This is a genomic window from Bradyrhizobium sp. dw_78 (assembly GCF_018449525.1).
Classification (GTDB): Bacteria; Pseudomonadota; Alphaproteobacteria; order Rhizobiales; family Xanthobacteraceae; genus Bradyrhizobium.
This window is the reverse complement of the sequence record NZ_JAAVUS010000001.1, coordinates 113,646-169,895: the sequence shown is the minus strand read 5'-3', so window position 1 is coordinate 169,895 and position 56,250 is coordinate 113,646. Positions and strand designations below refer to the sequence as shown.

The window sequence follows — 56,250 nt, the reverse complement described above, 5'->3', positions numbered from 1 at the left end:
ATTCGCCGCCGCCTACGCGAAGCATGGTGACGAAATCCCGGATCCGCTGTCGCCATCGACCGTCCGGTCTGCGGTGCTCGACTGGCCATCGCTCGACAAGGAGCCGGGCCGCCGCCGGCTGATGCTGGTGCGGGGGCTGCTTTCGATCCGGCGGAACAAGATCGTTCCGCGGCTCGCCGGCGCGGCTTTCGGCGAGGCCCATGCGGCAGATAACGGTCTGCTGACGGCGGACTGGCGGATGGGCGATGGCGCGACGCTGCGGCTGACGGCCAATCTGTCGAATCGCGCGAACAGCCATAGGCCCAGCGAGACGTCCGGCGATGTCATCTGGGGAGACGAGACCCGCGGCCCGATGCCGGCATGGTCGGTGGTCTGGCATCTGGAAGCGCCGTGATGCCGCCTGGCATTCCGATCGCAACCTATCGCCTGCAACTCACGCCGGACTTCGATTTCGACGCAGCTGCGGCAATCGTTCCCTATCTGAAGGCGCTCGGCGTCAGCCATCTCTATGCATCGCCCTTCATGAAAGCGCGCAAGGGTTCGACCCACGGCTACGACATCGTCGATCATACCAAATTCAATCCCGAGCTCGGCGGTGAGGCCGGCTTCGAGCGGTTGAGCCAGACGCTGAAACAGCATGACCTCGGCCTCATCCTCGACTTCGTGCCAAACCACGTCGGCGTGCATTACGCGGATAATCCGTGGTGGCTGGATGTGCTGGAATGGGGCCCGGCTTCGCCGCATGCGGCCTCGTTCGACATCGACTGGGATCAATTGCCGTACCGGGCGCGCGGCGGCGTGCTGCTGCCGATCATCGGCTCGTCCTACGGCGAGGCGCTGGAAAAAGGCGAGATCGAACTACGCTACGACGCCGACGAGGGTAGCTTTTCAGCCTGGTATTTCGAACATCGCCTGCCGATCGCACCCGAGCGCTACAGCGAGATTTTACGGACGGTCGTCAAGGAAGCGGGCGTCGAAGACCAGGCGCCGGGAAAGAACATCCTTGAACTCGCATCGCGTTACCGGGGATTGCGCCACCCCAACCGCAGCGAAGCGCCGGCCTTCAAGGAGGCTCTGAAAGGCATCACGGAAAGCGCCGACATCATCGCGCGCGGGCTGCAAGCCTACCGTGCCGGTCCCGGCCAGGCCTCGCAGATCGCGGCGCTTCACCGCCTGCTGGAGCGACAGCACTACAAGCTTGGCCATTGGCGGCTGGCTTCCAGCGACATCAACTATCGGCGCTTCTTCGACGTCAACACGCTCGCCGGATTGCGGGTCGAGGATCCCGCCACGTTCGACGCCATGCACCGGCTGGTCCGGAAGCTGATCGCCGAAGACAGACTACAAGGCCTGCGGCTCGATCATATCGACGGCCTGCGCGATCCCGCACAATATTTTCATCGCCTGCGCCGCCTCATCCGCGACGCGCAGGGAAACGCCGCCAGGCCATTCTACCTGGTGGTCGAAAAAATCCTCGGCGAGCACGAAGCACTGCATTCGTTCAACGGCGTCCACGGCACCACCGGCTATGAATGGCTGAACGCCATCACGCAGGTGCTGGTAGACGATGATGGTCTTGATCCCCTGAGCGAGATCTGGCGGCAGATCAGCAACACGTCGCCCCGGCTCGAACCCGTCCTGAAGGAAGCCAAGCGCCGGGTTCTCGAGACGTTGCTGACCAGCGAATTCACGGTGCTGACGCGCCTGCTGGCGCGGATCGCCAGCGGACATTATTCGACTCGGGACTATTCCGCCGACAGTCTGCGGCAGGTGCTCGAACTCTACGTGCTGCACTTCCCGGTCTATCGCACCTATCTGACATCGGCCGCTCCAGCCGCGTCCGACCGCGCGCTGATTTCGGCAACGATCGAACGAGCGCGCGCCGAATGGTTCGCCGCCGATGATGGCATTTTCGATTTCCTGCGCGATGCGCTGACGCTGGATTTGATCCGGCCCGGCCGGGCGCAGCACAGCACGCCGCGGGTTCGCCGCTTTGCCCTCAAGGTCCAGCAATTCACCGGACCCTTGATGGCGAAGTCGCTGGAGGACACCACGTTCTATCGTTATCACCGCCTGCTCGCGCTCAACGAGGTCGGCGGCGATCCCGCCGCCCGGGGATTGTCCGTCGATGCCTTCCACGCGGCCATGACGGCCCGCGCCAGCGAATGGCCGCATGGCATGACCGCAACCGCGACCCACGACACCAAGCGCGGCGAGGATGCGCGGGCGCGCCTGATCACGCTGACCGAAATCCCGGGCGAATGGACCAGCGCGGTGGCGCGGTGGAAGATTCTGAACGCACCGCATCTCGCCAGCGAGGGCGAGATGCGCGCGCCATCGGCGACCTTCGAATACATGCTCTATCAGGCGCTGCTTGGCGCGTGGCCGCTGGACGGGCACGACGATGTGTTTCTGGAGCGGATTCAGGCCTATGCGCTGAAAGGCGCGCGCGAGGGCAAGCAGGAAACCAGTTGGCTCAATCCGAACCAGACTTACGAGACGGGACTGAACACATTCATCGCCCGCATTCTGGATCCTTCGGCTTCCGCCGAATTCCTCCATTCGCTGGCGACGCTGGCGCAGCGCGTGTCGCTTCTGGGGGCGTTGAATTCGCTCAGCCAGATCACCCTGAAAGCGACGATGCCGGGCGTACCGGACTTCTATCAGGGAACCGAGTTCTGGGATTTGTCGCTGGTCGATCCCGATAACCGGCGGCCGGTCGATTTTGCCGCGCGCGCCGCCGTGCTGGCAAAAACGGAAGCTCCGGACTGGGACAACCTCGTGCAAAGCTGGCGCAACGGACATCTGAAACTGGCCTGGACCCGCCACCTCCTCAAGCTTCGGAACGAACTTGCCGCGGTGTTCACGCATGGCGACTACCAGCCGCTTGAGATCGTCGGGCCGCACCGCGACCACGTGATGGCCTTCGCACGACGCCGCGGCCGCGACGCCGCGATAACGGCCGTCGCAAAATCATTCGCGCCGTTGTCGCAAGGCGGCCGGGTCTGGCCCACCGGGGAACGTTTCGCGGGCTCGCTCAATCTCGGCGGCTATTCCGTGGCCGATATCGAGAGCCATACGAAGGAAGTGCCGCTGGCGACGTTATTTCGGCACCTACCGGTCGTGGTGCTGAAAGCGAGAGTCGAGAGCTCCAGGTCCAAACGCCAACACCGTCGGACATGATGTCGGAGCATGATCTCTTCGGAAAAGGAAGTTCACCTCTCCCATCGGGAGAGGTCGGCTTGCATCGTCAGATGCGAGCCGGGCGAGGGGTTAAGGTGTCTGTCGTTGGAGTTGCGCGCCCTCACCCGGATTGCACTGGACGATGCTGCGCATCGCCAAGAGCAATCCGACCTCTCCCCGCCGGGGAGAGGTGAACGGAGCATGCGGCCGAATCAATTCAACCAAAATTCATCCTCCTCCAGCCTCGATATTGCCAGCCGCATCGTTTGGATTCGTTATTAGCTTCGCTTGGTCAGCAGCAGCTGGCCACGGTTTCGGATCGCGACCTGTGCGACCTCTGCGAATCGCTGCAACAGCCAGGGCAATGTGACTTCCAGCCGGACGAGATCCTCCGCGACGTCGAGATGCCCCGCAGCTACCTGCCCCAAAGCGCGAACGCGGAAAATCATGCGGTTATCTTCCCATCGCTCTTCATCGACATTCAGCACCGGAACGCTGGAAACAGCCCGCGCCAGTCCCGCCTTCAGACGGCGCGTTGCCTCTTCGCGGCCTAACTGGTGCGGAATGGAGACGACAAACGGAGCGGCCATCGCGGATCCTCCTTCGATCAACCGCATGTAATTCGACGCGGCTCGAAAGGAAGGGGTTCTCCAATTATAGCGGCGCGAAACGGGAACTTTAGCAACGCCCGCTTGTTGTTTGAATGATGGCAGGGCGACGGGAGCCAACTGCCGGGCTGGAGGGATTGCATGTCCATTGGAACGATCATTCTTATTATTCTCGTCATCGCGCTGCTCGGCGGATTTAGCGGTATCGGCGGCGGCCCGTTTTATGGCACCGGATATTATGGCGGCGGCGGCCTTGGCCTCATCGTTGTGATCTTGCTGGTCCTGCTGCTGCTCGGACGGCTTTGAGCGATCGCATCGCAACGATGGAGCACAATCATCATTCCGGGTTCGATGCGAAGCATCGAACCCGGAATGAGCGTCGTGTCTATTGGCTTCTGCTTCTAAGCGCCGCTATTTCCCTGCCGCCAGCTTTTTCATCGCCGCCTTGATCGATGCCGCGGCGTTATCGTAATCCGTCCACGCCTTGGTCCGGGCGAGCAGTCCGGGCACGGTTCGCACCGTGAAGCGTTTCGGATCGAGACCCACCTTCACCTGTGCCCATGTCAGCGGCATCGAGACGGTGGCGCCGGGGCGGGCGCGGGGCGACAGCACGGCCACCGCCGTCGACATCCGGTCGTTACGCAGATAGTCGAGGAAGATCTTTCCCTCGCGCAGTTTCTTCGACATGTTGAGCAGATAGCGCTCGGGGTCCTCATTGGCCATGCGCTGGCAAATGCCGAGCGCAAAAGCCTTGGCTTCCTTCCAGGTCACTCTGTCCCTCGCGCCGTGCAGCAACGGCGTCACGACGTGAAGGCCCTTGCCGCCGGTGGTCTTGCAAAAGCTGTCCAGGCCGACATCGGCGAGGCATCGCCGCATGGCTTTCGCGGCCTCAACGACATCGTCGAAACCGACATCCGGCGCGGGATCGAGATCGAACACCAGCCGCCCCGGCACGTCGGGCTCATCCGGCGCGCAATTCCACGGATGCAGTTCGAGGCCGCCGATCTGCGCCACGGCGGCAAGACCTTCGACGCGATCGATCTGCAGATAGGGCCTGCGGTCGCCAGAGACCTTCACCAGTTCGAGCAGGTTCGACGTGCCCGTCATCGCGTGACGCTGAAAGAAGGTCTCACCGCTGATGCCATCCGGCGCGCGGACGATCGAACACGGCCGCCCCTTCAAATACCCGATCATCCATTCGCCGACCGCCTCGAAATATCGGGCGAGGTCGAGCTTGGTCACCGCCTCGCCGTCCCCGGCGTCGGGCCACAGCTCCTTGTCGGGTTTTGAGATCACGACACCCATGACCGCGGCGGATCTGGCGGCCGCGGCCCTGACGCTCCCGGTCGCGGCTTTTCCCGTCGTCCTGACGGACGGTTCGGCGATGCTGTGCAGCAACGGGTTTTCCGCCTTAACTTCGGCGGCCGGCTTGTCCCGGCGTAGCCCCTTGAAAGCGGCCTGCCGGATGTTGCCGCCGTCGGTGAAGCCCGCAAATTCGATCTCCGCAACGAGTTCGGGCTTCAGCCAATGCACGTCGCGGGTCTTGGGCGGGGCGTTCTCGCCGCCGAACGGGCTCTTGTCCGAGGCCGCCGCCTTCAGCGCCGGCATCAGGCGCCGGACCTTGTCCTGCCCGAAGCCGGTGCCGACGATTCCGACAAAGGCGAGATGACCGTCGCGATGGACGCCAGCCATCAGGGAGCGGAATTTGCCGTTGGTGGTTTTCCAGCCGCCGAGCACCACTTCATGTCCGGCGCGGCATTTGGCTTTGGTCCAGTTCTCCGAACGGCCGGAGCGATAGGGCGCATCGAGCTTCTTGGAAACGATTCCTTCCAGCGACATCTGGCAGGCCGATTGCAGGATGGCGTCACCGCCGCTCTCGAAATGCTCGACATAGCGAATCTGCTTGGCTTTGGCGCCGGGCCGCGCTTCCAGCAACGCTTTCAGTCGCGCCTTGCGTTCGGCCAGCGGCAACGGGCGGAGATCCTCGCCATCCGCAAACAACAGATCGAAAGCGAAAAAGATCAGTTGATCGGTCTTCCCATCGGAAAGAGCGGCTTGCAGCGAGGAAAAATCCGGCACGCCATGATGATCGAGCGCAACGATCTCGCCGTCGATCAGCACGTCGGGCAATGCACCGCCCTCCCGGGCGATCGTTGCAAACTTTCCGGTCCAGTCCAAACCCTTGCGGGTCTTGAGCGCGGCTTTGCCGCCTTCGACGCGCAATTGAACGCGGTAGCCGTCGAACTTGATCTCGTGGCCCCAGCCCTCTCCACTGGGCGGGCGGTCGACCAGGGTACAGAGCTCGGGCGCGACGAAATCCGGCATCGCGGCAGCTTTCCTGGCTTTCTGTACATTCTTGGCCTTCGCGGTCTTCAGCGACACTCGCACGGATTTCGACGCGGCCTGCTTGTTCTCCGCCCGCGCTTCGGCCGCAGCGCCCTGGCTCGAATGCCAGACCGCGTTGGCCTTGCCGCGCCCGTTGCTGGCCAGCATGAACGGCTTCGGCGCCCGCCCCTTGCCTTCTGCGATCTGCTCCATCGAGCGGCCGGAGGCGACCGATTGGTCCTCGTCGAGTATATTGTTATCCTTGCCCTCCCGGGCGAATTCATCGCGGTGCTTGATCAGGAGCCAGTTGGTGCGCTTGCCGCCAAAGCGATCGCCGCGCATCCGCACCAGCACCCAGCCGCCATGCAGCTTGTCGCCATGCAGCGTGAATTTCAGATCGCCTTTCTTGAAGCCCTGCTCGGGATCATCGGACTCCCAATAGCCGCGGTCCCAAAGCTGCACCGTGCCGCCGCCATATTGTCCTTTTGGAATCGTGCCTTCGAAATCGCCGTAATCCAGCGGATGGTCTTCCACCTCGACCGCCAGACGCTTGTCATGCGGGTCGAGCGACGGACCGCGAGTCACCGCCCAGGATTTGAAGACGCCATCGAATTCCAGTCGCAGGTCGTAATGCAGGCGGGTCGCATCATGCCTCTGGATCACGAACCGCCGCTGTTTTGACGGTGCAATCTTGACCCGGCCGCTGGGCTCGGCGGTCTTTTCGAAATCACGCTTTTTTCGATAGGTGGACAGGCTTCCAGGCGACACGTGCAAGCTCCACGAAAGGGCCTATCGCTTCGTCCCGCATGGCAGCGGGATCCGAAACCCAAACCGTCAATATCTATTGAAGGTTCCAGAATTTCCCCGCCCTTGGCAAGCCGAAGTTTGCAATGGCCCTCGCACCTGAAAGAGGGCTTTCGGCAGCACGGCGCCGCAAGGCGGGTTGGGGCAACGCCGTCATCGCGAGGAGCCATGCGACAACGATGATGGGCTCCCCTATTTCTTGGTCTTTCGTTTCTTCGAGGTTTTCTTGGACGCTTTCTTGGAAGTTTTCTTCGAAGCTTTTTTGGGCACCTTCCTGCCTTCGGCCCGTGCCTCGGAAAGGCCGATCGCAATCGCCTGCTTGCGGCTCTTGACTTTTCGCCCGGACCGGCCGCTCTTCAATGTGCCCGCCTTGCGTTTCTTCATTGCGCGCTCGACGTCGGCGGATGCCTTCTTGGAATATCTTCGTGCCATGATGATTCTCTCCCGGTGGCGAGAAACCAATCATCGCGGCTGGCAAAAGTTCCGGATTTGCAGCCCTTTGCTAATCCGCCGAGCGCAGCCGATAGCCGATGCCGGTTTCGGTCAGCACGAATTGCGGCCGCTCCGGATCGACCTCGATCTTCTGCCGGAGCTGGCGCACATAGACCCGCAGATATTGTGCGTCGGTCAATTCATCCCACAGCTCCTTCAACAGAAACCGGTGGGTCAGCACCTTGCCGGCGTGCTGCACCAGCACGCGCAGCAATTCATATTCCTTGGGCGACAGCTTGACCTCGCGGTCGCCGACCTTGACGATGCGGCGCACCAGATCGACGGACAGATCGCCAGACCTAAACACCGGCCGTTCGCCGTGAACCTGCAACTGATGACGTAACGCCGCGCGCATGCGGGCCAGCAATTCATCCATCCCGAACGGCTTGGTGAGGTAATCATCGGCGCCGAGATCGAGCGCCTGGACCTTTCCGGCCTCGTCGCCACGGCTCGACAGCACCACGATCGGCACGCTGTCATTGCGCCCGCGGATCATGCGCAGCAATTCGTGCCCCTGGATATCCGGCAGGCCCAGATCGAGAATGATCAAGGCGGGATTCTGCGTCAGCAATTCGAGCGCGGCCTTGCCGTTGGGAGCTTCCAGGATCTCATACCCTTGCGTGCTCAGCCCCATCCGCAGCAATTTCCGGATCGGCGGCTCATCGTCGATGACAAGGACTTTTGCCGCTGGTGCGCTCATGCGGCGGTATCCAGTTTGGCGGCATCCGCCGCAATCGGCAATTTGATGGTCAGCACAGCGCCGCTGCGGTCGGTGCGGTTGGCCGCGGTGATCGTGCCATGCATCGCCTCGACAAAGCCGCGGGAAATCGCAAGCCCCAGGCCGGTCCCGGGACGAACGTGATCGCCCTTCTGGGCCCGGTAGAATTTGTCGAACACGCTTTCCAGTTCGGCCGGTGGAATGCCGTCCCCTTCGTCGATGATTTGCAGCAGCATCGAATCCCTGTCCCGACGGCTCCTGATCGATATCGTGGTGCCGGCCGGCGAATATTTCGCCGCATTGTCCAGCAGATTGAACAGCACTTGTTCGAACAGCACCGCGTCAAGCTCCAGCATCGGCATGTCGGATGCGAGTTCGAGCGAGACCCTGTGATGCGCCAGGATCTTTGCCGCGCGCCGCAACACGCTGCCGACGATCTCGCCGATATCCTGCCGCGCCGTATTCGGCACCACCGCGCCGGATTCCAGCTTGGTCATGTCGAGCAGATTGGCGATGAAACGGTTAAGGCGTTCGGATTCGTCAATCACCGTCGCCAGCAGGTCGCGCTTCTCGGATTCTGAAAGCCCGCCGCCAAGATCGCGCAGGGTGCTGGCGGCGCCGAGCACCGAAGCCAGCGGCGTCTTGAGGTCGTGCGAGATCGAGGTCAGCAGCGCCGAGCGCAACCGATCCGACTCGACGGTTCGCTTGACCCGATCCATATCCTCCACCAGCAGCACCCGCTCGATCGCAAGCGTGCCCTGGTCGACCAGCGCATCGAGCAGGCGGCGCTGGTCCGGCGTCAGCAATGGCCCGGTCCGATCATCGTCGATGCCGATGACGCCGATCGGCCCGCGCCCGGTTCGCATCGGAAGAAACAGGCGCTTGGCACCCGGCAAGGTATCCGAGCCGCGCCCGGCCGTGCGGTCGTTGCTCCACGCCCAGTTCGCGGCGGCCAGATCCGCCTTGTCGAGCTGGTCTTCGGGCGGATAGCCGGCCTTGACGGTCAGCGCGTGATCCTCCGGCAACAGCAGCACGACCCTCACCTTGAGCAGCAGCGCGATCTGGTAGGCGGTCGCCCACAGCACGTCATCCAGCGTCGCGGTGCCGGCGAGCTTGCGGCTGAAGGCATACAGCGATTCCGTGGTGCGGACCCTGCTGTTCGCGGTGATCGCCTGGGTGCGGACGCGCGCCGCAACGTTGGACACCAGGATCGCGATCAGCATGAAGAAGAAGAACGCCGCGACATTGGTCGGATCGGTGATGGTGAACGTATAGACCGGCGGCAGGAAGAAGAAATTGTAGCACAGCGAAGCCGCGACGCTCGCCAGCAGCGACGGCCAGAGACCGTAGCGGACAGCGACGCTGACGACGGCGGTCAGAAAGACCAGATCGACGTTCTCGATGCCGAAAAACGGCTGGATCAGCCTTGCGGCGCCGAGGCCGACGATCACGACCGCCAGCGCCATCAGATAGGGGCGCGGGTCGAACGGCTCTGGCCGGGCCGCGGTCTGAACCGGTGTTTTGGCTGGCGCCGTGGCCGGCAGATCGTCGCCGGCGATCACGTGGACGCTGATGTTGCCGGCTCGCCGCACCAGATCGTATACCACCGAGCCGCGGACCAACTCGAACCAGCGCGAGCGCGCCGCCTTGCCAATGATAATCTGGGTCACGTTATTGGCGTGCGCAAAGGTGATCAGATCGTCGGCAATACGACGGCCGACACCCGGAATGGTCACGGCTTCGCCGCCCAGCGCTTCCGCAAGGCGCAACGTGTCGGCCAGCCGGTCACGCTGCTCGTCGGACAGTTGCAGGCTGCGCCGCGTCTCGATGCTGACCGCGGTCCAGGGCGCATGCAGCCGGTCCGCCAGGCGCTTGGTGTAACGGACCAGCCCCGCCGAACGCGGATCCTCGCTAAGACAAACCAGGATCCGCTCGCCCGCGGCCCAGGGCCCGGCGATCGCGTTGGCCTGCATATGCGTCAAGAGCTGCTCGTCGACGCGCTCGGCGGTACGCCGCAACGCCAGTTCGCGCAGTGCGGTCAGATTGCCCGGCGAGAAATAATGGTCGAGCGCGCGTTCAGCCTGTTTGGGAACGTAGACCTTGCCCTCCTTCAGCCGCGCGATCAGGTCGTCCGGCGTCAGGTCGATCAGCTCGATCGCTTCGGCCCGGTCGAACACGGAGTCGGGCACGGTCTCGCGTACCCGCACATGGGTAATCTGGGCGACGACGTCGTTGAGGCTCTCGATATGCTGGATATTGACCGCGGTGTAGACGTCGATGCCGTGGGAGAGCAGTTCCTCGACATCGAGATAGCGCTTCGGATGACGGCTGCCCGGCGCATTGGTGTGGGCGAGTTCGTCGACCAGCGCGAGTTGCGGATGGCGCGCAATCAGCGCGTCGATATCCATCTCCTCAAGCACCTGATCCCTGTAGGGGATCCGTTTGCGCGGAACGACCTCGAGGCCCTGCAGCAGCGCCTCCGTCTCCGCCCGGCCGTGGGTCTCGACCACGCCGACCACCACATCGACGCCGGCCTTCAGCTTGGCATGCGCGCTCTGCAACATCTCGTAGGTCTTGCCGACGCCGGGAGCGGCGCCGACAAAGATCTTGAGCCGGCCGGACTGTTCGCTCTCGCGCCGCACCGTCTCCAACAGCGCTTCCGGCGAGGGCCGTTTATCGGGATCGCGGTGCTGATTTGCCATAAGGCATTATAGTCCTCACGCCGCACCGGGCCTAGCTTACTTTATTTGGAAGCAGCAAGATCAAGCGCGAGATTGAGTGCCAACACGTTAACGCGCGGTTCGCCCAGTATGCCTGCGAGGCGGCCGGCGGTCTTCTCGGCGATCAACGCACGGAGGCGATCTTCCGGCACATTCCGGGCCTTCGCGACACGCGGCACCTGGAACATCGCCGCCTCCGGCGAGATATCGGGATCAAGGCCGCTGCCCGAGGTGGTGACGAGATCGATCGGCACCGGCTGCGACGGATTCTCGGCCTTGAGCCTGTCGACGTCTTCCTTGAGCCGGTCGCTCAGCGCCTTGCTGGTCGGGCCAAGGTTGGAGCCGCCGGAATTGGCCGCGTTGTAGGGCGCCGGCACCGTCTTGGTGGAGTCATTCGGATCCGGCGCCACCGTCGCCGAGGGACGGCCATGAAAATATCCGTCGCCCTTGAACTCCTGCCCGATCAGGGCGGAGCCGACCACCTTGCCGTCCCGCTCGATCAGGCTGCCGGCCGCCTGCTTCGGAAAGATCACGCCGGCGATCGCCGTCATCGCGAGCGGATAGGCGAGGCCCGTAATCAGGGTCAGAACCAACAGGACAATGATGGCGGGGCGAATTTCTCGAAGCATGGTGTGTCTCCTGTTTCTTCGTCATTGCGAGCAAAGCGAAGCAATAAAGCAATTCCCGTCGGTCATTCCGGGGCGATGCGAAGCATCGAACCCGGAATGACGAACACGAATTTCCTACGTGCTTGCATGACAATTCAAGCCAGATTCAAGGCGGCGACCACGAGGTCGATGGCCTTGATGCCGATGAAGGGAATGATGATGCCGCCGACGCCATAGATCATCAGGTTACGGCGCAGCAGCGCCCCGGCGCCGATGGCGCGATAGGCCACACCCTTCAGCGCCAGCGGGATCAATGCGATGATAATCAGCGCATTGAAGATGATCGCCGACAGGATCGCGCTTTGCGGGCTCGCCAGATGCATGACGTTGAGCACGCCGAGCTGCGGATAGAAGGTCAGGAACATCGCCGGAATGATGGCGAAATATTTCGCCACGTCATTGGCGATCGAGAACGTCGTCAGCGCGCCGCGCGTCATCAACAGCTGCTTGCCGATCTCGACCACTTCGATCAGCTTGGTCGGATTGGAGTCGAGATCGACCATGTTGCCGGCCTCGCGCGCAGCCTGGGTGCCGGTGTTCATGGCGACGCCGACGTCGGCCTGCGCCAGAGCCGGCGCGTCATTAGTGCCGTCGCCGCACATCGCGACCAGCTTGCCCTTGGCCTGTTCGTCGCGGATCAGCTTCAGCTTGTCCTCCGGCGTCGCCTGCGCCAGGAAATCGTCGACGCCTGCTTCCGCGGCGATCGCCGCTGCCGTCATCGGGTTGTCGCCGGTGATCATCACGGTGCGGATACCCATGCGCCGCAGTTCGGCGAAGCGCTCGCGGATGCCGCCCTTGACGATGTCCTTGAGCTGGACCACGCCGAGCAGGCGGCCGTCCTTGGCTACCGCGAGCGGCGTGCCGCCGGCTTTCGCGATTTCGTCCGATATCGCGCGGATTTCCCGGTCGATATCGGAGTTGATCAACGGCTGCAGCGCCCGGACATTGTTGCCGGACGCGACGGTCAGCGCGTCGCCGCCATTGACATAGTTCAGGATCGCATCAACCGCGCCCTTTCGCACCGACGATGCTCCGGCATCGACGCCGCTCATGCGGGTTTGCGCCGTGAACGGAATGAAAGTCGCGGCCAGCTCCGCCATGTCGCGGCTGCGGATACCGTATTTCTCTTTCGCAAGCACGACGATGGAGCGTCCCTCGGGCGTCTCGTCGGCCAGCGACGCGAGCTGCGCCGCATCGGCCAGTTCCTGCTCGGTGACGCCCTGAACGGGGCGAAACGCGGTCGCCTGCCGGTTGCCCAGCGTGATGGTGCCGGTCTTGTCGAGCAAGAGCGTATCGACGTCGCCGGCGGCTTCGACCGCACGGCCCGACATCGCCAGCACGTTGAACCGTACCAGGCGGTCCATGCCGGCAATGCCGATCGCCGACAACAGCGCGCCGATGGTGGTCGGAATCAGCGTCACGAACAGCGCGACCAGGACGACCACAGAAATCGAGCCGCCGGCATAGCTCGCATAGCTCGGAATCGTGACGGTTGCGAACACGAAGATGATGGTCAGGCCCGCGAGCAGGATGTTGAGCGCGATCTCGTTCGGCGTCTTCTGCCGTTCCGCGCCTTCCACCAGCTTGATCATGCGGTCGATAAAGGTCGACCCTTGCGCGGCCGTGATGCGGACCCGGATCCAGTCCGACAGCACCTGCGTGCCGCCGGTCACCGCCGAGCGGTCGCCGCCAGATTCTCGGATCACGGGCGCGGACTCGCCGGTGATCGCCGCCTCATTGACCGAGGCGACGCCCTCGATCACTTCACCGTCCGAGGGGATATTGTCGCCGGCCTCGACCAGGACGATATCGCCGACCTTGAGGCTGGTGCCCGGGACCAAACGATAGGTGTTGTCCGAACCCGACACCAGCTTGGCCTGGCTCTCGGTGCGCGTTTTCCTGAGCGACTCGGCCTGGGCCTTGCCGCGGCCTTCGGCGACGGCTTCGGCGAAATTGGCGAACAGCACCGTAAACCAGAGCCACAGGATGATCTGGAAAGTGAAGCCGAGATTCTCTCCACCCGTCACCAGGTCGCGCAGGAAGATGACGGTCGTCAGCGCCGCGACGATCTCGACCACGAACATCACCGGGTTCTTGATCATCAACCGCGGATCGAGCTTGGCGAAGGCCGAGCCGAGCGCAGGCAAAACGATCTTCGGATCGAGCATCGCCGAGACCGGCACCCGTTTCTGCAGTTTCATGGTTTCCATGGACGTAACTCCGAAATGAGATCGATCAGAACAGGGTGTTGGCGTTCATCGCGAGATGCTCGACGATCGGTCCGAGCGCCAGCGCCGGAAAGAAGGTCAGGCCGCCGATGATCAGGATCACGCCGACGACCAGGCCGACGAACAGGCCGCCGGTCGTCGGCAGCGTGCCGGCGGATGGCGGGATCGATTTCTTGCCCGCGAGCGAGCCGGCCAACGCCATCGCCGGAACGATCATGAAGAAGCGGCCGACGAACATCGAACTCGCCAAGGTCAGATTGTAGAAGAAGGTATTGCCGGTGAGGCCTCCGAAGGCCGAGCCGTTATTTCCGGTCGCGGAGGTGAAGGCATAGAGCACCTCCGTGAAACCGTGCGGACCGGAATTGGCCATCGAGGCGACCGCCGAAGGAAGCACCACGGCCACTGCGGTCCAGCCCAGATACATCAGCGGCAGCACCAGGATGGCGAGCATCGCCATCTTGACCTCGCGCGCCTCGATCTTCTTGCCGACATATTCCGGCGTGCGGCCGACCATCAGGCCGGCGACGAAGATCGCCAGCACGACGAACAGCAGCATGCCGTAAAGCCCGGCGCCGACGCCGCCGATGATGATCTCACCGAGTTGCATATTGATCAGCGGGATCATGCCGCCAAGCGCGGTGAAGCTGTCATGCATCGCATTGACGGCGCCGCAAGAGGCGGCTGTCGTGATCACCGCAAACAACGACGAGGCGGCGATGCCGAAGCGGACTTCCTTGCCTTCCATGTTGCCGCCGGTCAGGCCGAGCGAGCTCAGCATGGTGGTGCCATTGGCTTCGGCCCAATAGGCGACGGCGACGCCGGCGATGAACAATACGCCCATCACGGCCAGGATCGCCCAGCCCTGCTTCTGATTGCCGACCATGCGGCCGAACACGTTGGTCAGCGCGGCGCCGAGCGCGAAGATCGAAATCATCTGCACGAAGTTCGACAGCGCCGTCGGGTTCTCGAACGGATGCGCGGCATTGGCGTTGAAGAATCCGCCGCCATTGGTGCCGAGCATCTTGATCGCGATCTGGGACGCGACCGGACCGACCGCGATGGTCTGGTTGGCGCCTTCCAGCGTCGTTGCATCGACATAGGCGCCTAGCGTCTGCGGAATGCCCTGCCAGACCAGGAACAGCGTGTAGACGACGCAGATCGGCAACAGCACATAGAGCGTGCAGCGCGTCGCATCGATCCAGAAATTTCCGATGGTGCGCATCGAGGAGCGGGAAAAGCCGCGGATCAGCGCCACCGCGAGCGCGATGCCGGTTGCCGCCGACAGGAAATTCTGATGCGTCAGCCCCAGCATCTGCACCAGATAAGACAGCGTGCTCTCGCCGCCGTAATTCTGCCAGTTGGTATTGGTGATGAAGCTGATCGCGGTGTTGAAGGAAAGATCCTCCGCGACCGCCGACTGTCCCGCCGGATTGAACGGCAACAACGCCTGCAGGCGCATCAACGCATAGATAATGACAAAGCCGCCGACATGGAACAGCAGCATCGCGACCGTATAGGTCAGCCAATGCTGCTCGCGCTTCTCATCGACGCCGCCGATCCAGTAAATTCCGGCCTCGACCGGCCGCAGCAGCGGCGAAAGAAAGGTGCGCTCACCATTGAAGACGCGGGTCATATATCCGCCGAGCGGTTTAACCAGCGCGATCACAATCGCGCAGTACAGAAATATTTGAATCCAGCCAATGACGGTCATCGGAGTCTGCCTTTAGGATTTGCGCGGGAAACGATGCGGCAACGGTCAGAACCGCTCGGGCCGCAGCAGGGCGTAGGTCAGGTAAAACAACAGGCCCAGCGACACGAGACCGGCCAGGGAATAATCGAAAATCATCGTTGTTCTCCTTCAAGGCGCTTTCGAGCGAACGGATGCCGGGCCGCACAAGAAAACGCGTTAGAAACTCAAAGCCGCTCGCAAGCGTAGCCGTAGCCGATCGCCGCCGCGAAGAAGGCGAAGCCGAGGGCGAGCATGAGGATGTCCAGCATCCGATTCTCCTATGCGATGGGAGCGGAAGACCAAAACGACGGCTTCTCGCCACTGTCGGGTGCTGAGGTGCCACCTGCCGCATAGGTTTTCGAGACGGAGCCCATACCGATGTTATAGGAATCTTATAAAGACCGGCTGTCCGGCGGCGCCCCGTCAGCGACGGGTTCGAGCCCGCCGGCGTTTATGAAACCCCTATATTTCAGCCCGCCGCTTCATCTCGCTTTCAAATGCCGGTTTGCCCATCTTGCCTGAGACGACCGCGGATTGCGGCCGTGGCTGTGTGGGATTGCACGATGCGGCTGCTTTCAGAACGCTATGATCCTGATGAACTCGGTAACCGGCTCCGGGAGGCGCATGCCGTGACCACGGGGCTGATGTCCGAGATCGTCGGACAAACATGCCGGCGTTTTCCGTCCATGGGACAAAGCGGCAAGACGGCGCGAATCGAAGAGCTGATCCATTGCGAAGCATGGGTCGACGCAGCGCTTGCGCTGATCGATCTGGAACTGCCGCAATGGCAGGTCCGGCGCCTCGTCTATGACGAGGGCGAATGGCATTGCGCATTATCGCGCGAGCGCGAGCTTCCCGAGTGGCTGGATCAGTCGATCGAATCCCGTCACGCGGATCTGGCGCTGGCAATTTTGAGCACCTTCATCGAAGCTCAGCGCCTGACTGTACCATCCACCAGACCGAGCGTGCCCGCGGTGCCGAGCGAGCGAAGTGCATGCTACGAGCCGCTCTGCAGCGACAATTTCGCCTGACGGCAATGTCTTGAGGCCCGTGTTTTAAGGCATTGTTCTATAGCCCTCGCAACCTCGCTCGTTTGAAATGGCACTCGACAGCAAAACCCTCTACGTCATCACGCGGTTCGGCCTGCGCATCCTGGTGCTTTGCGCGGTTTCGGCTTTCGCCAAAGTGGGCTTCGGACGCAGTCTCGCAGCACTTCTGCTGCTATCCGTCATGGTCTGCATCGTCACCGCCGTCATGCGCAGAGAACCGCCATTCTCGGGCACGCTGACCAACTGGGATGAAGCCGCCGTCTATGGCCTGCTCTGCGCCTTGACCGCCGCTATCAACCAGTCGGCGTCCTTGTGAGGCCCGGCCTTCACAGTCATCCCTTCAATGCCCGATGCACCCCGATCCCTACACCTCCCTTATGAAATCGAGATTGCCCCGCTCTCGAATTCCTATGCGATCTCTTTGATATCTCGATCACCACAAAGAAGGTTGTGCGAATGTTTCCAGAGCGTTTGCGCAACGATCAGGAGAAGACCGTGAAGAGCATTGAAGAGCCTCCATCGTACACGGCCAACACTGTCATCATTGGACGAAACAGCAGGGGCAATTGGGTTGCCCAGGAACTGAATGGTCTGTTCGGCGGGCTGTTCGTCAACCGCGCGCAGGCCATGAAATATGCGTTGTTCGAGAACGGACATCATCCGGAAACGATCGTCCTGACCGCCGACATCATCGAACTCGACATGCATCATAGGGTAACTGTTCTCCCCGAAACGATCGGCTCCATCGCTATTGTCCGCAAAGCGGCGTAACCATGACGGCCGGAACGCAACCGCTCCATTGGCTTGGCGGGTTCATTGCCGATCTCCCGACGCCGTTCGACGACCGCGATGGGATCGATTGGACGGCTTTCGAGATGCTGTGCGAGCATCAGATCGCATCGGGTGCGACCGCGATCGTCGTCAACGAAACCATGGGCGAAGCCTCGACGCTCAGCGCGGAAGAACACCGGCAAATCATCCGGACCGCCGTGAAGATAGCGCGCGGAAGAATAGCCGTCATCGCCGGCGCCGGCTCCAATTCGACAGGCCAGGCGATGGAATTGACCGCCTTAGCCGAGGCCGAAGGCGCCGACGCGATAATGTCGGTCGTGCCGTATTACAATAAGCCGATACAGGCGGGAATTCTGGCCCATTTCCAGACCATCGCGGCCTCGACCGGGCTTCCGATCGTTCTGCACGACAATCCCTCGCGCACGATGCGCGAGATCTCCGAAGAAACGCTCCTGCGGCTTTCGGAGTCGCCGCAATTCATCGGACTTAACGAATCGACCGGAAGCGTACCCCGCCTGTTTCGCCTGCGATCGATGTTACCTGCGCATTTTCGATTGCTTTGCGGAAGCGACGCCAATGCCGTGGCCTACCTCGGATGCGGCGGAGACGGCTGCATCTCGATGGTGGCTAATCTGTTTCCCGACCTGTGCCGCCGCCATTACGATTGCGGCATGACCGGCAACCTGCGGGCTTCGGGAAACGCCCCCAGCCGTCTGGCGGCGCTCGGCATATTGTTGGCGGAGGATTCGCCGGTGGCGGCGCTGAAATACGGCATGAGCCTTCTCGGCTTCATGCGGCCGAAGGTGAGACTGCCGCTCGTCGAGCTTGGCGCGAATGCCAGGGAAGCGATCGCGCTAGCCATGATGGCCTTCGGCGAAACCGATCACGACGACAAATCCAGCCGTTCTGCCGGCGCGCAGCACAAGCCGTGTACAGCGGCCGCGGCAAAGGCGGCTTCGCTCCGCTATCGACGCTCGACCGGCGTGAAGTGGTCATCATCAATCCGGAGCCAATCATGATTGGGCCCGCGAACCCTGAATTCGCGCTCGATGCGGCGAAGCTTGGCTGCCGTGACGAGCCTGAGCGCGGCGGCGAACAACACCCTGGTGCCGCGCAGGGCGCGATTGACAAAGGCGCGGGCGGATATGGCCGAACCGCTTCCAAAGCGGTAGTCGCCTGGACGCAAATTCTGGAGATTTGGGCGGCGATCGAATGTCGGTTCAGGTAGCCGGTACCTGGTAAAGACCGAGGTCATCTTCTGTTTCCTATGCCTGCTGCATCGGGAACATGCGTCAAGAAGCATAGGAATTCGAGACGACCCGTTTCCGGCCGCCATAGGAGCGCCATAGGCGCGCCGATACGGACGTCGCGCGTCAGCTATTCATTTGGTCTTTATGCCGCCCTTATACGGCGCGCCGTCGAGCCATCTCGAATTTACACGCGCTCCGGATTTAACATGGACGTAGGCGCGGGCGATCGATCGGCGCGCTGGAATGACCGCCATGTCCATGAACGCGATGACTTACCGAAAAAAGATTAAAGGCGCGGCATCCGGGCAGGAACTGTCGTCCGAGCCGCTCACACCTGACACCATCGCGAAATGCAAGCGCTCGGCGGCTGCGCGGTTTCAGCGGCCCGGTCCGGATATTCTCAACGAAACGATCCCAGTGTTCTTTATTGGCCGCAATCAAAACGGTTTCTGGGTTGCACGCGATGCGGAAGGAAAGTTTGGCGGTCTGTTCTGGTCCAGGGTAGCTGCGCTTCGCTTTGCCAGCAGCGTTCGGCCCGGCGGATGCGCCACCGTCTTTCCGCAAGCCCGCTTCGAGCTTGATATCGGAAATGCCGGCAATCCACTGATTTCCTGGCTGGAGACCGCCAGGCGCTTGCTCGTGCGCGAAGTATAAAGCAGCAGGATTGCCGGGACGCGGTCATGAATTCTGTCGTATTCGGAACGGAACGGCCCAATAAAACGCTGCTCGCCTGGCAGCTTGCGTTGCTGCGATTTGCGGTGACGCTGGACAATAACGATCGGCTGGCGGTCCTAGCCGTCGCGGGTGAAATCGACAGGCTAGGGCTGGACGGCGGAGGATCTGACTTCAGGTTCTTCCGGAAGACCAGCGTTGAGCTTTGCGCATCGATCGCAAATCCGGACGAGGCCGGCTCGCAACGTCTGCATCAGTATCTCGTGCGGATCGATGACGAGCGGTTGAGGCGCAGTTTCGCAGCCGCAACAGGGCATGACGGCCGACTGGAAAAGCCTTCCGTCAAACGGCCGGCCGGACCTGGCGACCGCCTGTGGCATGGCCTCGCCTCCCGGGCGCTGCCCACAAGCAATGGAACCTGATCCAGCCCTGCAAGATTTTTCGGCTCTGATTGAATCTGAGCCGGCGCTGATATTTTTCTAAGTCTTCTCCATGCAGTCTTCGATGAAGAACCAACGTTCATCTCCAACCAGTCCCTTCGTCTTTACCTCCTTGCGGCAGGCTTTGAGCCTAGGTCTGTTGGCCGTCCATCTGGCCTTCATTTCCTTTAGTTTTTCAATGGTGAGCCTGACCCGCGAAGGCTTTGCGGCGGGAGACCCCGAAATTGTCGCAGCAGGCGCCGGCGCGGTCGTTTGAGCCAATGCCATGCCGGGCACATCTGCGATCAGCAACATTGCGGCGAGGCAAAGGGCGGCGCGAGACATGAAAATTCTCCGATTTTGATTGTTTGTTTCAATGAAAGAGGCAGGCCGCACGTCATTCGTTCGGCGGCCTGCGATAATCCGATCAGAAAATCTTGACCGCGCTTTCCAGCGTCTTCCACACGCCCCATACAAGCGGGACGCAGACGAAGGCCCAGAACAGAGCGGCTTTCACATCCAGTCCGCCCTTGCCGATGCCGAACGAACCTGTCGGCGCCCCCGCCCCTCCGGCCGTCGATGCCTTCAGTTTGGCGGTATCGCCGTCACTCATCTGGTGTTTCGACTCGACCGGCTTGATCAAAGAGTTGCAGATCAGGCCGACGACGAGCAACCCGGCCAGAATGTACATCGTGCGGTCATAGACCAGCGCCCGTTCGACGCCGATCTGGAGCTGCGCGTCCCTGATATAGCCGACCAGCAGCGGACCGACGACGCCGGCAGTGGACCACGCCGTCAACAGACGGCCGTGAATGGCGCCGACGAACTGCGTGCCGAAGATGTCGGCGAGATAGGCCGGAATGGTGGAGAAGCCGCCACCATACATGGTGAGGATGACGCAGAACGCCGCGACAAACAGCGCACGCGAGCCCATATGGGCGAAACTCGGCGCCAGCGCGTAGAGCACGATGCCGAGAATGAAGAACGTATAATATGTGTTCTTGCGTCCGATCTTATCGGAAAGCGACGCCCAGAAGAAACGACCGCCGATGTTGAAGAGAGAAAGAAGGCCGACAAAGCCCGCGGCGATGGTCGCGATCGCGGCCTTTTGCGTACCGTCGAGCGCGGCAAAACCGAGATCGGGCTTGCCGATCAGCGAGCCGCCAAAAATCTCCTGCAACATCGGAGACGCCATCGCGAGCACGCCGATGCCGGCCGACACGTTCATGCACAGCACCATCCAGATCAGCCAGAACTGCGGCGTCTTGTGCGCCTGTTCGAGATGAACATTCCCGCTCGATATCATCGCGCTGGATTTCGCCGGCGCGCTCCAGCCATCGGGCCGCCAGCCCGCGGGCGGCACGCGATAGCCAAACGCGCCGATCATCATGAACACGAAATAGATCACCGCCATGACCAGGAAGCTTTGCCACGCGCCGACCGAGCTTGATGACTTGAAATAATTGATCAGGATATTGGCCAGCGGCGAACCGATCATCGCGCCGCCGCCGAAGCCCATGATGGCCATGCCCGTCGCCATGCCGCGCCGGTCGGGAAACCACTTCACCAGGGTCGAGACCGGCGAGATGTAGCCGAGCCCGAGACCGACGCCCCCGATCAGGCCAAGGCCAAGCCACATGAGCCAGAGCTGGTGAACATAGACGCCAAGCGCGGAAAGGGCGAAGCCGCCTGACCAGCATAGCGCCGCCACCACGCCGGCCTTGCGCGGTCCGGCCCGTTCCAGCCAGCCCCCGAACATGGCCGCCGACAGGCCGAGCACGACGATTCCGATCGTAAAGATCATCAGCAGGTTGGTGACCTGCCAGTCGCAGGTGGTCGTGAAGAGATCGCCGATCACCGATTGATTCGGACATGAAACCGGCTTGTCGATGCCGATCGCGCGCGATAGCGGCAGCCAAAACACGCTCAGGCCATAGGCCATGCCGATGCACAGATGAATGCAAAGCGCCGCCGGCGGGACCAGCCAGCGGTTGAAGCCAGCGGCCGCAACCGTTCGCTCCTTGTCGAGGAAACCTGTGTCCGCAGCCGGCACACGTCCGGCGCTACTGATTATCGTCATTGAAACCTCCCCTACAGCCGCCCTTTAGCGGGCGTGTCTGCCTTCAGCGATCCCATCTTCAGCCCATCGCGGCCATCAACCTTGCTGTTGCTGCTCCGCACAATCTCGATGCGCCGGGATCGCAAGGCGCCTTCGAAACGTCTAACACCTCGTGCGGCGCATTATGCCCGCCACACCCGCCACCGCTGGCAACCCCGATTCACGAACACCGCCGTTACCAACCGCGTGTCTGCCATCAGCGCGACCTAACTCTCCGCACCCCGCAGAGAATGAGGAATTGGGACAGAAGCCGGGCTTTAAGTCGATAGGAAAAAGGTAGCGGATCACAAATTTAGCAACCACTCGCTATTGCGGTGCGGCATCGGCAAGGCCCGCGATCCTTTCGATCAGGAACACGATCCGGCGTTCCGCGCGCTCCGTGATCTCGACCTTGTCGCCGGTCTCCCGCATCAGGTTCGGGATATCGATCACCGATAACGGATCGGTGCAAATGATCTCCAGGAAATCGCCCGGCGGAACCGCCTTGAGCGCCTTGCGCGTTTTCAGCGCCGGCAACGGGCATTTGAGTCCGCTGAGATCGAGTTTGATCGTGGCCATGCCCGAACATGACGAAGGCGGACCGCGTCGTCAACGCCAGTCATCTCATGCTCCGGAACCGACACCATGACCGTTATTGCGAGGAGCCAACGGGTCGCGTGTGTGCGCCCGATGACAGGTTTTGCGACGAAGCAATCCAGTTCTGGACGGCGCTTTGCGCCGACCCGTTGGCTCGCAATGAAGGCGCTATTTCGTTCATGCTCCAAGGCGCTTTATATCGGCCGACCGGCAATGTCATGCTACCCTGCCGGGATGATGAAGACGGAAAAGGCGCCCGCCGTAAAACCACGCAAGAGCAAAGACCGCGATGATTAAAATTCCGGGCGTTCTGCTCGCCGGCGGCCTGTCGCGGCGGATGGGTGGCGGCGACAAGCCGATGCGCCGGATCGGCGGCCGCACCATCCTGGAGCGCGTGATCGCGCGGCTGAGCCCGCAATGCGACGGGCTGGTCCTTAACGCCAATGGAGATCCCGCGCGTTTTGCAGGTTTTGGCCTGCCCATTATTCCTGACACCGTCGAAAACTTTCCAGGACCGCTCGCCGGCATCCTCGCCGCGCTCGATTGGATCGCGGCCAGGCGGCCCGAGGTTTCCTTTATGCTGAGCGCCGCGGCAGATTGTCCGTTCCTGCCGCACGATCTGGTGACGCGGCTATATGAGGCGCTCGTGCAGGAGAATGCGCAGCTTGCGGTCGCGGCGTCCGGCGGGCAGTCGCATCCGGTGATCGGATTGTGGAGCGTTGCGCTGCGCGACGAGCTCCGCCATGCGCTGGTCGTGGAGGATGTCCGCAAGATCAGCCGCTGGACCGCGCGCTACAGATTGGCGACCGTCAGCTGGCCGGCGACACCGCTCGATCCCTTCTTCAACGCCAACACCACGGACGACATCACGGAGGCAGAACGGCTGGCGGCGCTGGATGAAACCTGAACGCCAGCTAAAACCTGAACACCTACCTACTTCACCAGGCCGAGCTCGCGGAAATAGCGCAACACGCCGGGATGGATCAGTGCTTCCTCCGGCGCGGCGGCGACGGTGTTTTCGGCCGTGGTTTCGCAGGCCTGTGCGAGCTTTTTGCAGAACGCGGCCTCCACTCCGCGCAGCGTCTTCGCCAGGCGATAGGCGACGTCATCCGGCAGGGTCTCGCGCACCAGAATGAAGCTCCAGGAACCGACCGAATTAATCGGTGCGGTCTGACCGGGATAGCTGCCGGATGCGACCGTCAGCGGCTTGAGGAAAGAATGCCTGATGCGAATGCGCGCGATCTCTTCGGCGTCGGGGGCGATGAAGCGCGCGCCGCCAGGACTTGTCGCAATCGCGGTAAAGCCGGGCCAGCCGACGCCGGCGCCCCACAGCGCCGCGACGCGCCCGTCGAGCACCATCGCCGGTCCGTCGCCGGCGTGGTCGAGATAGACGGATTTGAAATCCTCATCCTGCTTCAGGCCGAGCCCGTCGAGAATGTAGCGCGACAGGATCGGCAGGCCGGAGCCCTTGGCGCCGAATGCGATCGGCTGGCCGACCAGATCGCGAATGGTCTTGTAGGGACTGTCCGCGCGCACCACGAACATGCCAGGACTTGAATACATCGCGGTCAGGATTTTCAGATGGGCGCGCGGCCGCCCGATCCCCATGAACGCTTCATAGGAAGGCTCTCCCGAGACAGTCGCGATATCGATCTCGCCGGCCTCCAGCAGTGGGATGTTCTCGTTGCTGCCCTTGGTGTTGCGCGGCTCGATCGACAAGGCCGGATCGGCCTCGTTCATGACGGCGGCAAAGGCGTTGCCGTAAAGCGGGAAGCCGCCGCCCGGCGTCGCCGTCCCGAACCGGATTGCGGTGTTTGAAATGGTCTTGTCTCCATCCTGAGCCGTGGCGCCGGTCATCAGCAACGCCATCGCAACGCAAACAAGCTGGACAATCTTCATCCTGGCCTCGGGGATCTTGCTGCGAGGAACGACGAATGGCCGCGCGGCGGATGTTGTAGGCAGCCACGCGATTTTATGAAAGCATAGGTTGCAATAACGACAATAAAAATATCGGGAGGGAAAATGATCGGATTTCTGCGTTCCGCTTTATTCGGTTTGGTTTGCCTTTTCAGCCTTACTATGGCTGGCGCGCCGTCCTCCGCCGCCGATTATCCGAACCGTCCGGTGCATTGGCTGGTCGGATTTGCGGCCGGCGGACCGGTCGATCTGGTGGCGCGGATCATGAGCCAATGGCTGTCGGAGCATTTCGGCCAGCAATTCGTGGTCGAAAACCGCGCCGGCTCCGGCGGCAATATCGCCGCCGCGGCCGCGATCAATTCCACGCCGGACGGCTACACGATCCTGTTCGACGCGCCCAACAACGCCATCAGCACCTCGCTCTACAAGCATCTGTCCTACGACTTCATCCGCGACACCGTGCCGGTCGCCAGCATCATGCAGCTGGCCAACATGCTCGTGGTGTCGAATGCGTTGCCGGTCAAGAACCTTCAGGAGTTCATCGACTATTGCAAGGCCAATCCCGGCAAGGTGTCCTATGCCTCGTCCGGCTATGGCACGTCGGTTCACATGTCGGCGGAACTGTTCAAGGCGATGGCCCATGTCGAGATGGTGCATGTGCCCTATCGCGGCTCGGCGATCGCGTTTCCCGATATTATTTCCAACAAGGTGCAGCTGATCTTCGACAATTTGCCGACCGCGCTGGAACAGGCGCGGGCCGGCAGCGTGCGCGCGCTCGGCGTCACCTCGCCGCAACGTTGGCCCGGCGTGCCCGACATCCCCGCGATCGCCGAAGCCGTACCGGGATTTGAGGCGGTCGGCTTCTACGGCATCTCCGCGCCGAAGGGCACGCCGCCGGAGATCGTTGATATCCTCAACCGGGCGGTTAACGAAGCCTTGAAAGACCCCAAACTGGTCGCGAGGCTGACCGAGGTCGGCGGCATCCCGCGACCGATGACGCCGGTGGAATTCGGCAGGCTGATTTCGGACGAAACCGAAAAATGGCGCAAAGTGGTCGAATTTTCCGGCGCTTCCGTAGAATAGAGCATGATCCGGACCCGGAGGGGCCGCGGTAGCGCAAAGCGGGCACTGGTTTTCCCCTGCGACAAGCGCGGAACGCGTTAGCGCAGGAAGATCCTGCTCAAATAATCCAAGCTATCGCACTCTGGCCGGAAAGAGTGCCATGCCATTGCGGGATCGCCAGCCGCATTGTAAGGGGAGCAGCACCGTTGCCGAGCCGCTTTCCGCGGCCGCCCGCGGCGGGGCCTGTAGCTCAATGGTTAGAGCCGGCCGCTCATAACGGTCTGGTTGCAGGTTCGAGTCCTGCCGGGCCCACCAACTCCGTTAAGTCCTCGGCGAACGAACGCATTGCGATAGCCAAGATGCGCCCGTGACAGAGAGCTCCGAAGCTGAACTTTATGTGCCGGTCGCGCGTTCGACTCCATGTTGCCTGTTCCGAAGCCAACTCGGGCGATCTGGTTGGCATTCGGCAGCGATCGCCATAGGCTTGATCGACCGCAAATCGAATCTCGGCGTAGCAATGGGTATTCTGCTGGCATTCGCGCCATTTATTGTATTCGCCATTGTCGACAGACTCGTCGGAACGACGGAAGGGCTGGTTGCCGGCGCGCTCGTATCCGTTGGGCTGCTCTTGCGTGACTGGATCGCTCCGGGACGCATACCCAAGATTCTGGAGATCGGGACGGCCATTTTGTTTGGCGGGATGAGCCTGTACGCGGTGCTGGGAAAACCAGCCTGGTCGGTCATCGGCGTTAGGCTCTGCGTCGACACCGGCCTGTTCCTGATCGTTGTAGCTTCGCTCGTAATCGGCCGCCCGTTTACCTTGCAATACGCCCGCGAGCAGGTGGCCAAGGAATTCTGGATCAGCCCTGAGTTTATCCGCACCAACTACATCATTACAGGGGTATGGGCGCTTGCCTTCCTCGTGATGGTGATTGCCGAACTTGCACTGCTTTGCGTACCAGACATACCTCGGCGAGCGGGCGTTATCGCAATCGTTCTGGCGCTTGTCGGTGCGGTAAAATTCACCGGCTGGTATCCCGAACACATCAAGAGCATTTCGAAACCGTAAGCAGTTCTGGGCCGAGGGTGCGCGGGGGAACCTCGCGATGATGAACACATTACGGCTGGCGAAAATGCCCGGCGCAATCTCTCAAAAATTTCACGGACTTCGGGCCTCGGCGCGCTGCACAAGGTTCGATACGTATCCAGGAAGGCCCACCAACGAGATCAATAACTTACAGTGCCCGGCGATTTCTCTGCGGACCGTTTCGTGGACCGCTTCACAACTTCGCTTGTCACCGGGGGTAATGCCCCGAATCGGGCTCGGCGATGACCGCTAGGCCAAGGCCACCGACATACCCCAGCCAAACAGCGGCCAGGAACCGTTGGCGCCGTCCTCGACGGTGAAATGAAAATCCCTCAGGCATTTTGCATCAAGCATTCTCAGCATGTTCGAAACTACCCGCGCGTAAATACAAACGCTACCGGTGTGGGCCGGCAGCGTTTGCAACATTGGCGGATCAATTGGGGCGTCGGGCGGGGTCAGAATCCAAATTAATTGTCGACTAGGTTTAAGAAATTATACGCAACAGACAAATTTCATCCGAAGATCGCCGATCCCAGGCGCGGTCAAAATGTGTGCTGCAACTTCGCGGTAAAATTCCGTCCGACCTCCAACAGTGGATTGGTCAAGGTCTGTGGGTAGGCGACGTTGGCGAAGGTCGATGCGTCGACATAGGCGGTGTTGAAGATGTTTTCCACTCCGAGAATAAGCTTGGTATCGCCCAACTGAGGGGATATCAGTTTGCCTAGCTGCAGCGTCGCATAAACTTTCGGAATGGCGTAGCCGGACGTCTGGAATTCCTGCGACGGATCGATACGGTTTTTCGACGTTGCCCAATCGACCACCATGAGCACTGAATAGCTGCCGTCAAGATCAGCATATTGAAGCCCAACGCGACCGCGAAACGGCGCCAGGAACGGCAAAGGCGTGTTGGTCAGCGTATTGGTGCCGCGCAACGCGGTGAACGTATTGAAGAAATTGATGGTCGGAGTGGCCTGCCAACGCTCCTCGAGTTCTACGCCAGAAACCTCGGCCTTTCCGACGTTCTGCGATTCGGTAAACCCTGCAAGGCCGTTGAACGTCACAGGCACCGTTTGCAGGAAGTTGTCATAACGGGAATCGAAGCCTGTCACCTTCACGGTAGCTTCCGGAAGATGGAAGCGGAAGCCGCCCTCGTAGGTCACGCCGCGCTCCGGTTGAAGCGTCGGATTCGGAACCGTGGTTGCGCTCACAGCGTAGAGCTCTGAATTCGTCGGTTCTCGGAACGACGTTGCGACATCGGCAAGAAGATCGAGCATCGGCACCGCGCGATAGACAAAGCCGACGCTTCCCGTGGGAGCGGTATTGTCGACGTCGCTGTGGCCGATGAGCGCCGGCAGGACCGAAGCCGGCACAGGCGAAGTGTCGACATTCGTGTTGAACCAATCGAAGCGGCCGCCGGCGGAAAGTGTAAGCGGCGCGACCGGGGTCCATTCGTGCAAAACAAACGCTCCGACGTCGGATTGTCTTGAACCCGGTCCTGCCTTCTGATTCGGCGAATCGACGACGCTCGTCACGACGCCGGAGGCGTTGCGATTGACGGTTTCGCTGTATTGCTCGCTGCCGGGCCGGTCTTCGTGGAAACCATCGAAGCCGAATGTCGTCTTTGCAACTCCGAAGCCGGGCTGCGCCCAAGGGATTTCCCCCTGAAAGCGACCGCCAGTCTCCCATGGTCCGATGACGTGACTGGTAGAAGTCACGGTCTTGGTCGCGACGCCACTGGCATTGATAGTGTTGTTTATGGTTCGAAGGTAGGTGTCGTAATTATTGGCATAGACCGACGCCTCCACATGCTGAACAGGGCCGTCCAGATCCCCTTTATAGGAAAGACGGGCCAACTGCGTCCGGTTTGGATCCTGACGAACGATTAGATACGGAGCGCCCGGAGCGCCGCCGACGCCGCCGGCGCGGCCGTCGACCTCGTCGTAATCGCGCAGCGTCAGTTCCCAGCGTTGGCCCAAAGCCGGCGTATAGCCCAGCTTGAGGCTTCCCCCGATCGCGTTGTAATCGCTGTTCTGTGCTCTCCCGAGCGGAGTCTGGTAGTCGCCTCCCCAGCGGCCGGCAAAACCGCCCAGGAAATCGAATCCGCCGCCCGCGCCCTGTACCCAGTCATAAGTGCTCAAGGACTTTGCCGAACTGCCGTAACCGGCGGACCATCCGCCACCGGTGAACCGAAAGGGGCCGGACGGATCGCCGGTGGGCTCTTTGGTGACGATATTGACAAGCCCTGTCAGCGCTTCGCTTCCGTAGATCACCGAGGCCGGCCCGCGAACGACCTCGACCCGATCTATTTCCTCGGGAGAAAAGTAATTCAGCTGCAATGTGTTTCGGCCACGAAAGCGGTCGCCGTCGACATAGAGCGGCGAGCGAAAACTGTTGGAACTGAATCCACGGAGGTAGATTTGCCCTCCGATACCGCCCGCTCGCGCAATCGACACGCCGGGAACGGTAGCCAGCACGTCAAGCAATCCGGCTGGCGACGTCTGCTCGATCTGATTGTGCTCGATGACGGTGATGCTCTGGTTGACGGGATGCGTAATCGTTGGCTCTGCGAATTGTCCGCCGAGCGGCTGCAGCGAGTCGCTACCGGGATTCGGTTTGACGCCCTGCGCCGCGACATTGGACGCAGATGGTTCGGATCCGGTGCCGCGCGAGCGGCTGTTGGCTACCGCGGTCGAGCGGGCGTGCGAGCGTGCGGCAGGCGCTGCGGCACGGCGTGGCTTCTGATTTTTCGGCACATCGATGGTGACGGGAGGCAGCGTGGAGGGTGCCGTCTGGGCCTGTGAACTCGAAATCTCAAGACCGCCGAGTCCGAGAACGCCAGCATTCGTGAATGCAACACCCAACAGGAAACGCCGCGCCGAACGCGCTAAGACAATCGCCACCATGATCCCCCAAGAATACCCGGACACGCGAGCGCCTCGCTTGCGAGTCCGATAGCCCCACCGGTTAACTTCGATGGTTTTGGCTCTTAGACCAGGATCGACGCTTTCAAATTAGAATCGTATCAGGCTGGCGCGGCCGAAATCGCCGCGGGCGACCGGTCGGAACAGCTTCTAAACGCCGATGCAATTACTGAATGAGTTATTGGAACGTATCTAATCGTCGGATGACAGGGAATGCCATGCAATCAATGATGCTGGCGCAACGGAGCCGATCACGCCTGAACCCGCTCGCAACTTTTCGTTGCGCGTCGGCCCGCAGTTTAGAATTACAACAATGAAGCGGACGCGATCGCGGCGGTCATTGCCTACCCCTGCCCGATGTGGATACGTCGACTCACCTTACGCAATCCCGACAGCGCTGGAATGAGAATGCAGATACGCTTGGGCACGAACAGAAATAAGTTACGCGGCTTCCGCACCACGCTGGCCGGCCTCTACCTGCTCGCCTCGGTCGCCGCCTTGAGCGCGCCCGCCGCCGCCTTCGACGTTACCGACCAGCGCGGCCGCAGCGTGACGTTCGACAAGCCGCCGCAACGCCTGGTGTTCGTGCCGATTCCGGGACCGGCGACCTTCATCTCGATCGACGGCAGCGAGCGCAAGATCGTCGGCATGAACGGCTACTCGGCCAGCGCGATGCGCGAGGGATTGCTCGGCAAGATGTTCCCCGGCTTCACCCGAATTTCGACCAATGTGGTAATGGGTGCGACCGATGCCTCCGTCTTCGATCCGAATGTCGAGGGCATTCTGGCACTCAAGCCCGACGTCGTGTTCCAGTGGGCGACTTCCGCCAGCGGCGACGTGATCGGCGTGCTGGACCGCACCGGGGTGCCCGTGCTCGGCATGCGCGCCGGATCGCAGGAAGATCTTGCCGGTTTCATCACCATGATCGGTCAGGTTTCGGGCAACGCACCGCGCGCCACCGAGCTGTTGGCGCGGCAGGACAAAGAGAGGCACACTATCGAAGCCGCCATGAGCGGCCTCACGGAGGCGCAACGCCCGCGCGTGATCTATTTCAACCGGGCGGCGCAAACCCTGCGCGTCGCCGGCAGGAATACCAACAGCAATTACTACATCCATCTGGTCGGCGGCCAGAACGTCGCCGCCGACAGCCCGCCGCAAAACACGGTGACCATCGAACAGGTGCTGACCTGGAATCCGCAGGTGATCCTGCTCGGCAATTTCGACGCCGCCATGCCGTCCGACATCTATGCCGATCCGCGCTGGCAGAGCATCGATGCGGTGAAAAATCGCCGCGTTTATAAAGTGCCGCTCGGCGGCTACCGCTGGGATCCGCCGAGCCAGGAATCGGCGCTGATGTGGGTCTGGCTCGCGGGATTGCTGCAGCCCGATCGCGAACCCGTAAATCTGCGCGCGGTGATGCGCGACTGGTACGGCTTTCTCTACCAGCACGATCTCAGCGACGATGAAATCGACGGCATCCTGTTCGCCGCGCAGAACCGTCAATCCGCCGGCTACGACCGTTATCTCGCCCGATGACACAGGATGCGATGCCGCGGGCGCAGGCGTTCGAACGGACTCAAATAAGATCGGACACCCGGTTGTCGGCGCTCTATCTGGTGCTGGGCGTGGCGCTGATCGCGGTGCTGCTGTGGTCAATGGTCTCCGGGCGCTATCAGGTGCCGTTCGCCCATGTCGTCGCGATCCTGGCGGCGCATGTCGTCGGCCTCACGCCGATCTGGACGCCGACCGAACAGATCGTGGTCGAGGTGGTGCGGCTGCCGCGGGTGCTGACCGCCGCGATCGCCGGCGCCGGGCTGTCGCTGTGCGGCGCCGTGCTGCAGGGCCTGTTCCGTAACCCGCTGGTCGGCCCGCAGACCATCGGCGTCTCCTCCGGCGCGGCGCTCGGCGGCGTGACCGCGATCCTGTTTTTCGGGTTCGGCAGCTTCGTGCAGGTCAGTGCGTTTGCCGGCGCCGCGGCGGCGCTGCTGGCGGTGCTGGCGGTCAACCGCAGCGACAGCGTGTCGCCGATTCTTACTCTGGTGCTGGCCGGCGTCGTCGTCAGCGCCTTCTGCAGCGCGCTGGTGGGCCTCGCGACCTATGTCGCGGATCCCGAGACGAAACTGCCGGACATCGTATTCTGGCTGCTTGGCAGCTTTGCTTCCGCGAGCTGGCCGAAACTATGGCTGTTGGCGGTGTGTACGGCGATCTCGGGCGTCGTCCTGCTCGGCATGCGCTGGCGCATCAACGTGCTGTCACTCGGCGACGACGATGCCCGCACCCTCGGGGTGCATCCGGCGCGGGACCGCGTGATCCTGCTGACCGCCACCTGCCTCGCCATCTCCGCGCAGGTCGGGGTCAGCGGCACCATCGGCTGGGTCGGGCTCGTGATTCCCAATCTGGCGCGGCTGATCGTCGGCGCCGACCATCGCCGACTGTTGCCGGTCTCGACGCTGATGGGCGCTGTGTTCCTGGTGGTCGCCGACACGCTGGCGCGCGACCTGACCGCGGCCGAAATTCCGGTCGGCATCGTCACCGCCATCGTCGGCACGCCGGTATTCGCCTATCTGCTGCGCCACAACGCCTCGAGCAAGACGCCATGATCCGCATCGAAAACGCCGGTCACTGGTTCCGGCCGGAGCACTGGCTGTTCCGCCACCTATCCTTTGCGCTGGCGCCGTCGGAAGTGACCGCGATTCTCGGCCCCAACGGTGCCGGCAAAACCACGCTCCTGCGCGCCGTCTGCGGCACGCTGGCGCTGAAGCAGGGATCGGTGCATGCCGAGGCCCAGATCGGCTATGTGCCGCAGGCCCTCCATGCCGACCATGCCTATACCGCGCTCGACATGGTGCTGCTGGGACGCAGCCGTTATCTCGGGCGTTTCAACTCGCCGGGCCGCAAGGACAAGGCCCGCGCCCAGGAATGCCTGCACGAGGTCGGCCTCTCCGCACTCGCCGAACAGCGCTACGACCGGCTCAGCGGCGGCCAGCGTCAATTGGTGCTGCTGGCGCGCGCCCTGGCCAGCGACTGCCGTATCCTGGTGCTCGACGAGCCGGCCTCCGCGCTCGATCTCGCCAACCAGGGCGTCGTGCTGCGCCTGATCCAGCACCTGGCGCGTACCCGGCAACTCGCCGTGCTGCTGACCACGCATCATCCCGAGCACGCGCTCGGCATCGCCGACAAGGCGCTCCTGATGCTGCGCGACGCCGCGCATGTCTATGGCGCGGCGGAAGACGTGCTGACCGAAGAAAACCTCGCTTCCATGTACGGCGTCCCGCTGCGCCGCGTCGAGGTGCGTACCGATGACGAGACGATCGCCGCGATCGTGCCGCTGCATGGGCTCAAGCGTGCGCCGCCGCCGATGAGAACTCCGTAAAAAAGCGCGCTGCCTCGCGCCCCGCGTGCGGGGAAAGAAGAAGCGGCTTCTATCTACGCATCCGGCGAACGTGACATCGCCTTCGCCCACGGCAAAAATCCGTCCAGGAACTTCGTCGTCGCCGGCATGAAATTGCTGCCGTGATGATAAAATGGATCGAGCGTGGAAACGATCAGCCGGCCGGCCGTGGTAACACGGTCGTCGTAAAGCAGCGCGCCGCCGGAATCCCGGTTTGCCGGATCTGGCGGTACATCGATCAAGGTCTGCGCCAGCGGCGGCGGCTTCAACATGCCGTGGAAATGCCAGATGGTATCAGCGAACGATATCGCCCGGAATAATTCATGGTCCGGCGCGACCAGCCGATGCGGCGGCTTCGCGTTCTTGTCCAGCCACCACCAGAAATTGGTCGGCCTCGGCGTCCAGCTCACGCCGGGCAGCCAAGTCTCCGCCTGATTTTCGCCGAATACCACCAGCGTGCCGCTACTTTGCGCGAAATCGATCAGGATTTGCCGGCTGGCCCGCAACAAGTCGGGATGGATGCGATCCGGCACGATCAGCACCCTCACGTCGGCGAGCTGCGCTGGCGTCAGCTCCGGCATGTAGATCGTCCGATCGAACAGGTCGCGGTAACGCGCACCCTGAATCGCTGCATGATGATAGAATGTTCCGCCGTCCAGAACTGCAAGACTCATGACACCCGCTCCCCCGGAAAGAGCCATTGCAGAAGCTGAGGCCCGATCTGCGCGGTGGTGTCGGAGCCCCTGAACTGCCACAGATCGTTGCCGCCGTGAAACAGGATCCGGCCATTGCCCACCGGATAGAGAATGTCAATTGGACGGTCCGCGTGGCCAAGAGCATGAATCACCGTAGCTTCGGCGGGAGCGTCGTGCCAGACGCGGGCATAGAATCCAGCAACGCCACGACGAAAGGTCAGGTCGCGCTCGGACACCCCCGACCATATCGGATGATCCGCGACGCGAACCACCGCGAGATCCTTGAGGTGGCAGTCCTCGACAGTATGGAAGCCGATCATGCCGGGCAGAAATGGATACGCAAAATGACCGTTCGCGACCACCGTGCCGCCATCCCGCACAAACGTCGCGATCCGATCGGCCTGCGCCGCAAGAAACTGCTGATCGCTATGCATGCTGATCAGGAGCGAGGAAAATCGATCCAGCTCCAATTCCGGGAGCGCATAAAGATCGCATGAGACAATATGATCTTTTGCGGCCGGAATATCCGCAAATCCGCCAAGCGGATTCTCGGAATATCCAAACGAAAAAATCAGGGACGGTTTCATCAGCAAGCGAAAGCGCTAATGTTGAACAGTTGATCGGGCTGCGAAGCCAGCACACGCCCGGCAATCGACCGCTTGAGCTTGCTCAATTCGATCTCGTCTTGAGCCGTCCGGGATTTATCGGCGATCAGCGAGAAGAACCTTTCAGGAAGCGCTTCCTCGCGGAGCGCGACTTCTGCCGTTCTCTCATCGATCGTGATGCGGAAGCTATAGGAGATATCGAGGCCGGGAATCAGTCGGGATTTCGGCAGAGAACGGTCGACCCTGTAAACGCCACGCGTCACCGCGCGGGTTACGAATTCGAATGCGTCCCGTACGCCCGGACCGGGATGGCCGCTGACAACGGCGATCTGGCTTCGCAATGGAAGGCGATCGGGCACCAGCGTCTTCAACGCGAAACGGATCGCCTGGAACGTCACAGCCAACATCGCAAGGGCAGCCTGACCGTGAAATACGGAAACAGCTGCGAACGAAATTTCGATCGGCTCTTCTTCGCCCATGATCGTAATCACGGGACCGGCTTCTGAATTCATCTGAACACAGCTCGCGATTTCCAATTCTCGAAAAACCAATCGTCTATTGATGACATACACAACTTCGATCCCGCATTCATCAACGTTAAATTAGAGGCCTTCCAAATCGAAACGGGGCTTACTCGGCCGACGGCAATCTCTGGTACAGGCGCATGCCCTTGATACCTTGCGAGGCCATTAGCACCCATTACGATATATACGAATTGCTGCGACAGCCCGAAGTTCAGAAATTCATCGGCACTGACGCCTACAGGGCTCACAAGCAAGCGCGCTTCCGCCAAGGCGACAATCCGGCCATCGCGCAAAATGAAGCATTCATCTTGATCGACGCCAGGACGCGCGTTACCGGCTGGTATCCCGAACACATCAAGAGTATTCCGAAACCGCAATCAGTTCCGGGCCGAGGGTGCGCGGGGTACCCTGCGATGACGAACACATTACGGCTGGCGAAAATGCCCGGCGCGCAATCTCTCAAAAATTTCACGGACTTCGGGCTTCGGTGCGATGCACAAGGTTCGACATGTATCCAGGAAGGCCCGCCAGCAATTTCAGAGATTATTGATCCTCGTCGATCGCCGCGTCAGAAGCGCACCCGGGCCGAACGGCATCGTGCCTCCGTCTATTCGGCAGGTACTATCGCTTTCGGACGCGGCGAGAGCAGCTTTCGAGATAAATAGGATCGCACCGGCTCATCGTAGGCGCGCAATCCCAGATAGCTCAAGCCGATCACGATCACAAAGATCAGGGGCGCCTCGATCCAGACATCTCGTGAACCAAGCAGCATTCTGTAAGTGCCGTTGATCCAGCAGAATAGGGGATAGTGGAGTGCATACAAAGGATAAGAAAGGGCGCCGATCCTCAAGAAAAATGAATCGATGGTCTTTCCGAACTGAACGTGAGCGCCGGCGATCACCAGCAGCGGGGAGAGAAATAATTTCCATGCAAGTTTTACAGCGAAGGATGCCTCATACGGCGCGAAGAAGATGGCGATCATGGCAATGACCACGCCCCAGAACAGCGGTGTCCAGCCGCGCCAGAAAGGTAATTTTCTATCCAGGTGGTAGATAAAGACACCAAGTGCAAATGATGCACCTACGTGCGGAAAGCCATACCAAAATGTTTCCGTCGTATCTCCGCCAATTCCTATGTGAACGAGTATCGCGGCAGAAACGACGGCTACGGCGGCGGCCAAAGCCATCTGAGGCAAATAGCGGGTCGCCCACCAGACAATGTTCGCCATGACTTCAAGAAAGAGCGAATATTGCGGCCCGTTGAGCGGGAAAAGCTGGGGGCCCCCAACGCCAGACGGCGCGTAAAAGTAAGGCAGGTTCAGCGCGCCCAACAACGCAGCCGAGAAGATCGCCGCGGCGGAAACATCTATGTGAGACACAAAGCTTCTAAAGAACACGTAAGGTGCGCTCACGGCGACCGACAGCACAATCATCGGCATAAGCCGGATGAGGCGCGTTACGATGAAATCACCCATGGACAAGGTGGCGATTTTCCTTCCATAGGCGAGAGGAAGGACGTAACCGCTCAAGCAGAAAAAAGTATCGACCGACAAATTTCCGTTGGCGCACAGCCACGGAATATCGAGCCAGCGCCCTAGATGAAATGCGAGAACGGATAAGGCCGCAAATCCTCGGAGGCCATCGAGTGTCGTGTAGTGATCACTGCGAGTAATCTGAGTGGCCATGCAAAACCCACCTTAGTGATTACGATTTTCAAAAACTCCGGCAATTAATAGCATTTGGATATTGAAGGACTGCGAACCAGATCTTCCTAAGCCCCCAACGCGGCAAACTTTACGTCCCTCATCAGCGACTTCCAGCGGATGCTGCCGTCGTGGACGTTTCTGTAGGAGCCCTCGCCAAGACATTCCCATATTTGACGGAAGGCCGTTGGCGTCGAATCAGACTCGTAAATTGTGTGCCTGCGCGTCAGCTGCAGGAGCGCAGAATTCAAAAACCCAAGACAGCGACCTTTGTCGAACAACGGAAAATTCTCGTTCACGTCAGACGGGATTTTCGACACAATACCGACCATCTGGGACGTGGCCTTGATATATGTTTCCGATCTTTCTCGAATATCAAAAGCGGGATGCTTACGTTTCCGGGATCCGTCTCCGAAAAGATTGTTTGCGTGCTGCCGGTAGCTCACAAGCGGATCTTTGATCTCCGCTATCGCGCCAACCATCTGGCCAAGCAGCATAACCCATCTGTCATGTGCAATGAGTTCACTCGGTACAATGTAGTCAATAAATCTGTCCTTGATGTCTATCAGCTCTATTATCTCGCGCCGAAATACCATCGAGAAACCCCAAAAGGTCCACCATGGGTCATAGCTGAGAGGCAGCTTGATGGTCGTCGCTGTTATACCCTGGCGAAACATTCCGATGTGATTGGAATCGTCATCGATGAGACTTGCCGCGTGAACGATCAAGGAAATTCTTTTGTCCCCGAAAAATTCCGAACATTTTTCCAGCTTCGTTGGATGCCAGACATCGTCCTGATCGCTGAATGCGATGAAATCACCCTGCGCAAGCAGGCACGCCTGAAGAAAATTGTCCCGGAAACCGAGCGCCTTTTCGTTCCGTATTATCTTTATCTTGAAATCGCACTCTGACAGCAGATCCTGAATGATCTGGAGGGTGTTGTCCGTCGAAGCATCGTCGGAAATGATCAGTTCAAAAGGAGCCAGGGTTTGGGCGGCGATGCTCCTTATCTGCTCCTCAATGTACTTCGCCCCATTATATGTAGCGAGCACAACTGAAACGGTTTTTGAGGTTGGTTTGCTCAACTCACCCTCGTTCAGGCGGGATTACTGCAAGCCGATGCTCAGACGTTCACGTTGTAGCCTAGCATAAAAGTAACGAAATGCGATTGCATTCGCGCGGACTTTATGATGCCTTCCGTCGATCAATAATAAAAGAACGGGAGGCGAATTTGGTTCTGACGCGCAGGATGCTGGGCGGAGCACTGTTGCTGGGAGCGCTGGTGCGCCCCGCGATGGCGGAAACCGACGAAAAAGGGTTTGTCCGGATCAGGCCAGACGATGTGCCTTGGAATCCCCCCTCAAGCATGGGCACCATAAGCGCCACGCTATCCGGCGATCCGAGCAAGCCCGGTGTTTTTTACGTCATCCGCGTGAAATTCCAGCCGGGGGTACACAGTGTGCCGCACACCCATCCGGAGGCCAGGCACGTCACCGTCCTTAAGGGAACCTGGTACACCGGAACCGGCGAAACGGTCGACTTCAACAAGGCGGTCCCGCTGACGCCGGGCAGCTACATGATGCATCCGGCCGGGGCGGCGCATTGGGACGGCGCTGGCGACGAGGAAGTCATCATCCAGATCACCGGACTTGGGCCGTCGACCACGGTGCCCGTCCATCCGGGCACACCCGAAACCGGCTATTGGCCGAAGCCGAAATCTTGACTCAGCAACATCAACAACAAGCGCTCCGATCTCGCGGCGCAACAGGGAGGATTCAATGACAAAAAAATTTGCAAAATTACCGGGACTGGCGCGACGCCTTGCACTCGCCGCCCCGTTCCTGATCGTTGCTTGTGAAGCGGCGCCGGCGGAAGATGCCGAGATCAAAACGATCGCGCCGGATTCGGTGAAGCTGGTGCCCTCGCCGACTGGCGTAATGGCTGCCTATGTGGTGGGCGCGCAAAACCAGCCCGGCGTTTTTGTGATCTCGACGCTGTATCCGGCCGGCGTGAAGTCGAAGCCTCATACCCATCCCAACGAGCGCATCATGATCGTTCAATCGGGCACCTTCTATGCCGGCAGCGGTCCCGTTTTCGATGAAAGCAAGGTGCGCAAGCTCGAGCCCGGCTCGGTCATCTACATTCCCGCGAATACCCTGCATTGGGGCTGGGCCAAGGACGGCGACGTTCGCGTCGAGGAAACCGGGATGGGACCGACCGCCAATCAGTTTCCGGCCACGCAGTAACCTCGCCTGCTTCGCGGCGTAACAGGCGAGCGTGATGTTGCGCTCGCCTGTTACTGTAGCGCCTGTCGTGATCGTCAAGCGGCTACCGTACGGCTCAGAAGCCCCCGCTCCCACGGCAGCGACGGCGTCGGCACCGCAAAGGCGCCATCGCCAAGCAATGCTTGGACGCACAGCATCAGGGACCATGTGAACGGCATCTCGCAACCGGCGTCCGTAAAGTAAAAGCCCTTGCGCGTCGCCCAGAAATACGTCGCGCCGATCATCATCGGCAACACGTAGAGGCTGGCCCACCTCGTATAGACGCCGAGGAGCAGACACACGGTCGACAGGATTTCCGCGCTGAGCGTATAGCCCAGCACCCAGCCGGGGTATCCCGCTTTCGCAAGGCCGCCCCACCACATGTCGATCGGCCGGATAATGAATTTTCCATACAATGCGGCGAGGAACAGTCCGGCGATTGAGAGCCGCAGCACGAACGCCGCATAGGGCGCGGTTTTGTAGAGCATTTCATCTCCCGATTGATCGCAAATGTCCGCTTGTCCGGACTTTTGGAGCTGGCGACTGTTCCAGCTTTCTTGTCGGGAATAAAATGCAGCATCGAACAATCAGGCGCAATCCCCTTCCGGCTTGGCGGTATCGGCCCAGGCAAAGCCAAACCAACTAAAGCCGCATCAACCGAAATGTTCGCCGTTTGCAGCGGCTTCATTCCCCGACGTCTTAACGTCTGAACATCATGTCCGGGCATCGCGGCTATTGGAATCGCCACCGCGCGCGGCCTGGACCGCGGCGCGCGTTCCGGCATCCATCGAGCAGATGACGGGCACCGGGATTCGCGGCTGAATCTGCGGCGCGAATCCCGCCAGACCGGCACCGCCGAGGATGACGGCATCGGCGCCATCGGCGGATGCGCACGCCATGCATGAGGCGGTCAGCTCCGCCAGCGCAGCATCCGGCTCCCGGGCGATCTGATCGCCGGTCGCGGCGAGGGTGCGAATGCTGGCAAGGCGGCCCGTGAGGCCGAGGCTCGTGACATATTCGCTCAGGATCGGCTCCCACGCCGCACCGCCGGTCACAATCGAAAAGCGATCGGCTATACGGCAGGCTTCCTGCATGGATGCTTCGGCCATCGCGACGACCGGAACGGGCGATTGCTCGCGAAGCGCCAAGAGGCCGGGATCGCCGAAACAGGCCAGGTAAACCGCATCGCATTCATCGACATGCTGTGTCAGCGCATCAAGCGCGGCATGCGCGGCGACGACGACAGCCGCACGGCTGGCGATATAGGACGCACCGAAACCTCCGGTCACGGCAAGAAACTCGACGCCATCTCCCGCTGCGGCGCGCGCCCGAGCTGCGATGGTTTCGGTGATGCTGACGCTGGTATTCGGGTTTATCAGCAGGATACGCATGAAGACGAGCCCGATAGAATGGCGATAGAACGGAATGATTATCCGTCGATCCCATAGCGAAACGCCACACCGATGACCACACTTCGCAGCGCAGTATTTAACGTGCAAGCTGCGTGCCATTTTTGAATGATCGATTGACTGCTTTTATGGTCGATCCTCCCATCCGTCGCGCACGGAATATGACCGCGCGCCGCGATCTTCGAGGGCAGGCGAAAGCGAAGACTAAGCATTCCGTTTCGCAGGATTGCTTCATCCGCCATCGCGAAGCAGGATGCAGCGCAACCGCGACCAGACCCGCGCGGCATCAAATCCGAAAGACGGCGAAAGCACATCATGTCCGACCAGTTCAGCAATGCCCAGCAGATCCGCAAACCGGCGGCGACCTCCAAAGGCGGAATTGTCGCCGCGCAATCGCGCAAGGCGGCGGAGATCGGCGCCGGGATACTGGCCGACGGCGGCGACTGCGTCGATGCGGTGATTGCGACCACGTTTGCACTGGGTGTGCTCGAACCCTGGATGAGCGGCATTGGCGGCGGCGGCGCCATGGTGCTCTATCGCGCCCGCGACAACCACTATGAAGTGATCGACTATGGCATGCGCGCCCCGCGCGGCATCCGCCTGGAGGATTATCCGCTGACCGGCGACGGCGCGGTATCCGATCTCTTCCCGTGGCCACGAGTCAAGGACGACCGCAATCTTCATGGTGCCGGATCGGTCGCGGTGCCCGGCGTGGTCGCCGGCATGGAAGAAGCCCATCGCCGCCACGCGAAAATGCCGTGGGCCGAATTGCTCAGCCCCGCCGTCGCGCTGGCGGGCAAAGGCCTTGGGGTGGACTGGTGGACGACGCTGATGATTGCCAGCGTCGCAGCGGACCTGCGGCGCTATCCCGCCAGCGCGGCGGCCTATCTCAAGGACGGCCTGCCGCCGAGTGCGCAGTGGAGCATCAAGGCCGACATACGATTGCCGCAGGACAGGCTCAAGGCAACGCTGGCGCAGCTTGCAGCCCGGGGACCGCGCGATTTCTACGAAGGCGATCTGGCGCACGGCATCGCGGCCGACATCCAGGCGGGCGGCGGTGTACTGTCGGCCGAAGACCTCGCATCCTTCCGCGCCCATGTCCGCACGCCGCTGGAGATTCTCTATCGCGGCGGCAAGGTCTACGCGACGCCGGAACTCACCTGCGGCCCGACGCTGGCGCATGCCCTGCGTCTGCTGCAGCAGAACCTCACAGCCGCGCGCGGCGCGCCCGACGCGTCGGCCTATGCGGCCTATGCGGCGGCGCTGCAATCGGCCTATCGCGAGCGGCTGCAGGACATGGGTGACGCCGACGGCAGGCGGGCGCTGGGCGCGGAATATCTGGCGCCATCCTGCACCACGCATTTTTCGATCGTCGACCGCGAGGGCAACATGGCCGCGGTGACGCAAACCCTGCTGTCCACGTTCGGCTCCAAATTCGTTACGCCGCAAAGCGGGATCACCATGAACAACGGCATCATGTGGTTCGATCCCACGGCCGGCGGCCCCAATTCGCTGGCGCCCGGCAAGCGCTGCCTGACCAACTATACGCCGGTGCTGGCGCAGGCTGCCGATGGCCGGCGGCTCGCGGTCGGCGCCTCCGGCGGACGCCGTATCCTGCCGGCGGTGACGCAGATGCTGTCCTTCGTGATGGATTACGGCATGGATCTCGATAGCGCGATTCACCAGCCGCGCATCGACGCCAGCGAAGGCGCGGTGGTGATCGGCGATGCACGGCTGCCGGCGCAGGTGCAAAGCGAGTTGCGGACGCGATTCGATTACGAAACCGCGCATATCCAGACCCTGCCGATGAAATTCGCCTGCCCGAGCGCGGTGCTGCGCGAAGGCGAGACCAATAGCGGCGCCGTTGAGATCTTCCAGCCGTGGGGCGACGCGGTGGCGGAGGGATAGGCCGCGCATACAGGGCGTCGTAGCGCTTACCGTAACACGACGAAAAGCTGCCTGAACCCAAGCTCCAGATTCTTATTTTGACACGTTTTCTTCACGCGAGCCGGTATCCACTTCGCTTAAAACGCGTCCAGCTGCCCTACCCCAGAACGACCGCGAATGTAGCGAACGTGACGGCAACAGCAATCGCGACGAAAATAATATCAAGGGTCATTGTCTTCTCCTTCGTGACGGAGAAACCCTATCGGCCGGCTTCAGCAGCACTTTAAGCTAGATCAAGATAAAAACGCTCGCGCCGCAACGTTTCGCTGGTTCCCTATCTGCTGGGAAATTACCCGCCATCTGCTACGATGACGCCCGACTCACGAAAAGATGATATTACTCTAATTAGCGTCAATCACCTCGATCCTTGATCGAAATCAATGATGAAGCGACTTCATCCATTCACTCTGATCAAGATGAATGAGCGACTGCCCTATAGACCGGTCATGACTGCCCCCGACTTAAAGCGCGGCATCGCGATAGTAGTGACAGTCAAGATCATCCTTCTGGTTGCAGCGGCAGTCTTCGTGTTCGGTCCGCATCAGCGCCCCCAGATCGACCGCAACGCCGTCGACCGGCAAATCCTCAACAATTCGAACTCGCAGGAACCCATCCCATGACCTCGATAGATGTTGTGTCACTGTCGCGGATGCAATTCGGTCTGACGGCCCTTTATCATTTCCTCTTCGTTCCGCTCACATTGGGGCTTTCCATCCTGCTTGGAGTCATGGAGAGCGTTTATGTGATGACCGGCCGGGCCATCTGGAAGGAGATGACGAAATTCTGGGGCCTGTTGTTCGGCATCAATTTTGCGATGGGCGTTGCGACCGGCATCACCATGGAATTCCAGTTCGGAATGAACTGGGCCTATTACAGCCATTATGTCGGCGACATCTTCGGGGCGCCGCTGGCGATCGAAGGGCTGATGGCCTTTTTTCTTGAGGCGACTTTCATCGGCCTGTTCTTTTTCGGATGGGATAAGCTCTCCCGCTTGCAGCATTTGTGTGTCACCTGGCTGGTCGCACTCGGCTCCAATCTTTCGGCGCTGTGGATTCTGATCGCCAATGGCTGGATGCAATATCCGGTCGGTGCGAAATTCAATCCCGACACCATGCGGATGGAAGTCACCAACTTCATGGAGGTGCTGTTCAATCCCGTGGCGCAGGCGAAATTTGTACACACGGTCAGCGCCGGCTACGTGACCGGTTCGATGTTCGTGCTGGCCGTGAGCGCCTATTATCTGCTGCGCGGACGGCACCTCGAACTCGCGAAGCGGTCGATGACCGTGGCGGCGAGTTTCGGTCTCGCCGCCGCATTGTCCGTGGTCGTGCTGGGCGACGAGAGCGGCTATACGGCGGGTGAAAATCAGAAGATGAAGATCGCCGCGATCGAGGCGATGTGGAACACTGAACCGGCGCCGGCTTCCTTCACGCTGTTCGGCCTGCCCGACCTCGAAAACCGCCGCACCGATTACGAGGTCAAGATACCGTGGATGCTGGGGCTGATCGCGACGCGCTCGATCGACAAGACGGTGCCTGGCATCAATGAACTTGTCGGCCGGGCTGAGCAACGTATCCGATCCGGGCTCGTCGCATACGACGCACTGGAGAAACTGCGCGCGCAGCCCTCAAACGCGGCTGAAAGAACCCGCCTTGATTCGACCGCCGCTGATCTCGGCTACGCGCTCTTGCTAAAGAAGATCCGGCCCGACATCGCCAATGCAACTCCTGACGAGATCTCGCGGGCCGCGTGGAGTACCGTTCCGCAAGTCTCACCGCTGTTCTGGAGTTTCCGGATCATGGTCGGACTTGGCTTCTATTTCATTGCGCTGTTCGCGCTGGCCTTCGTGCTCGCCAGCAAGCGATGGCTCGACCGTTACCGCAGCTTCCTCTGGCTGGCGCTGTTCAGCCTGCCGCTGCCGTGGATCGCAGCCGAACTCGGGTGGGTCGTTGCCGAAGTCGGCCGGCAGCCCTGGGTCATCGAGGGTGTATTGCCGACTTTCCTCGCGGTTTCGAGCCTGTCTGCCGCCAATATCTGGACCACGCTGATCGGCTTCGTGGTGTTCTATTCGACGCTTGCCGTCGTCGATCTCTATTTGATGGTCAAGACCGTGAAGGCGGGACCATCCACAGGCGAACCCTTCGAGCGCCCAGGCGCTCGTTTGCTGGTCGCTGACGCAGCCGAATAAGGGAGACAGTGATGTTCGATTATGAAGCCATGCGATTGATCTGGTGGGCGCTGCTCGGAATCCTGCTGATCGGGATTGCCGTGATGGACGGCTTCGATCTCGGCGTTGCGATCCTGTTGCCTTACGTGGCCCGCAGCGACGTCGAGCGGCGTATCGCCATCAATACCGTGGGGCCGGTATGGGAGGGCAATCAAGTCTGGCTGATTCTCGGAGGCGGCGCGATTTTTGCGGCTTGGCCGATACTATACGCCACCGCGTTTTCAGGCTTCTATCTAGCAATGTTCCTGGTGCTCGCTGCGCTCATCCTGCGCCCGGTCGCCTTCAAGTTCCGCAGCAAGCTTGAGAATGCCCGCTGGCGGGCAATCTGGGATGCGGCCCTGTTCGTCAGCGGGCTGGTCCCGGCGCTGATCTTCGGCGTCGCCTTCGGCAACGTCATTCTCGGCGTACCGTTCCGGTTCGACGATTCGCTGCGCATGACCTATGAAGGCAACCTGCTCGGCCTGTTGAATCCGTTTGCGCTGCTCAGCGGTCTGGTCAGCGTCGGGATGCTGACGCTGCACGGCGCGAACTATCTGTCGCTCAAGGCCTCCGGCCCGGTGACACAGCGCGCCGCACAGATCGCGCGTCTTGCGGCGCCGATCACAATCGGATTGTTCGTCATCGCAGGCATCTGGGTTGCGCTTGGTGTCGAAGGCTATGCTCTCACGCAGCAGCCCGCCTATGACGGTCCGTCGAATCCGCTGGCCAAGCTTGTGACGCGGCAGGCCGGTGCCTGGCTGACCAACTACCGCTCGTTCCCCTGGACGATGGCGGCGCCGGTCGCGGCCATCGTCATGCTGGCGGTCTCGCCACTGCTCCTGCGCGCCAGGCACGCCGGCCTGGCGTTCATTGCAAGCGGCGTCGCGATTGCAGGCATCATCGCCACCGCAGGGTTGAGCATCTTTCCGTTCATGCTGCCGTCCTCGCTGGATCCGCGCGCCAGTCTCACGGTCTGGGACGCCTCCTCAAGTCTTCTGACCCTCAGGATCATGCTGTTCGTCACCGTGGTCTTTCTTCCGATCATTATCCTCTACACCGCCTGGGTATATCGCGTGTTGCGCGAGCCGATCACCCAAGCCTTTGTCGAGGGTAACGCGAAATCGCTCTATTAAAAGGGATATCTGGTAATGTGGTATTTCTCATGGATTCTCGGCGTTGGCTTTGCCGGCACCTTCGCGATATTGAATGCGATGTGGTTCGAAGCCCATGCGCAACGGGAAATCGACAATGCCCGGCGAGAGCGGTGAACGCACCACAGCCGCGCGACTGATCCAGACGGCCTCCTTTGCCGTCGCTGCCGGAGCCAGTCTCGTTTTGATGCTGTTTCCATTTCTCCTGCGCCATGTGCAGGGGGCGATGTTGCACCCTGCGCTATCGATCCTGCTGCTGGGTATCACCGGGGCTTTTGTCTACGGCATCGGATTCCGGCCGGAGAACAGATGGCTCCGGATCCTGTTCGGACCCGCCTGCGCCTGGACGCTGATGATCGGCGGCGCTTTGTTGCTGTTCGTGCGCTAGCGTTTTCCTGACGCAGACCGCTATCCGCTTCGCCCGAAAACGCGGGTCCAGGCCATTGCCGGTCGCGCGCGCGATCTGATCAACAGCGACACCGTGATGGTGATGTTGAGCGCGTTCCACGCCAGCCCGTTCAGGAACGCCGCGGCGTAGGAGCCGGTGGCATCGAAGATCACGCCGGAGATCCAGCCGCCGAACGACATGCCGAACACGGAGGCGAAGATGACGATGCCGACGCGGGTCGCCGCCTCCCGTGCCGGCATCGCTTCGCGCACGATGATGGCATAGCGGCACGATGCCGCCCTGAAACAGGCCGAACATCGCGGAGATGACATAGAGCGAGGTCAGGCTGTCGAAGAACAGGTAGAACAACAGCGCAAAGCCCTGCGCCACCGATCCGATCAACAGCGTCCGGATGCCGCCGATCCGGTCGGCGAGAAATCCCGAACCGATGCGGCTGACGATCCCGAAGCCCAACATCAGCGACAGCATCTCGGCGCCGCGCGCGACGCCGTAACCGAGATCGCCGCAATAGGCGACGATATGGACCTGCGGCATCGACATCGCCACGCAGCAGGCGACGCTGGCGAGCGACAGCATCACCGTCAGCGTGTTGGCGCTGAGCCGCAGATCGACGCGCGGCGGCGGCGCATTGACATGGCTGCGCCGCGCCGCCGGCCCCATCAGCAGGCGCAACGCGACGAGCGCGAGCGTCATCGCCAGCGCCGTGAAGATGCCGACGGCGATATGGGTGTCGCGCCAACCCACCGCCTCCATGCCCCAGTTCATCACCGGCGGCCAGATCGTGCCGCCGATATAACTGCCGCTGGCGGCGATGGTGACGGCGAGCCCGCGATGGCGCTCGAACCAGTGCGAGGCTTCGGCCATCAGCGGACCGAACGTCGCCGACGAACTGAGGCCGATGGCGAAGTGCATGAGGATGAACTGCCAGACCGACGACGACATCCCCGCGCCGATATAGCCAAGGGCGAGGAAGCCGATGCCGAGCCCGATCGCGGCGACGATGCCATAGCGGTCGGTGATCTTTCCGGTGAGCACCCCGCCGGAACCGAAGCCGAGCATCGCCACGGTATAGGCCAGCGAAGCCGTGCCCCGGCTCGCCCCGAAGGCGCCCTGCACCTCCGGCAACGCCACCACGACCGACCACATGCCGACGCTGCCCAAGGCGCCGATCACCACGGCCACGGCCAGCCGCGCCCATGCCCGGCGCGAATCGGGAATGAACAACTCGGAATCCCGGACGAAGTGAGAAGAAATTTCCACGGCACACCTAATCTCGCCATTGGCAATCTTCGGGTCAAGCGATATGGCGCGATATTAGGCATACGGACGGGACAAGAAGGCAACGCAATGGCGCTTCGTTAACCCTTTGCTAACCATACACTGGGCAAAAATTGCCGGGTGAAGTCGAGTATCGTCGGCCGCGTAAAACGGGGGAGTTCCCGTGGACGCCAGTGCGGTGCCTCACTTTCGAAACGGCGGTCTCCCGGCCGCTGCGCAGTCGCTTGGCGCCCGGGGGCGCCATCCGCGAGGAGATACCGTAGCGATGGTTGATGTCACGGCAGGTATAGGCGCAGCGGCGCCGAGGCGGAGACTTCCAAGCCTCAATGACATCGTAAAAGCCTTGAAGCGCGGCGATCTCGCGCTGGCGTTCGGCGTCCTCACCATTCTGGTCGTGCTGATCCTGCCGCTGCCTTCGGTCGTGCTCGACCTGTTTCTGGCGATCTCGATCACGCTGTCGATCCTGATCCTGATGACGTCGCTGTTCATCCAGACGCCGCTGGAATTCTCTTCGTTCCCGACCGTGCTGCTGATTTCAACGATGCTGCGGCTGTCGCTCAACCTCGCATCGACGCGGCTGATCCTGTCGCGCGGCCATGAGGGCACCGACGCCGCCGGCCACGTCATCCAGGCGTTCGGCAGTTTCGTGATGGGCGGCAATTTCGTGATCGGAATTATCGTCTTCGCCATTCTGGTCATCGTCAACTTCGTCGTCATCACCAAGGGTTCGGGACGCATCGCGGAAGTCGCGGCGCGCTTCCACCTCGATTCGATGCCGGGCAAGCAGATGGCGATCGACGCCGATCTCTCCGCGGGCCTGATCGACGAGAAGGTCGCCAAGGAGCGCCGCAAGGCGCTGGAAGACGAAAGCGGCTTCTTCGGCGCGATGGACGGTGCGTCGAAATTCGTCCGCGGCGATGCCATCGCGGGCCTGCTGGTCGTTTTCATCAATGTCATCGGCGGCATCATCATCGGCGTGGCGCAGCAAGGCCTGGGCTTTGGCGAAGCCGCGCAGACCTACACGCTGCTGACCGTCGGCGACGGTCTGGTCACCCAGATCCCCGCCCTGATCGTCTCCACCGCGGCGGGCCTCCTGGTCTCGAAGGCCGGCGTCAGCGGCGCCGCCGACAAGGCGCTGATGAAACAGTTCTCCGGTTATCCGCAGGCGCTCGGCATGTCGTCCGGCGTGATGATCGTGCTGGCGATGTTGCCGGGCATCCCGATGATCCCCTTCCTGCTGCTGGGCAGCGGCGCCGGCGCGCTCGCCTGGTGGGCGCAGGGAAAGAAGAGCGCCGCCAAGACCGCGGAAGACAGTGCCGCGGCGAAGCCCGCGGCAGACGCGGCGGCGGCCGCCGCGGCCGAAGAGCCGATTTCGACGGCGCTGAAAATCGACGATCTCAAGATCGAGCTCGGCTATGCGCTGCTGCCGCTGGTCAACGGCCCCGACGGGACCGACCGCCTGACCGAGCAGATCAAGGCGCTGCGCCGTTCGCTCGCGATCGAGATGGGTTTCGTGATGCCGGCGGTACGCATCCTCGACAACGTCCAGCTCGAAGCCAACACCTATATCATCAAGATCAAGGAAGTGGACGCCGGCACGGGGCGGATCTGGCCCAACCAGTTCATGGTCATGGATCCCGCCGGCAACCAGGTCGCGGTACCCGGCATTCACACCACCGAGCCGACCTTCGGCCTGCCGGCGACCTGGGTCGACGCCAGCCTGAAGGAGGAAGCCTCGCTGAAGGGCTATACGGTGGTGGACGCCGCCACCGTGCTCTCGACCCATCTCACCGAACTGCTCAAGAACAACATGTCGGACCTGTTGTCCTATGGCGAGGTGCAGAAGCTCCTGAAGGAGCTGCCCAAGGAGCAGAGCGAACTGGTCAAGGACATCGTGCCGAGCATGGTCACCGTTTCCGGCATCCAGCGCGTGCTGCAATTGCTGCTGGGCGAACGCATCTCGATCCGCGATCTTTCGACCATCCTCGAAGGCATCGCCGATGCGCTGGCGTTCTCGCGCAACCCGACCACCATGGTCGAACACGTCCGCGCCCGCCTGGCGCGGCAGATTTGCGCGCAGAACACCTCCCATAATGGTTACCTGCCGCTGATCGCGCTCTCCGCCAAATGGGAGCAGGCCTTTGCCGAATCGCTGATCGGACAGGGCGACGAACGCAGCCTCGCGATGCAGCCTTCCAAGCTGTCCGAGTTCATGACGGTGGTGCGCGACGCCTTCGAGCGGGCTGCGCGCGAAGGCGAAGCGCCGGTGCTGGTGACGTCGGCGTCGATCCGGCCGTTCGTGCGCTCGCTGGTGGAACGGTTCAGGTCGCAGACCCCCGTGCTGTCCCAGGCGGAAATCCACCCGAGGGCGCGCCTGAAGACGGTCGGAAGCGTCTAGAGTCTTGTTCTGACGCGTTTTCTTCACGCGAACCGGAAACCACTTCGCTCGAAAACGCTATGAAGTCTTGTTCTGACGCGCTTTCTCCATGCGCTCCATGCGAACCGGTATTCCCCGCGAATCGGTAGGTCCAAGGCAGGCTTGCGCTCGAAACCGCTCTGGCCGGCCTCTCAAAGCGAAGCAGTTGGCGCGAGGTTTTTTCGCCACAAGCAAATGATTTATTGACGAAAACAGACCTGAGCCCGGCCCAGGCATTTCGATACCAACACCAAATCAATACATTGAAATAATTGTACTAATTTCGAAATCGGCCGTTTTTTAAACACGGGCATTCACGTCTTTTCACCGCCTTGTGATCGTCCATTTGGAACGGAAGGACGAATCCCCACGTTTGCAACACCGAGTTGTTGAACCTGCCCGTGGACGCGAAACACCAATTCGCAGGAGGCAGCGAGACGGCAGGAGGCTCCAATGAACCATTCGATCTACAGCGCAGACCGTATGACCCATCTGAAGATCGTGGTCGTGGCGCTCGTTGCGGGCATCGCAGTGGCAGGCGTCGGAATCGCGGCCCACAGCAGCAACGATGTCTATGCGCAGACCGCGCACGTCATCAAGGCGGAAAAGACCGTAACCATGACCAGTTCGGATACGTCGATCATACGCTGAACGAGTTTTGTGAATTCACGCGGCGCTTTACCAGCCCCCCAAAGTGCCGTGTGGATATTTAGAAGACCCCAACTACCCCAAAGTTGACTATCGAAAACGCCCGCTCCCCCACGGGCGTTTTCTTTTTGTGTAATGGGGCTCGGATGAGGCGTCTGCCCATCGCGGACAATCCTTGTTTTCAAACAGCCGGCGTAATTGCGCGAGCGCGCCTCTCACCCCGTCATGCACGGGCAGGTTTCGACCGAAACCGACACCTGCTGGCTGTGGAGATTTAATATCCACTATCCGGCGACCTCGCTAGGACGCCAATTTCAGTGCTGACAAGCCATATTGAGCCAGGGCGCGCAACTCAGCGGCTTTTTGCCATCTGCAACCGTGCCCTTTCCATCGAGAACGCATAGTCTTTTCGATCCGCCTCAATGTGATACACTATTGTTATTATTGACGAATCTGAATCAATGCATACTGAATTTCCAAGCCCGACCACTTTCACTCTTGATGATGGTCAGTTGGACAGAACATCATGCCGTGGGAAGCAATCTATCCTGGGGGTTCATGTGGGGTTCCTAAGCGATCTATTCGGTTTCGGTAAGCGCGACATTCTTGAATCACTTAATCCACTCTCCGGGATGAAGCTGCTGGAGTTCGTGATCGCCGATGACTCATCGGAGCATTTGCGCCACTATTTTCGCTTTAAGAACCGTGAAGCTCAAGATGAGGAGTTCATCGTCATTTATCGGCGCACAGATGCCGATATGTTGCGCTATGCGCGGACTCATTGGCGGCGGCCTGGGCAAGAGAAGAACTTCAGAACGCTCAATGAGCGCAGCCCTTGGTCTCCCGCTATCTCTCGGCTGATCGACATGGGCCAGGACTTATCGTCCAAGACACTAGCGACTCGGACTCATTTTTCACTGCAAGTATCGGCCGACGATTTACGCGATCCCAATTGGGTTCCACCTTCAAAACCGCCAACGAACGCCAAGTCAGAGTCGTCAACGACAACCCATGCAAAACCGAAAGCGGCAACGACATTTGCCGCCGGGCCAAGCCAATGGCAGATCAAGCAAGGCGAGGCCGGCATTGATGGCCCCCGCCCAAAGGATGAGTTCAGCCGAGTCTATGAATTCTCGGGCCTGCCGCCGCCTGACACGACTGCGGCCGTGCGTATTGAATGCACAATCGAGAGTGCTGGCCTCCGCTCGGAGGCTAACGGAAGCTATGGATTAAGCCTCAATCGAAGTGTTCGATTCTATTTCCGCCCGTTCCGTTTGCCGCATGAAGCGGAATTTGTCTTGCGCGTCATAACCGTTGACAGATCAGAAGGTGGAGACTTCGATGTTTTCGCCAGCCCGGTCGATGGCGAGACAGCCATCTTCGCAAAATTCGGTGGACGTAACGATACGGCCACACTTCTGCGTGCTTTTATGGCAGGGAAAGATCTGACATTCGAAATACTGCAAGATTCAGAATCGCTTGTGAAGCTTCCTCTACAAAATGACGGTACGTTTAAGCAGCTCTGGGACGCATCCGCTAATCGTTTTGCGGAGGTCGAGATGGCCTATGAAGCGCTCCGTTCCCAAGTCGGCCAAACATCTCAGCCGCAAGCTTCCGACTTTGCGGTCGAGGTGCGGAAGAATCCGCAAGGCTACGCCGTTTGGATGATCGAGCAGGAGCCAGGTCAGCACGGCGTGCTACTAGTCAAGCTCGACCGCGACGGCGGAATGGAGGATGCTTGGCAACTTGGTCACCCCTTCGCAGATCGGTCCACCCAAGGTTCTTATGCGCTTGATGTGGCACGCGACTTAGGCATCAAGCTCATGGACGTGGTGAAAAACTGAGTAGACGCCCCTCATCTATCGATGACGGCAACGCCGAACGTAATTCGCGCGGAACCTCTATGGTCGGACATTGCGCTTTGATGGATGGGAATCTTCCCACAGCCAATAAACGCCAACAACCGCCATCATGGCAGCACCGCGTCTCATTGCGTCGTCCCTCTCTTCCGCCCGGCTTTCGCCCATAGTGTTCCGGATTCGTTTTATGCATTTAAGCTTTGAACGATTTTGATATGTGGCTAATGGCCCTACTCACGGTTCCTATAGATGCGCAAACGGTGCTGCTGTACGACTGGAATTCATCGATAAATGCCGCACTGTTCGGCATGTGTGGAAACACAAACGCTTCGATCAGATACTTTGCGTTCAGCACACCGACGTGGGGATTAGGCAGGAAGTTGATTGCTGCGCCCGGATTGCTCAGCGGCGCAAGCCTCGGGGAAAAATTGTATAGCCCTCGATAAGCTGATTCGAGCGCGTTGTAGGTCGATCCGAGATCGTAGTTGGGAATCGCCTCGGAGAAAGCCTCCATTGCGCTCTGCGTAATTGTTCTGCGCTTGGCTTCATCGAATTGGGTGCAGGACGCCTGAATAGCGGCCTGGACCCACAATCGATAGTGCAGCTTCTGCGTCGGGATCGGGATGCCCCTGCTCTGGAGAAAATTAGACCAGCCATTCGAGCCGTCCCAATTCTCAAAGCGCATTCCCAGCGCACGGCTGCAATCTGACGAGATCGGCTCATTTACCAACTGGACGATTCCTTGACCGAACTCGACCAGCGTAATCTGCTTCTTGAAGAGTCCAAACATCGCTGCCGCTCCCACAGTTAAATCAGCTAACGAACCAAATGATCGCTGCGCAGATTACGATAATGAAAGCCAGAACCTTTGCCCATTCAGGCACTGTTGATGTATCGATGATCGGCTGGCGCAGGCGAGATTCCGGTGTCATTCGCCCCAACAAGTAGAGGCCGAACAGCACCGCACCAGCGATGATGATAATCCAAGTCAGTGTCACGGCGTTGCCCCCCCATTTCATCAAATGAATTGAGACCCAAACATAAGAATTCTAATCGCAGCCCCGACCCCGCTTTCGTCCGACACCTGGGCTGTTACGATTTGCAAATTTCGAGGGCTTCGCAGGCCTTCGGCGCCACAGTTAGTTTGGTTCAGAAGCCTCTAGTCGGAAAGTACTCCAGTGATATCGAACCACAGGCATCTTTCATAATCGATCCTTGCGGCATTGCGTTTGACGGCATGACCTTCCCTATCAAAGCTAGGATTGCGGCCACCATCATTATCTTCCCATTCCTTTTTCAAAATCTCCCAATGGAAATCACTCCAACATGCAATGCTGAATTCGAGGCAGTCATATCTCTTGCCACCGTCGGCGAGCGTGCGTTGTTCCTTTCGGGTAATATCGATACCGGAAAATCGGTCATCTTTGGCGCGAAAAATTATGAGTTCTTCATAGATGATTTTCTGAGCGATATGATATTCGAGTGCAACAAAGTCAGGAGCTTGTGGACGAGGAAATTGGGAACGAATGAAAGCAATTGCTTCTGGCTGAGTGTAGCCCCAACCGCCTGAAATCGGCAGCCCTGCACAGTCTCTTGGAAAGTCTTCTGACAATACCTGCCGAAGGGGCATATCGGTATGAATCGGGCGAATTGATTGCCGCAAGTTTGCCATTCGTTCTGAACTTGTATCCCACACGATAGAAGCGCCGATTCTTGAAAAGGGACCCTGCGGCCCCGGCTATCGCAATAGTCGAGAACGAAGTTAGCAACAGCCCAGCCATCACAGCCTGCGTTATCAGATCGTTCGTTCCGCATCCGTTCTATAGGGTCCGACTTGATGTGGCAATCGATGCTTTATGCCGTTCCGCATAGCCCGTTATTGCGTGTCACGCCGGCGATCGTAGCCGACCACTTTCAAACTCGATTTCCCCTTTGATGCCCAAAGCGCTCGCGCCCGTTCACCGTCCTCACTGTTGAGTTTGTCAGCCATCCAGAGCAGCGCGCCGAAGATGATGGCGCGATCATCGCCGGTCAGGTCCACGATGCCCGCCTTGACGACGAGACCGCCGAGTTCGATCAGATGCCGCGTGCGCTTGCGGCGTTCGACCTGCCATGTCCTCATATCATGCCGGGCGCGAGCCGCCTGATGGCGGCTGCGCGCCACCCGGTTGCGCCTGAGTGCCGCCAGCGTCGCGCTCAGTTGCCGATGAAGTTCGCCGCGCCCGTCTCTGAAAGAACGCGGCTCCGCGCTTCGCCCATGCCTCCCTCTTTCCGGCATCTTTGGTTTCGGTCAGCACGATCAGCGCGCCCGCCAGTTCCTCGGCGCTGAACATGTCGGCGCCGGTGGCAATGACCAACTCACCAAGTTGCTGGACCTTTCGGCTTTTGAGGTCACGCGCTTTGTCCTGAAGTGCAATCAGTTCCGCGTCGAAGTCTCTTGGCTTGCGCATCGTTGTCTCCGTCGTCTCTGCAAGTTGTCGATGCAGCGATGATAGTTGGGCACCTTTCGGAATGCTGTAATGTCGCCGAGACGGTTTGAGACGGCGCGGGCAGTCCCGAGAAATTCATTTCGAGGGCGCGCTTATACGTCGTTCCGACGTGCGCTTGAGCGTGTCAATGATCCGATCGCGATGGCGATCTATCATCTTCACGTCAAGGTCATCGGCCGCAAGTCCGGCCAGAGCGCGGTGGCGTCCGCCGCCTACCGTTCGGCCTCGCGCCTGCGCGACGAGCGGCAGGGCCGCGATCAAGACTTTACCGCCAAGCGCGGCGTCGTCCATTCCGAAGTGCTGCTGCCGGACAATGCTCCCGAGGCGTGGAGCGACCGCGAACGCCTCTGGAACGATGTCGAGGCGTTCGAGGTGCGCAAGGACGCGCAGCTTGCCCGCGAGGTGGAGTTCGCCCTTCCGCGCGAGATGAGTGAGGCACAGGCCATCGAGCTTGCCCGCGACTTCGCGCAGTCGGAATTCGTGGACCAAGGCATGATCGCCGATCTCAACGTGCATTGGGACATCGGCGAGGACGGGATGCCCAAACCCCATGCCCATGTCATGCTGACGATGCGCCAAGTCAGCGTGAATGCGGACGAGACCAGCTTCGGCCCGAAGGTGCGAGACTGGAACCGCACAGAGATGGTGGAGCGCTGGCGCGAACGTTGGGCCGAGCTTGCCAACGAACGCCTGGCCGAACTCGATATCGACGCGCGGATCGATCATCGCAGCCTTGAGGCGCAAGGCATCGCGCTGGAACCGCAAAGCCAGATCGGCGCGCCCGCGCAACGCATCGAGGGCGAAGGGATCGAGGCCGCCGACCGTGCGGACATGCACCGCGAAATCGCCCGCGACAACGGCGCGCGGATCATCGCCGATCCATCCGTCGCACTGGACGCGATCACCCATCAGCAATCGACCTTCACGCGCCGCGACATGGCGATGTTCGCCCACCGGCACAGCGACGGCATCGACCAGTTCAATGAGGTCATGGGCGCCATGCGCAACGCGCCCGATCTGGTCGAACTCGGCCAGGACGGACGTGGGGAGGATCGGTTCACAACGCGCGACATGATCGAGGCCGAACAGCGCCTGCACCGCGCCGCCGAACTCATGGCGGAACGGGAACGGCACGAGGTCAATGACAGGGACAAGCTCGACGTCCTTGCGCGTGCGGAAGCACGCGGCCTTGTCCTGTCCGGCGAGCAGGTCGATGCGCTGGCGCATGTCACGGATAGCCGCGATCTCGGCATCGTCGTCGGCTATGCCGGGACGGGAAAAAGCGCGATGCTGGGCGTGGCGCGGGAAGCCTGGGAGGCTGCCGGCTACGAGGTCCGGGGCGCGGCGCTGTCCGGCATCGCCGCCGAGAGTCTGGAAAGCGGATCGGGTATCGCGTCACGCACCATCGCCAGCATGGAGCATGGCTGGGGCCAGGGCCGCGACATGCTCACCAGCCGCGACATTCTGGTCATCGACGAGGCCGGTATGGTCGGCACGCGCCAGTTGGAGCGCGTGTTGTCCCATGCCGCCGAGGCTGGCGCAAAGGTCGTGCTGGTCGGCGATCCGCAGCAGTTGCAAGCGATCGAAGCCGGCGCAGCGTTCCGCTCGATGCATGAGCGTCACGGCGGCGTCGAAATCAGCGCCGTGCGCCGTCAGCATGAAGATTGGCAGCGCGACGCCACGCGAGACCTGGCGACCGGCAGGACCGGCGATGCGATCCACGCCTATGACCGTCACGGCATGGTGCATGAGGCTGCGTCCCGCGAGCAGGCGCGCGACGACCTGATCGACCGCTGGGACCGCGACCGGGAGGCCGCGCCGGATCGCAGCCGCATCATCCTCACTCACACCAATGATGAGGTCCGCGCCCTCAACGAGAGGGCGCGGGCGCGAATGCGGGCGGCTGGCGACCTGGGCG

55 protein-coding genes, 1 tRNA gene and 1 pseudogene (2 of these 57 running past the window's edge) are annotated in these 56,250 nt (G+C 60.9%); 31 read left to right on the top strand and 26 right to left on the bottom strand.

Annotated elements, in window-relative coordinates; all coding sequences use genetic code 11:
• On the top strand, positions 1–394 hold the 3' end of the coding sequence (gene treZ / locus HB630_RS00805; RefSeq protein ID WP_213769467.1) for a malto-oligosyltrehalose trehalohydrolase. The gene continues 1,373 nt to the left of window position 1, outside the view; the window shows 394 of its 1,767 coding nt (coding positions 1,374–1,767); its start codon lies off the left edge, out of view; it ends in the stop codon at positions 392–394.
• Complete coding sequence (gene treY / locus HB630_RS00800) at positions 394–3,183, top strand: malto-oligosyltrehalose synthase (protein ID WP_213769466.1); 2,790 nt, start codon at positions 394–396, stop codon at positions 3,181–3,183. The genes treZ and treY overlap by 1 nt, the downstream gene beginning before the upstream one ends.
• Before the next feature lie 278 nt (positions 3,184–3,461).
• On the opposite strand, the gene HB630_RS00795 is transcribed toward treY, so the two are convergent.
• Positions 3,462–3,773: a polyhydroxyalkanoic acid system family protein gene (locus tag HB630_RS00795; RefSeq protein WP_213769465.1), complete on the bottom strand. Its 312-nt coding sequence runs from the start codon at positions 3,771–3,773 to the stop codon at positions 3,462–3,464.
• 159 nt (positions 3,774–3,932) lie between these two features.
• Between HB630_RS00795 and HB630_RS00790 the strand changes: the two genes are divergently transcribed.
• Positions 3,933–4,097 carry a DUF3309 family protein gene (locus HB630_RS00790; RefSeq protein ID WP_213769464.1) on the top strand — a complete coding sequence of 55 codons (165 nt, stop codon included), beginning with the start codon at positions 3,933–3,935 and terminating at the stop codon, positions 4,095–4,097.
• 105 nt (positions 4,098–4,202) lie between these two features.
• Here the strand turns inward: HB630_RS00790 and ligD are convergent, their stop codons facing one another.
• The 8 genes from ligD to HB630_RS00750 all read right to left on the bottom strand — a co-directional run bounded on the left by ligD (position 4,203) and on the right by HB630_RS00750 (position 15,592).
• A complete protein-coding gene (gene ligD, locus HB630_RS00785; RefSeq protein ID WP_213769463.1) occupies positions 4,203–6,884 on the bottom strand; it encodes a DNA ligase D in 2,682 nt (893 codons plus the stop codon).
• Between the two features lie 228 nt (positions 6,885–7,112).
• Positions 7,113–7,304 (bottom strand): DUF6496 domain-containing protein, encoded by a 192-nt coding sequence (locus tag HB630_RS28220; protein WP_249780648.1) that lies wholly within the window; start codon positions 7,302–7,304, stop codon positions 7,113–7,115.
• 118 nt (positions 7,305–7,422) lie between these two features.
• Positions 7,423–8,112, bottom strand: a complete 690-nt coding sequence (locus HB630_RS00775; protein WP_213769461.1) for a response regulator transcription factor — start codon at positions 8,110–8,112, stop codon at positions 7,423–7,425.
• On the bottom strand, positions 8,109–10,832 hold the full coding sequence (locus HB630_RS00770) for a sensor histidine kinase KdpD (protein WP_213769460.1): 2,724 nt from the start codon (positions 10,830–10,832) through the stop codon (positions 8,109–8,111). Before HB630_RS00770 ends, HB630_RS00775 begins: the two co-directional genes overlap by 4 nt.
• A gap of 41 nt (positions 10,833–10,873) precedes the next feature.
• Positions 10,874–11,479, bottom strand: coding sequence for a K(+)-transporting ATPase subunit C (locus HB630_RS00765; RefSeq protein ID WP_213769459.1), 606 nt, complete (start codon positions 11,477–11,479; stop codon positions 10,874–10,876).
• 134 nt (positions 11,480–11,613) lie between these two features.
• Positions 11,614–13,728 (bottom strand): potassium-transporting ATPase subunit KdpB, encoded by a 2,115-nt coding sequence (gene kdpB, locus HB630_RS00760; RefSeq protein WP_213769458.1) that lies wholly within the window; start codon positions 13,726–13,728, stop codon positions 11,614–11,616.
• Between the two features lie 25 nt (positions 13,729–13,753).
• The gene (gene kdpA, locus HB630_RS00755) at positions 13,754–15,457 is read right to left on the bottom strand and encodes a potassium-transporting ATPase subunit KdpA (RefSeq protein ID WP_213769457.1); all 1,704 of its coding nucleotides are present in this window, start codon (positions 15,455–15,457) and stop codon (positions 13,754–13,756) included.
• Between the two features lie 45 nt (positions 15,458–15,502).
• Positions 15,503–15,592 (bottom strand): K(+)-transporting ATPase subunit F, encoded by a 90-nt coding sequence (locus tag HB630_RS00750; protein WP_016846764.1) that lies wholly within the window; start codon positions 15,590–15,592, stop codon positions 15,503–15,505.
• 446 nt (positions 15,593–16,038) lie between these two features.
• Between HB630_RS00750 and HB630_RS00745 the strand changes: the two genes are divergently transcribed.
• The 7 genes from HB630_RS00745 (at position 16,039) to HB630_RS00715 (ending at position 19,660) form a co-directional block, all read left to right on the top strand.
• A complete protein-coding gene (locus HB630_RS00745; protein ID WP_213769456.1) occupies positions 16,039–16,506 on the top strand; it encodes a hypothetical protein in 468 nt (155 codons plus the stop codon).
• A gap of 67 nt (positions 16,507–16,573) precedes the next feature.
• Positions 16,574–16,840, top strand: coding sequence for a hypothetical protein (locus HB630_RS00740; protein ID WP_213769455.1), 267 nt, complete (start codon positions 16,574–16,576; stop codon positions 16,838–16,840).
• 179 nt (positions 16,841–17,019) lie between these two features.
• Entirely contained in the window at positions 17,020–17,295 is a 276-nt protein-coding gene (locus HB630_RS00735) for a hypothetical protein (RefSeq protein ID WP_213769454.1), read from the top strand.
• A gap of 2 nt (positions 17,296–17,297) precedes the next feature.
• The gene (gene dapA / locus HB630_RS00730) at positions 17,298–18,335 is read left to right on the top strand and encodes a 4-hydroxy-tetrahydrodipicolinate synthase (RefSeq protein WP_213769453.1); all 1,038 of its coding nucleotides are present in this window, start codon (positions 17,298–17,300) and stop codon (positions 18,333–18,335) included.
• Entirely contained in the window at positions 18,332–18,544 is a 213-nt protein-coding gene (locus HB630_RS00725) for a hypothetical protein (protein ID WP_213769452.1), read from the top strand. The genes dapA and HB630_RS00725 overlap by 4 nt, the downstream gene beginning before the upstream one ends.
• 265 nt (positions 18,545–18,809) lie before the next feature.
• Positions 18,810–19,220 (top strand): hypothetical protein, encoded by a 411-nt coding sequence (locus HB630_RS00720; RefSeq protein WP_213769451.1) that lies wholly within the window; start codon positions 18,810–18,812, stop codon positions 19,218–19,220.
• Positions 19,221–19,246: 26 nt separating this feature from the next.
• Positions 19,247–19,660, top strand: coding sequence for a hypothetical protein (locus HB630_RS00715; RefSeq protein WP_213769450.1), 414 nt, complete (start codon positions 19,247–19,249; stop codon positions 19,658–19,660).
• 57 nt (positions 19,661–19,717) lie between these two features.
• Here the strand turns inward: HB630_RS00715 and HB630_RS00710 are convergent, their stop codons facing one another.
• The 3 genes from HB630_RS00710 to HB630_RS00700 all read right to left on the bottom strand — a co-directional run bounded on the left by HB630_RS00710 (position 19,718) and on the right by HB630_RS00700 (position 22,334).
• Positions 19,718–20,002, bottom strand: coding sequence for a hypothetical protein (locus HB630_RS00710; protein WP_213769449.1), 285 nt, complete (start codon positions 20,000–20,002; stop codon positions 19,718–19,720).
• Between the two features lie 82 nt (positions 20,003–20,084).
• Complete coding sequence (locus HB630_RS00705) at positions 20,085–21,737, bottom strand: OFA family MFS transporter (RefSeq protein WP_213769448.1); 1,653 nt, start codon at positions 21,735–21,737, stop codon at positions 20,085–20,087.
• Between the two features lie 345 nt (positions 21,738–22,082).
• Positions 22,083–22,334, bottom strand: coding sequence for a sulfurtransferase TusA family protein (locus HB630_RS00700; RefSeq protein WP_213769447.1), 252 nt, complete (start codon positions 22,332–22,334; stop codon positions 22,083–22,085).
• 307 nt (positions 22,335–22,641) lie between these two features.
• Here HB630_RS00700 and mobA point away from each other — a divergent pair, with 307 nt between their 5' ends.
• Positions 22,642–23,259, top strand: a complete 618-nt coding sequence (gene mobA, locus HB630_RS00695) for a molybdenum cofactor guanylyltransferase MobA (protein WP_213769446.1) — start codon at positions 22,642–22,644, stop codon at positions 23,257–23,259.
• Positions 23,260–23,285: 26 nt separating this feature from the next.
• Here the strand turns inward: mobA and HB630_RS00690 are convergent, their stop codons facing one another.
• Entirely contained in the window at positions 23,286–24,251 is a 966-nt protein-coding gene (locus HB630_RS00690; protein WP_213769445.1) for a TAXI family TRAP transporter solute-binding subunit, read from the bottom strand.
• A gap of 123 nt (positions 24,252–24,374) precedes the next feature.
• Here HB630_RS00690 and HB630_RS00685 point away from each other — a divergent pair, with 123 nt between their 5' ends.
• The 3 genes from HB630_RS00685 to HB630_RS00675 all read left to right on the top strand — a co-directional run bounded on the left by HB630_RS00685 (position 24,375) and on the right by HB630_RS00675 (position 26,400).
• Positions 24,375–25,352, top strand: coding sequence for a tripartite tricarboxylate transporter substrate binding protein (locus tag HB630_RS00685; RefSeq protein ID WP_213769444.1), 978 nt, complete (start codon positions 24,375–24,377; stop codon positions 25,350–25,352).
• Between the two features lie 218 nt (positions 25,353–25,570).
• A tRNA-Ile gene (locus tag HB630_RS00680) sits at positions 25,571–25,646 on the top strand.
• Positions 25,647–25,698: 52 nt separating this feature from the next.
• A complete protein-coding gene (locus HB630_RS00675; RefSeq protein ID WP_249780591.1) occupies positions 25,699–26,400 on the top strand; it encodes a hypothetical protein in 702 nt (233 codons plus the stop codon).
• A 267-nt stretch (positions 26,401–26,667) separates the two neighbouring features.
• Here the strand turns inward: HB630_RS00675 and HB630_RS00670 are convergent, their stop codons facing one another.
• On the bottom strand, positions 26,668–26,844 hold the full coding sequence (locus HB630_RS00670; protein ID WP_213769443.1) for a hypothetical protein: 177 nt from the start codon (positions 26,842–26,844) through the stop codon (positions 26,668–26,670).
• 116 nt (positions 26,845–26,960) lie between these two features.
• Positions 26,961–29,321 (bottom strand): TonB-dependent receptor, encoded by a 2,361-nt coding sequence (locus HB630_RS00665; protein ID WP_213769442.1) that lies wholly within the window; start codon positions 29,319–29,321, stop codon positions 26,961–26,963.
• Positions 29,322–29,747: 426 nt separating this feature from the next.
• On the opposite strand from HB630_RS00665, the gene HB630_RS00660 reads away from it, so the two are divergent.
• The 3 genes from HB630_RS00660 to HB630_RS00650 all read left to right on the top strand — a co-directional run bounded on the left by HB630_RS00660 (position 29,748) and on the right by HB630_RS00650 (position 32,712).
• Positions 29,748–30,875, top strand: a complete 1,128-nt coding sequence (locus HB630_RS00660; RefSeq protein WP_213769441.1) for an ABC transporter substrate-binding protein — start codon at positions 29,748–29,750, stop codon at positions 30,873–30,875.
• Positions 30,876–30,937: 62 nt separating this feature from the next.
• Positions 30,938–31,939 (top strand): iron ABC transporter permease, encoded by a 1,002-nt coding sequence (locus HB630_RS00655; protein ID WP_249780590.1) that lies wholly within the window; start codon positions 30,938–30,940, stop codon positions 31,937–31,939.
• On the top strand, positions 31,936–32,712 hold the full coding sequence (locus tag HB630_RS00650; RefSeq protein ID WP_213769439.1) for an ABC transporter ATP-binding protein: 777 nt from the start codon (positions 31,936–31,938) through the stop codon (positions 32,710–32,712). Before HB630_RS00655 ends, HB630_RS00650 begins: the two co-directional genes overlap by 4 nt.
• A gap of 53 nt (positions 32,713–32,765) precedes the next feature.
• Here the strand turns inward: HB630_RS00650 and HB630_RS00645 are convergent, their stop codons facing one another.
• Positions 32,766–33,404, bottom strand: coding sequence for a hypothetical protein (locus tag HB630_RS00645; RefSeq protein WP_213769438.1), 639 nt, complete (start codon positions 33,402–33,404; stop codon positions 32,766–32,768).
• Between the two features lie 26 nt (positions 33,405–33,430).
• Between HB630_RS00645 and HB630_RS00640 the strand changes: the two genes are divergently transcribed.
• Both HB630_RS00640 and HB630_RS00635 read left to right on the top strand, forming a co-directional pair.
• A complete protein-coding gene (locus tag HB630_RS00640; RefSeq protein ID WP_213769437.1) occupies positions 33,431–33,922 on the top strand; it encodes a hypothetical protein in 492 nt (163 codons plus the stop codon).
• Positions 33,919–34,536 (top strand): hypothetical protein, encoded by a 618-nt coding sequence (locus tag HB630_RS00635; protein ID WP_213769436.1) that lies wholly within the window; start codon positions 33,919–33,921, stop codon positions 34,534–34,536. Before HB630_RS00640 ends, HB630_RS00635 begins: the two co-directional genes overlap by 4 nt.
• 625 nt (positions 34,537–35,161) lie before the next feature.
• Here HB630_RS00635 and HB630_RS00630 read toward each other — a convergent pair.
• Positions 35,162–36,238, bottom strand: a complete 1,077-nt coding sequence (locus HB630_RS00630; protein WP_213769435.1) for an acyltransferase — start codon at positions 36,236–36,238, stop codon at positions 35,162–35,164.
• Between the two features lie 86 nt (positions 36,239–36,324).
• Positions 36,325–37,341 (bottom strand): glycosyltransferase, encoded by a 1,017-nt coding sequence (locus tag HB630_RS00625; protein WP_213769434.1) that lies wholly within the window; start codon positions 37,339–37,341, stop codon positions 36,325–36,327.
• 146 nt (positions 37,342–37,487) lie between these two features.
• Here HB630_RS00625 and HB630_RS00620 point away from each other — a divergent pair, with 146 nt between their 5' ends.
• Together HB630_RS00620 and HB630_RS00615 are read left to right on the top strand one after the other, a co-directional pair.
• Complete coding sequence (locus HB630_RS00620; RefSeq protein ID WP_249780589.1) at positions 37,488–37,979, top strand: cupin domain-containing protein; 492 nt, start codon at positions 37,488–37,490, stop codon at positions 37,977–37,979.
• Between the two features lie 55 nt (positions 37,980–38,034).
• Positions 38,035–38,502, top strand: coding sequence for a cupin domain-containing protein (locus HB630_RS00615; RefSeq protein ID WP_213769433.1), 468 nt, complete (start codon positions 38,035–38,037; stop codon positions 38,500–38,502).
• A gap of 74 nt (positions 38,503–38,576) precedes the next feature.
• Here the strand turns inward: HB630_RS00615 and HB630_RS00610 are convergent, their stop codons facing one another.
• On the bottom strand, positions 38,577–39,008 hold the full coding sequence (locus tag HB630_RS00610) for a DoxX family protein (RefSeq protein WP_213769432.1): 432 nt from the start codon (positions 39,006–39,008) through the stop codon (positions 38,577–38,579).
• 225 nt (positions 39,009–39,233) lie between these two features.
• The gene (locus tag HB630_RS00605; RefSeq protein WP_213769431.1) at positions 39,234–39,911 is read right to left on the bottom strand and encodes an aspartate/glutamate racemase family protein; all 678 of its coding nucleotides are present in this window, start codon (positions 39,909–39,911) and stop codon (positions 39,234–39,236) included.
• Between the two features lie 333 nt (positions 39,912–40,244).
• Between HB630_RS00605 and HB630_RS00600 the strand changes: the two genes are divergently transcribed.
• The 6 genes from HB630_RS00600 to HB630_RS00575 all read left to right on the top strand — a co-directional run bounded on the left by HB630_RS00600 (position 40,245) and on the right by HB630_RS00575 (position 45,621).
• Positions 40,245–41,837, top strand: a complete 1,593-nt coding sequence (locus tag HB630_RS00600) for a gamma-glutamyltransferase (protein ID WP_213769430.1) — start codon at positions 40,245–40,247, stop codon at positions 41,835–41,837.
• Positions 41,838–42,259: 422 nt separating this feature from the next.
• The gene (locus HB630_RS00595; RefSeq protein WP_213769429.1) at positions 42,260–42,496 is read left to right on the top strand and encodes a hypothetical protein; all 237 of its coding nucleotides are present in this window, start codon (positions 42,260–42,262) and stop codon (positions 42,494–42,496) included.
• Positions 42,493–44,064: a cytochrome ubiquinol oxidase subunit I gene (locus HB630_RS00590; protein WP_213769428.1), complete on the top strand. Its 1,572-nt coding sequence runs from the start codon at positions 42,493–42,495 to the stop codon at positions 44,062–44,064. Before HB630_RS00595 ends, HB630_RS00590 begins: the two co-directional genes overlap by 4 nt.
• Positions 44,065–44,075: 11 nt before the next feature.
• On the top strand, positions 44,076–45,215 hold the full coding sequence (gene cydB / locus HB630_RS00585; RefSeq protein WP_213769427.1) for a cytochrome d ubiquinol oxidase subunit II: 1,140 nt from the start codon (positions 44,076–44,078) through the stop codon (positions 45,213–45,215).
• Between the two features lie 15 nt (positions 45,216–45,230).
• Positions 45,231–45,350, top strand: coding sequence for a cytochrome bd-I oxidase subunit CydX (cydX, locus tag HB630_RS00580; protein WP_213769426.1), 120 nt, complete (start codon positions 45,231–45,233; stop codon positions 45,348–45,350).
• Positions 45,331–45,621: a cyd operon YbgE family protein gene (locus tag HB630_RS00575; RefSeq protein ID WP_213769425.1), complete on the top strand. Its 291-nt coding sequence runs from the start codon at positions 45,331–45,333 to the stop codon at positions 45,619–45,621. The genes cydX and HB630_RS00575 overlap by 20 nt, the downstream gene beginning before the upstream one ends.
• A 20-nt stretch (positions 45,622–45,641) precedes the next feature.
• On the opposite strand, the pseudogene HB630_RS00570 reads toward HB630_RS00575, so the two are convergent.
• A pseudogene (locus HB630_RS00570) lies at positions 45,642–46,788 on the bottom strand (MFS transporter).
• Between the two features lie 397 nt (positions 46,789–47,185).
• Here HB630_RS00570 and flhA point away from each other — a divergent pair.
• The 3 genes from flhA (at position 47,186) to HB630_RS00555 (ending at position 51,828) form a co-directional block, all read left to right on the top strand.
• Positions 47,186–49,318, top strand: a complete 2,133-nt coding sequence (flhA, locus tag HB630_RS00565; protein WP_213769424.1) for a flagellar biosynthesis protein FlhA — start codon at positions 47,186–47,188, stop codon at positions 49,316–49,318.
• Between the two features lie 471 nt (positions 49,319–49,789).
• Positions 49,790–49,987, top strand: a complete 198-nt coding sequence (locus HB630_RS00560) for a hypothetical protein (protein WP_213769423.1) — start codon at positions 49,790–49,792, stop codon at positions 49,985–49,987.
• Between the two features lie 458 nt (positions 49,988–50,445).
• Positions 50,446–51,828 carry a hypothetical protein gene (locus tag HB630_RS00555; RefSeq protein ID WP_213769422.1) on the top strand — a complete coding sequence of 461 codons (1,383 nt, stop codon included), beginning with the start codon at positions 50,446–50,448 and terminating at the stop codon, positions 51,826–51,828.
• A gap of 208 nt (positions 51,829–52,036) precedes the next feature.
• Here HB630_RS00555 and HB630_RS00550 read toward each other — a convergent pair whose 3' ends face one another.
• The 5 genes from HB630_RS00550 to HB630_RS00530 form a co-directional block, all read right to left on the bottom strand.
• Positions 52,037–52,633, bottom strand: coding sequence for a hypothetical protein (locus tag HB630_RS00550; RefSeq protein WP_213769421.1), 597 nt, complete (start codon positions 52,631–52,633; stop codon positions 52,037–52,039).
• Between the two features lie 22 nt (positions 52,634–52,655).
• Positions 52,656–52,841, bottom strand: coding sequence for a hypothetical protein (locus HB630_RS00545; RefSeq protein ID WP_213769420.1), 186 nt, complete (start codon positions 52,839–52,841; stop codon positions 52,656–52,658).
• Positions 52,842–53,002: 161 nt separating this feature from the next.
• On the bottom strand, positions 53,003–53,515 hold the full coding sequence (locus HB630_RS00540) for a hypothetical protein (protein WP_213769419.1): 513 nt from the start codon (positions 53,513–53,515) through the stop codon (positions 53,003–53,005).
• Between the two features lie 204 nt (positions 53,516–53,719).
• Positions 53,720–53,965 (bottom strand): conjugal transfer protein TraD, encoded by a 246-nt coding sequence (locus tag HB630_RS00535; RefSeq protein WP_213770654.1) that lies wholly within the window; start codon positions 53,963–53,965, stop codon positions 53,720–53,722.
• Position 53,966: 1 nt separating this feature from the next.
• On the bottom strand, positions 53,967–54,293 hold the full coding sequence (locus HB630_RS00530) for a conjugal transfer protein TraD (RefSeq protein ID WP_213769418.1): 327 nt from the start codon (positions 54,291–54,293) through the stop codon (positions 53,967–53,969).
• Between the two features lie 180 nt (positions 54,294–54,473).
• On the opposite strand from HB630_RS00530, the gene traA reads away from it, so the two are divergent.
• Positions 54,474–56,250 carry the 5' portion of a Ti-type conjugative transfer relaxase TraA gene (traA, locus tag HB630_RS00525; RefSeq protein ID WP_213769417.1) on the top strand. Its footprint extends 1,247 nt past the window's final position, so only the first 1,777 of its 3,024 coding nucleotides appear in the window; the start codon lies at positions 54,474–54,476; its stop codon lies off the right edge, out of view.

What these genes read in the sequence shown, in the direction of transcription:
- treY (WP_213769466.1), top strand. Translation starts at nt 394, where the DNA reads ATGCCGCCTGGCATTCCGATCGCAACCTATCGCCTGCAACTCACGCCG.
- HB630_RS00795 (WP_213769465.1), bottom strand. Translation starts at nt 3,773, where the DNA reads ATGGCCGCTCCGTTTGTCGTCTCCATTCCGCACCAGTTAGGCCGCGAA.
- HB630_RS00790 (WP_213769464.1), top strand. Translation starts at nt 3,933, where the DNA reads ATGTCCATTGGAACGATCATTCTTATTATTCTCGTCATCGCGCTGCTC.
- HB630_RS28220 (WP_249780648.1), bottom strand. Translation starts at nt 7,304, where the DNA reads ATGAAGAAACGCAAGGCGGGCACATTGAAGAGCGGCCGGTCCGGGCGA.
- HB630_RS00775 (WP_213769461.1), bottom strand. Translation starts at nt 8,112, where the DNA reads ATGAGCGCACCAGCGGCAAAAGTCCTTGTCATCGACGATGAGCCGCCG.
- HB630_RS00770 (WP_213769460.1), bottom strand. Translation starts at nt 10,832, where the DNA reads ATGGCAAATCAGCACCGCGATCCCGATAAACGGCCCTCGCCGGAAGCG.
- HB630_RS00765 (WP_213769459.1), bottom strand. Translation starts at nt 11,479, where the DNA reads ATGCTTCGAGAAATTCGCCCCGCCATCATTGTCCTGTTGGTTCTGACC.
- kdpB (WP_213769458.1), bottom strand. Translation starts at nt 13,728, where the DNA reads ATGGAAACCATGAAACTGCAGAAACGGGTGCCGGTCTCGGCGATGCTC.
- kdpA (WP_213769457.1), bottom strand. Translation starts at nt 15,457, where the DNA reads ATGACCGTCATTGGCTGGATTCAAATATTTCTGTACTGCGCGATTGTG.
- HB630_RS00750 (WP_016846764.1), bottom strand. Translation starts at nt 15,592, where the DNA reads ATGATTTTCGATTATTCCCTGGCCGGTCTCGTGTCGCTGGGCCTGTTG.
- HB630_RS00745 (WP_213769456.1), top strand. Translation starts at nt 16,039, where the DNA reads ATGCGGCTGCTTTCAGAACGCTATGATCCTGATGAACTCGGTAACCGG.
- HB630_RS00740 (WP_213769455.1), top strand. Translation starts at nt 16,574, where the DNA reads ATGGCACTCGACAGCAAAACCCTCTACGTCATCACGCGGTTCGGCCTG.
- dapA (WP_213769453.1), top strand. Translation starts at nt 17,298, where the DNA reads ATGACGGCCGGAACGCAACCGCTCCATTGGCTTGGCGGGTTCATTGCC.
- HB630_RS00725 (WP_213769452.1), top strand. Translation starts at nt 18,332, where the DNA reads ATGATTGGGCCCGCGAACCCTGAATTCGCGCTCGATGCGGCGAAGCTT.
- HB630_RS00720 (WP_213769451.1), top strand. Translation starts at nt 18,810, where the DNA reads ATGACCGCCATGTCCATGAACGCGATGACTTACCGAAAAAAGATTAAA.
- HB630_RS00715 (WP_213769450.1), top strand. Translation starts at nt 19,247, where the DNA reads ATGAATTCTGTCGTATTCGGAACGGAACGGCCCAATAAAACGCTGCTC.
- HB630_RS00710 (WP_213769449.1), bottom strand. Translation starts at nt 20,002, where the DNA reads ATGTCTCGCGCCGCCCTTTGCCTCGCCGCAATGTTGCTGATCGCAGAT.
- HB630_RS00705 (WP_213769448.1), bottom strand. Translation starts at nt 21,737, where the DNA reads ATGACGATAATCAGTAGCGCCGGACGTGTGCCGGCTGCGGACACAGGT.
- HB630_RS00700 (WP_213769447.1), bottom strand. Translation starts at nt 22,334, where the DNA reads ATGGCCACGATCAAACTCGATCTCAGCGGACTCAAATGCCCGTTGCCG.
- mobA (WP_213769446.1), top strand. Translation starts at nt 22,642, where the DNA reads ATGATTAAAATTCCGGGCGTTCTGCTCGCCGGCGGCCTGTCGCGGCGG.
- HB630_RS00690 (WP_213769445.1), bottom strand. Translation starts at nt 24,251, where the DNA reads ATGAAGATTGTCCAGCTTGTTTGCGTTGCGATGGCGTTGCTGATGACC.
- HB630_RS00685 (WP_213769444.1), top strand. Translation starts at nt 24,375, where the DNA reads ATGATCGGATTTCTGCGTTCCGCTTTATTCGGTTTGGTTTGCCTTTTC.
- HB630_RS00670 (WP_213769443.1), bottom strand. Translation starts at nt 26,844, where the DNA reads ATGTTGCAAACGCTGCCGGCCCACACCGGTAGCGTTTGTATTTACGCG.
- HB630_RS00665 (WP_213769442.1), bottom strand. Translation starts at nt 29,321, where the DNA reads ATGGTGGCGATTGTCTTAGCGCGTTCGGCGCGGCGTTTCCTGTTGGGT.
- HB630_RS00660 (WP_213769441.1), top strand. Translation starts at nt 29,748, where the DNA reads ATGCAGATACGCTTGGGCACGAACAGAAATAAGTTACGCGGCTTCCGC.
- HB630_RS00650 (WP_213769439.1), top strand. Translation starts at nt 31,936, where the DNA reads ATGATCCGCATCGAAAACGCCGGTCACTGGTTCCGGCCGGAGCACTGG.
- HB630_RS00645 (WP_213769438.1), bottom strand. Translation starts at nt 33,404, where the DNA reads ATGAGTCTTGCAGTTCTGGACGGCGGAACATTCTATCATCATGCAGCG.
- HB630_RS00635 (WP_213769436.1), top strand. Translation starts at nt 33,919, where the DNA reads ATGAGACAATATGATCTTTTGCGGCCGGAATATCCGCAAATCCGCCAA.
- HB630_RS00630 (WP_213769435.1), bottom strand. Translation starts at nt 36,238, where the DNA reads ATGGCCACTCAGATTACTCGCAGTGATCACTACACGACACTCGATGGC.
- HB630_RS00615 (WP_213769433.1), top strand. Translation starts at nt 38,035, where the DNA reads ATGACAAAAAAATTTGCAAAATTACCGGGACTGGCGCGACGCCTTGCA.
- HB630_RS00610 (WP_213769432.1), bottom strand. Translation starts at nt 39,008, where the DNA reads ATGCTCTACAAAACCGCGCCCTATGCGGCGTTCGTGCTGCGGCTCTCA.
- HB630_RS00605 (WP_213769431.1), bottom strand. Translation starts at nt 39,911, where the DNA reads ATGCGTATCCTGCTGATAAACCCGAATACCAGCGTCAGCATCACCGAA.
- HB630_RS00600 (WP_213769430.1), top strand. Translation starts at nt 40,245, where the DNA reads ATGTCCGACCAGTTCAGCAATGCCCAGCAGATCCGCAAACCGGCGGCG.
- HB630_RS00595 (WP_213769429.1), top strand. Translation starts at nt 42,260, where the DNA reads ATGAAGCGACTTCATCCATTCACTCTGATCAAGATGAATGAGCGACTG.
- HB630_RS00590 (WP_213769428.1), top strand. Translation starts at nt 42,493, where the DNA reads ATGACCTCGATAGATGTTGTGTCACTGTCGCGGATGCAATTCGGTCTG.
- cydB (WP_213769427.1), top strand. Translation starts at nt 44,076, where the DNA reads ATGTTCGATTATGAAGCCATGCGATTGATCTGGTGGGCGCTGCTCGGA.
- cydX (WP_213769426.1), top strand. Translation starts at nt 45,231, where the DNA reads ATGTGGTATTTCTCATGGATTCTCGGCGTTGGCTTTGCCGGCACCTTC.
- HB630_RS00575 (WP_213769425.1), top strand. Translation starts at nt 45,331, where the DNA reads ATGCCCGGCGAGAGCGGTGAACGCACCACAGCCGCGCGACTGATCCAG.
- flhA (WP_213769424.1), top strand. Translation starts at nt 47,186, where the DNA reads ATGGTTGATGTCACGGCAGGTATAGGCGCAGCGGCGCCGAGGCGGAGA.
- HB630_RS00560 (WP_213769423.1), top strand. Translation starts at nt 49,790, where the DNA reads ATGAACCATTCGATCTACAGCGCAGACCGTATGACCCATCTGAAGATC.
- HB630_RS00555 (WP_213769422.1), top strand. Translation starts at nt 50,446, where the DNA reads ATGCATACTGAATTTCCAAGCCCGACCACTTTCACTCTTGATGATGGT.
- HB630_RS00550 (WP_213769421.1), bottom strand. Translation starts at nt 52,633, where the DNA reads ATGTTTGGACTCTTCAAGAAGCAGATTACGCTGGTCGAGTTCGGTCAA.
- HB630_RS00540 (WP_213769419.1), bottom strand. Translation starts at nt 53,515, where the DNA reads ATGGCAAACTTGCGGCAATCAATTCGCCCGATTCATACCGATATGCCC.
- HB630_RS00535 (WP_213770654.1), bottom strand. Translation starts at nt 53,965, where the DNA reads ATGAGGACATGGCAGGTCGAACGCCGCAAGCGCACGCGGCATCTGATC.
- HB630_RS00530 (WP_213769418.1), bottom strand. Translation starts at nt 54,293, where the DNA reads ATGCGCAAGCCAAGAGACTTCGACGCGGAACTGATTGCACTTCAGGAC.